At 39.0% G+C, this 57,671-nt stretch carries 48 protein-coding genes (1 of these 48 running past the window's edge); 10 read left to right on the top strand and 38 right to left on the bottom strand.

Translation table 11 applies throughout. The annotated features are described in order from the left end of the window. Window positions 1-1,098, top strand: partial view of an OmpP1/FadL family transporter gene (locus tag FTU38_RS04845; RefSeq protein WP_180110672.1) — the 3' portion only. Its footprint begins 84 nt before the window's first position; only the last 1,098 of its 1,182 coding nucleotides appear in the window; its start codon lies off the left edge, out of view; its stop codon occupies window positions 1,096-1,098. Between the two features lie 72 nt (window positions 1,099-1,170). Here FTU38_RS04845 and thrH read toward each other — a convergent pair whose 3' ends face one another. Further along, on the bottom strand, window positions 1,171-1,788 hold the full coding sequence (thrH, locus tag FTU38_RS04840) for a bifunctional phosphoserine phosphatase/homoserine phosphotransferase ThrH (protein ID WP_078189978.1): 618 nt from the start codon (window positions 1,786-1,788) through the stop codon (window positions 1,171-1,173). Between the two features lie 200 nt (window positions 1,789-1,988). On the opposite strand from thrH, the gene FTU38_RS04835 reads away from it, so the two are divergent. Next, entirely contained in the window at window positions 1,989-2,723 is a 735-nt protein-coding gene (locus FTU38_RS04835; protein WP_180110671.1) for a phosphoadenylyl-sulfate reductase, read from the top strand. A 167-nt stretch (window positions 2,724-2,890) separates the two neighbouring features. Then, complete coding sequence (locus tag FTU38_RS04830; RefSeq protein ID WP_180110670.1) at window positions 2,891-4,270, top strand: wax ester/triacylglycerol synthase family O-acyltransferase; 1,380 nt, start codon at window positions 2,891-2,893, stop codon at window positions 4,268-4,270. 311 nt (window positions 4,271-4,581) lie between these two features. Here FTU38_RS04830 and FTU38_RS04825 read toward each other — a convergent pair whose 3' ends face one another. From FTU38_RS04825 to FTU38_RS04800, 6 genes are all read right to left on the bottom strand, one after another. After that, the gene (locus FTU38_RS04825) at window positions 4,582-4,755 is read right to left on the bottom strand and encodes a PA1571 family protein (RefSeq protein WP_168379036.1); all 174 of its coding nucleotides are present in this window, start codon (window positions 4,753-4,755) and stop codon (window positions 4,582-4,584) included. Between the two features lie 142 nt (window positions 4,756-4,897). Further along, window positions 4,898-6,352, bottom strand: a complete 1,455-nt coding sequence (gene rng / locus FTU38_RS04820) for a ribonuclease G (protein WP_078189981.1) — start codon at window positions 6,350-6,352, stop codon at window positions 4,898-4,900. A 42-nt stretch (window positions 6,353-6,394) separates the two neighbouring features. Then, window positions 6,395-6,961, bottom strand: a complete 567-nt coding sequence (locus FTU38_RS04815; RefSeq protein ID WP_180110669.1) for a Maf-like protein — start codon at window positions 6,959-6,961, stop codon at window positions 6,395-6,397. Beyond that, window positions 6,949-7,440: a rod shape-determining protein MreD gene (gene mreD / locus FTU38_RS04810; protein ID WP_168379038.1), complete on the bottom strand. Its 492-nt coding sequence runs from the start codon at window positions 7,438-7,440 to the stop codon at window positions 6,949-6,951. Before mreD ends, FTU38_RS04815 begins: the two co-directional genes overlap by 13 nt. Further along, complete coding sequence (gene mreC / locus FTU38_RS04805; RefSeq protein WP_078189984.1) at window positions 7,427-8,284, bottom strand: rod shape-determining protein MreC; 858 nt, start codon at window positions 8,282-8,284, stop codon at window positions 7,427-7,429. Before mreC ends, mreD begins: the two co-directional genes overlap by 14 nt. Window positions 8,285-8,300: 16 nt before the next feature. Further along, window positions 8,301-9,347, bottom strand: coding sequence for a rod shape-determining protein (locus tag FTU38_RS04800; protein WP_086178633.1), 1,047 nt, complete (start codon window positions 9,345-9,347; stop codon window positions 8,301-8,303). Window positions 9,348-9,480: 133 nt separating this feature from the next. On the opposite strand from FTU38_RS04800, the gene gatC reads away from it, so the two are divergent. The 3 genes from gatC to gatB are packed head-to-tail and all read left to right on the top strand — an operon-like array spanning window position 9,481 to window position 12,800. Continuing rightward, window positions 9,481-9,795 (top strand): Asp-tRNA(Asn)/Glu-tRNA(Gln) amidotransferase subunit GatC, encoded by a 315-nt coding sequence (gene gatC / locus FTU38_RS04795; RefSeq protein ID WP_078189985.1) that lies wholly within the window; start codon window positions 9,481-9,483, stop codon window positions 9,793-9,795. 51 nt (window positions 9,796-9,846) lie between these two features. After that, window positions 9,847-11,325, top strand: a complete 1,479-nt coding sequence (gene gatA, locus FTU38_RS04790; protein WP_180110668.1) for an Asp-tRNA(Asn)/Glu-tRNA(Gln) amidotransferase subunit GatA — start codon at window positions 9,847-9,849, stop codon at window positions 11,323-11,325. Continuing rightward, a complete protein-coding gene (gatB, locus tag FTU38_RS04785; RefSeq protein ID WP_168379040.1) occupies window positions 11,325-12,800 on the top strand; it encodes an Asp-tRNA(Asn)/Glu-tRNA(Gln) amidotransferase subunit GatB in 1,476 nt (491 codons plus the stop codon). Before gatA ends, gatB begins: the two co-directional genes overlap by 1 nt. 51 nt (window positions 12,801-12,851) lie before the next feature. On the opposite strand, the gene FTU38_RS16815 is transcribed toward gatB, so the two are convergent. Both FTU38_RS16815 and FTU38_RS16810 read right to left on the bottom strand, forming a co-directional pair. After that, on the bottom strand, window positions 12,852-13,196 hold the full coding sequence (locus FTU38_RS16815; protein ID WP_257224697.1) for a DUF4145 domain-containing protein: 345 nt from the start codon (window positions 13,194-13,196) through the stop codon (window positions 12,852-12,854). Then, window positions 13,193-13,558 (bottom strand): hypothetical protein, encoded by a 366-nt coding sequence (locus tag FTU38_RS16810; protein ID WP_252725847.1) that lies wholly within the window; start codon window positions 13,556-13,558, stop codon window positions 13,193-13,195. The genes FTU38_RS16815 and FTU38_RS16810 overlap by 4 nt, the downstream gene beginning before the upstream one ends. Window positions 13,559-13,915: 357 nt before the next feature. Here FTU38_RS16810 and FTU38_RS04775 point away from each other — a divergent pair, with 357 nt between their 5' ends. Both FTU38_RS04775 and FTU38_RS04770 read left to right on the top strand, forming a co-directional pair. Further along, complete coding sequence (locus FTU38_RS04775) at window positions 13,916-14,521, top strand: hypothetical protein (RefSeq protein WP_168379041.1); 606 nt, start codon at window positions 13,916-13,918, stop codon at window positions 14,519-14,521. A 364-nt stretch (window positions 14,522-14,885) separates the two neighbouring features. Further along, window positions 14,886-15,464 carry a DJ-1/PfpI family protein gene (locus tag FTU38_RS04770; protein WP_168379042.1) on the top strand — a complete coding sequence of 193 codons (579 nt, stop codon included), beginning with the start codon at window positions 14,886-14,888 and terminating at the stop codon, window positions 15,462-15,464. 108 nt (window positions 15,465-15,572) lie between these two features. Here FTU38_RS04770 and FTU38_RS04765 read toward each other — a convergent pair whose 3' ends face one another. From FTU38_RS04765 to sbmA, 4 genes are all read right to left on the bottom strand, one after another. Further along, window positions 15,573-16,019: a hypothetical protein gene (locus FTU38_RS04765; protein WP_227591924.1), complete on the bottom strand. Its 447-nt coding sequence runs from the start codon at window positions 16,017-16,019 to the stop codon at window positions 15,573-15,575. Window positions 16,020-16,166: 147 nt separating this feature from the next. Further along, on the bottom strand, window positions 16,167-17,012 hold the full coding sequence (locus FTU38_RS04760) for a hypothetical protein (protein ID WP_180110667.1): 846 nt from the start codon (window positions 17,010-17,012) through the stop codon (window positions 16,167-16,169). A gap of 95 nt (window positions 17,013-17,107) precedes the next feature. Continuing rightward, window positions 17,108-18,079 (bottom strand): hypothetical protein, encoded by a 972-nt coding sequence (locus tag FTU38_RS04755; RefSeq protein WP_180110666.1) that lies wholly within the window; start codon window positions 18,077-18,079, stop codon window positions 17,108-17,110. 465 nt (window positions 18,080-18,544) lie between these two features. Then, window positions 18,545-19,741 (bottom strand): peptide antibiotic transporter SbmA, encoded by a 1,197-nt coding sequence (gene sbmA / locus FTU38_RS04750; protein ID WP_180110665.1) that lies wholly within the window; start codon window positions 19,739-19,741, stop codon window positions 18,545-18,547. Window positions 19,742-20,200: 459 nt separating this feature from the next. On the opposite strand from sbmA, the gene FTU38_RS04745 reads away from it, so the two are divergent. Beyond that, window positions 20,201-20,395, top strand: a complete 195-nt coding sequence (locus FTU38_RS04745) for a hypothetical protein (protein ID WP_180110664.1) — start codon at window positions 20,201-20,203, stop codon at window positions 20,393-20,395. Window positions 20,396-20,546: 151 nt separating this feature from the next. On the opposite strand, the gene FTU38_RS04740 is transcribed toward FTU38_RS04745, so the two are convergent. From FTU38_RS04740 to FTU38_RS04730, 3 genes are all read right to left on the bottom strand, one after another. Further along, window positions 20,547-23,510: a type I restriction endonuclease subunit R gene (locus tag FTU38_RS04740; RefSeq protein WP_180110663.1), complete on the bottom strand. Its 2,964-nt coding sequence runs from the start codon at window positions 23,508-23,510 to the stop codon at window positions 20,547-20,549. A 213-nt stretch (window positions 23,511-23,723) separates the two neighbouring features. Next, window positions 23,724-24,983 (bottom strand): restriction endonuclease subunit S, encoded by a 1,260-nt coding sequence (locus tag FTU38_RS04735; protein WP_180110662.1) that lies wholly within the window; start codon window positions 24,981-24,983, stop codon window positions 23,724-23,726. Beyond that, the gene (locus tag FTU38_RS04730; protein ID WP_180110661.1) at window positions 24,983-26,551 is read right to left on the bottom strand and encodes a type I restriction-modification system subunit M; all 1,569 of its coding nucleotides are present in this window, start codon (window positions 26,549-26,551) and stop codon (window positions 24,983-24,985) included. The genes FTU38_RS04735 and FTU38_RS04730 overlap by 1 nt, the downstream gene beginning before the upstream one ends. Window positions 26,552-26,896: 345 nt before the next feature. Here FTU38_RS04730 and FTU38_RS04725 point away from each other — a divergent pair, with 345 nt between their 5' ends. Beyond that, window positions 26,897-27,628, top strand: coding sequence for a Fic family protein (locus FTU38_RS04725; protein WP_180026592.1), 732 nt, complete (start codon window positions 26,897-26,899; stop codon window positions 27,626-27,628). A 1,092-nt stretch (window positions 27,629-28,720) separates the two neighbouring features. Here FTU38_RS04725 and FTU38_RS04715 read toward each other — a convergent pair. The 22 genes from FTU38_RS04715 to FTU38_RS04610 all read right to left on the bottom strand — a co-directional run bounded on the left by FTU38_RS04715 (window position 28,721) and on the right by FTU38_RS04610 (window position 57,505). After that, window positions 28,721-30,004, bottom strand: a complete 1,284-nt coding sequence (locus FTU38_RS04715) for a tetratricopeptide repeat protein (protein ID WP_180026591.1) — start codon at window positions 30,002-30,004, stop codon at window positions 28,721-28,723. A 15-nt stretch (window positions 30,005-30,019) separates the two neighbouring features. Then, window positions 30,020-30,574, bottom strand: a complete 555-nt coding sequence (locus tag FTU38_RS04710; RefSeq protein WP_180026590.1) for a DUF2799 domain-containing protein — start codon at window positions 30,572-30,574, stop codon at window positions 30,020-30,022. 73 nt (window positions 30,575-30,647) lie between these two features. Continuing rightward, the gene (locus FTU38_RS04705; RefSeq protein WP_180026589.1) at window positions 30,648-31,310 is read right to left on the bottom strand and encodes a hypothetical protein; all 663 of its coding nucleotides are present in this window, start codon (window positions 31,308-31,310) and stop codon (window positions 30,648-30,650) included. Between the two features lie 29 nt (window positions 31,311-31,339). Continuing rightward, complete coding sequence (locus FTU38_RS04700) at window positions 31,340-32,773, bottom strand: hypothetical protein (protein WP_180026588.1); 1,434 nt, start codon at window positions 32,771-32,773, stop codon at window positions 31,340-31,342. A gap of 78 nt (window positions 32,774-32,851) precedes the next feature. Beyond that, on the bottom strand, window positions 32,852-36,577 hold the full coding sequence (locus FTU38_RS04695) for a tubulin-like doman-containing protein (RefSeq protein WP_180090158.1): 3,726 nt from the start codon (window positions 36,575-36,577) through the stop codon (window positions 32,852-32,854). A 33-nt stretch (window positions 36,578-36,610) separates the two neighbouring features. After that, window positions 36,611-37,021 carry a hypothetical protein gene (locus FTU38_RS04690; RefSeq protein ID WP_180026586.1) on the bottom strand — a complete coding sequence of 137 codons (411 nt, stop codon included), beginning with the start codon at window positions 37,019-37,021 and terminating at the stop codon, window positions 36,611-36,613. Window positions 37,022-37,060: 39 nt separating this feature from the next. Beyond that, window positions 37,061-38,524, bottom strand: a complete 1,464-nt coding sequence (locus FTU38_RS04685) for a hypothetical protein (RefSeq protein WP_180026585.1) — start codon at window positions 38,522-38,524, stop codon at window positions 37,061-37,063. Then, window positions 38,521-40,011, bottom strand: coding sequence for a hypothetical protein (locus tag FTU38_RS04680; RefSeq protein WP_180026584.1), 1,491 nt, complete (start codon window positions 40,009-40,011; stop codon window positions 38,521-38,523). The genes FTU38_RS04685 and FTU38_RS04680 overlap by 4 nt, the downstream gene beginning before the upstream one ends. A 309-nt stretch (window positions 40,012-40,320) precedes the next feature. Further along, a complete protein-coding gene (locus FTU38_RS04675; protein ID WP_257224012.1) occupies window positions 40,321-40,527 on the bottom strand; it encodes a hypothetical protein in 207 nt (68 codons plus the stop codon). Between the two features lie 100 nt (window positions 40,528-40,627). Then, the gene (locus FTU38_RS04670; RefSeq protein WP_180108936.1) at window positions 40,628-41,920 is read right to left on the bottom strand and encodes an McrC family protein; all 1,293 of its coding nucleotides are present in this window, start codon (window positions 41,918-41,920) and stop codon (window positions 40,628-40,630) included. 12 nt (window positions 41,921-41,932) lie between these two features. Next, window positions 41,933-44,848 carry an AAA family ATPase gene (locus tag FTU38_RS16745; RefSeq protein ID WP_180108937.1) on the bottom strand — a complete coding sequence of 972 codons (2,916 nt, stop codon included), beginning with the start codon at window positions 44,846-44,848 and terminating at the stop codon, window positions 41,933-41,935. A gap of 70 nt (window positions 44,849-44,918) precedes the next feature. Further along, the gene (locus tag FTU38_RS04660) at window positions 44,919-46,289 is read right to left on the bottom strand and encodes a restriction endonuclease subunit S (RefSeq protein WP_180108938.1); all 1,371 of its coding nucleotides are present in this window, start codon (window positions 46,287-46,289) and stop codon (window positions 44,919-44,921) included. Further along, a complete protein-coding gene (locus FTU38_RS04655; protein WP_180108939.1) occupies window positions 46,286-47,857 on the bottom strand; it encodes a type I restriction-modification system subunit M in 1,572 nt (523 codons plus the stop codon). Before FTU38_RS04655 ends, FTU38_RS04660 begins: the two co-directional genes overlap by 4 nt. A gap of 53 nt (window positions 47,858-47,910) precedes the next feature. Continuing rightward, on the bottom strand, window positions 47,911-51,402 hold the full coding sequence (gene hsdR / locus FTU38_RS04650) for a type I restriction-modification system endonuclease (RefSeq protein ID WP_180108940.1): 3,492 nt from the start codon (window positions 51,400-51,402) through the stop codon (window positions 47,911-47,913). A gap of 133 nt (window positions 51,403-51,535) precedes the next feature. Continuing rightward, window positions 51,536-52,543 carry an HNH endonuclease domain-containing protein gene (locus FTU38_RS04645; protein WP_180108941.1) on the bottom strand — a complete coding sequence of 336 codons (1,008 nt, stop codon included), beginning with the start codon at window positions 52,541-52,543 and terminating at the stop codon, window positions 51,536-51,538. After that, complete coding sequence (locus tag FTU38_RS04640) at window positions 52,536-53,120, bottom strand: bifunctional 2-polyprenyl-6-hydroxyphenol methylase/3-demethylubiquinol 3-O-methyltransferase UbiG (RefSeq protein ID WP_180026578.1); 585 nt, start codon at window positions 53,118-53,120, stop codon at window positions 52,536-52,538. The genes FTU38_RS04645 and FTU38_RS04640 overlap by 8 nt, the downstream gene beginning before the upstream one ends. 73 nt (window positions 53,121-53,193) lie before the next feature. Beyond that, on the bottom strand, window positions 53,194-53,424 hold the full coding sequence (locus FTU38_RS04635; RefSeq protein ID WP_180108942.1) for an AlpA family transcriptional regulator: 231 nt from the start codon (window positions 53,422-53,424) through the stop codon (window positions 53,194-53,196). Window positions 53,425-53,500: 76 nt separating this feature from the next. Next, entirely contained in the window at window positions 53,501-54,385 is an 885-nt protein-coding gene (locus FTU38_RS04630) for a hydrolase or metal-binding protein (RefSeq protein WP_180108943.1), read from the bottom strand. Window positions 54,386-54,591: 206 nt separating this feature from the next. Beyond that, window positions 54,592-55,665: a YqaJ viral recombinase family protein gene (locus tag FTU38_RS04625; RefSeq protein WP_180108944.1), complete on the bottom strand. Its 1,074-nt coding sequence runs from the start codon at window positions 55,663-55,665 to the stop codon at window positions 54,592-54,594. 132 nt (window positions 55,666-55,797) lie between these two features. Beyond that, the gene (locus FTU38_RS04620) at window positions 55,798-56,832 is read right to left on the bottom strand and encodes a DUF932 domain-containing protein (protein ID WP_180108945.1); all 1,035 of its coding nucleotides are present in this window, start codon (window positions 56,830-56,832) and stop codon (window positions 55,798-55,800) included. A gap of 22 nt (window positions 56,833-56,854) precedes the next feature. Further along, window positions 56,855-57,133, bottom strand: coding sequence for a hypothetical protein (locus FTU38_RS04615; protein WP_180108946.1), 279 nt, complete (start codon window positions 57,131-57,133; stop codon window positions 56,855-56,857). A 123-nt stretch (window positions 57,134-57,256) separates the two neighbouring features. Then, window positions 57,257-57,505 carry a hypothetical protein gene (locus FTU38_RS04610; RefSeq protein ID WP_180110660.1) on the bottom strand — a complete coding sequence of 83 codons (249 nt, stop codon included), beginning with the start codon at window positions 57,503-57,505 and terminating at the stop codon, window positions 57,257-57,259. Between the last annotated feature and the right edge of the window lie 166 nt (window positions 57,506-57,671).

Genomic DNA, 57,671 nt, shown 5'->3' with positions numbered 1-57,671 from the left:
GGTCAGTCTATTTCAGCATTCTTACAACCTGGTAACTACGCAGAAGCAGGTATTTCTGTTTTAGATCCAACAGTTGAAGGTAAAGCCACACATTCTCTTGGTGGTGAAGATCTTTCAGATATGGGTGATGACTACTACTTCCCATCTGCCGCAATCAAAGTACAAGCATCTGATAAAATTTCTTTAGGCCTTTTATATGATCAACCTTTTGGTGCTGATGCCACTTATGGTATTGATTCCGGCGTTTTCAACCAAGGCTCTGAAAGCACTAATGTTAAAGTTCGAACTAATAATCTAACAGCACTGATAGGTTACCAACCAACAGAGAACTGGAACTTCTATGCAGGTCCAGTATGGCAAACTGTTGAAGCAGATATCAAACTCCGTGGTTTAGCTTACCAAGGCCTTTCTGGTTATAACATCAAGATTGCTGAAGAAGAAGCATATGGTTGGTTAGCAGGTTTCGCCTACTCTATTCCAAAAATTGCTTTAAAAGCTTCTGTAACGTATCGTTCAGAAATTAAGCACAAAGCAACTGGTGAAGAAACTTATACGCTTTCATCTCCTATGACTGTTGCTCCTGGTGTTACTCTACCTACAGGTACTACGATCGGTTTAGCTGACGCTCGTGTTGATGCAATTACACCGCAATCTGTAAACGTAGATTTACAAACTGGTATTGCTGCAAACACTTTAGCTTTTGCTAACCTTCGCTGGGTTCATTGGGATCAATTTGCAGTAACACCGCAAGCATTATTCCAACGTTCAGGCGGCAACAATTTAATTGATTATTCTGACGATCAGTACTCAATCACTACAGGTATTTCTCGTAAGTTCAATGATAAATGGGCGGGTACTGCAGCTGTGGGTTATGACTCTGGTGCTGGCAACCCTATTACGACTTTAGGCCCTGTTGAAGGGAATTGGAATGTTGGTCTAGGTGGTCAATATAGTCCTGCTGAAAACTATTTCATCCAAGCAGGTGTTAAATACTTCTGGTTAGGTGATGCTACTGCTCAAACTGGTGGTAATCCAGTAGGTGAATTTGAAGATAACCATGCGCTTGGCTATGGTTTGAAAATAGGCTATCGCTTCTAAGTTGTTAGAACAGCTTTGCATTAAACAAGAAAGGGCGCATAAGCGCCCTTTTCTATAACCAGCTATACAGAATTAAGCTGGAATATCACGAACTGAAGCATTACGAATCGCTTCTTTTAATGCAGCATAGCCATGAATTGGTGGGAATTGTGGAAATTCTGCAATCACATTGTCAGGCGCATCAAATAAGAAACCCGCATCTGCTTCACCAAGCATCGTCGTATCGTTATAAGAATCACCTGCTGCAATCACCCGGAAGTTTAACCCATGCAATGCTTGAACGGCTTTACGCTTTTGATCAGGTTGACGAAGCTTATAAGCTGAGATCATACCATTTTCATCAGTTTCTAATTTGTGGCAGAAAATCGTTGGCCAACCAAGTTGCTGCATTAATGGATGTGCAAACTCATAGAAAGTATCTGAAAGAATAATCAATTGAAAATGAGTACGCACCCACTCTACAAACTCTTTTGCACCTTCAAATGGCCCCATATCTGCGATTACGTCTTGAATATCGTTTAAACCCAAACCGTGTTGTTTTAGGATATTTAAACGCTGAGTCATCAACACATCGTAATCTGGAATGTCACGAGTCGTTGCTTCAAGTTCTTTAATGCCTGTTTTTTTCGCAAAATTAATCCAAATTTCAGGTACTAAAACCCCTTCTAGATCTAAACAAACGACTTCCATGCACTCTACCCTCTGTTATGTGAAAAAAATTTTTCATTATCATAGCGGAAGAATAAAAAAATGCATTGTTCTTTTTTAAATCTATTTTTTTCATAAGTATCTATTTTTTAGTGATAAGTGTGTTTTAGCATTTCCATTAAAATAGTTCTGAAATAAATTAATATAGGTTTTAACGTTCCAAGCCTATAGCCAGGACATTCATGACTACCATCCCTACTATTGACCTTGTCGATGCACTTGCATCTGAATATGCAGATAAATCACCTTCTGAGATTATGAAACTTGCGCTTAGCCAGCAAGGTGAAGTTGCGATTTCCTTTTCTGGTGCAGAAGATGTTGTACTGATTGATCTTGCATCGAACTTAGGGATTCCTTTTCGTGTATTTAGTTTAGATACCGGTCGCTTACACCCTGAAACTTACCAATTTTTAGATACTGTCCGTAAACATTATAAAATTGATATTGAAATCTGTTTCCCAGAAAGTGATGCCGTACAAAAACTGGTAACAGAAAAGGGCTTTTTTAGCTTCTATCAAGATGAACATAAAGAATGCTGTGGTATCCGTAAAGTACAACCTTTGCGTAAAAAACTAGCCACTTTAGATGGCTGGATCACTGGTCAACGTAAAGACCAAAGCCCAGGCACACGTAATGAAATTCCTGTGGTACAAGCAGACCCCAGTTTTTCAGGTCCGGGCAAGCAATTGATTAAATATAATCCTTTGGCAAACTGGTCTAGCGCTGATGTCTGGAACTATATCCGTCTAATGGAAATTCCATATAATCCACTACACGAACGTGGCTTTATCTCGATTGGCTGTGAACCATGTACTCGACCTGTTTTACCGAATCAACACGAACGAGAAGGTCGCTGGTGGTGGGAAGATGCAACCCATAAAGAATGCGGCTTACACGCAGGCAACATGAAAAAATAAAGATCACAAAACCACTGCATAGCAGTGGTTTTTTTCAACGCATCGATACACATAATTCCGTATCATTTCAACGTAAAAACGCTATACTGCAAAAGACAATTTAATAATTCTAACAATGCTACTCATACATGAGCAGCTGTAGAAATTGCAGTGAGGCAATCAACGCTATGCGTCCATTACATCCTATTGATTTCATATTCTTAAATTTAGAGAAACGGCAACAACCGATGCACGTAGGTGGTCTATTTTTATTTCAGATCCCTGACAATGCACCAGATACTTTTATTCAAGATTTAGTCGCAGATATTCGTAATTCAAAATCCATTCCTATTCCTCCTTTTAACAATAAACTCAACGGCTTCTTTTGGGATGAAGACGAAGAGTTTGATTTAGATCATCACTTCCGCCATATCGCACTGCCGCATCCCGGTCGTATTCGTGAACTTTTGACTTATATTTCTCAAGAACACAGTGCGCTGATTGACCGTGCAAAACCGCTTTGGACTTGCCATATTATTGAAGGCATTGAAGGCAATCGTTTTGCGATGTACTTCAAAATCCACCACGCGATGGTCGATGGCATTGCAGGTATGCGTTTAGTTGAAAAATCACTTTCGCATGACCCAGATGCTAAAAGAATTGTGCCACCATGGTGTGTAGAAGGCCCTCGTGCAAAACGCCTAAAACAGCCTAAATCCAGTCGTATGAAAGGTCTGTTATCGACCATTAAGGGACAACTTGACTCAACTCCACGAGTTTTGTACGAACTGTCACAAACAGTAATGAAAGATATGGGGCGTAACCCAGATTATGTGTCTAGTTTCCAAGCGCCGAGTTCAATATTAAACCAACGGGTTAGTTCTTCTCGTCGTTTCGCTGCTCAGTCTTTTGAATTTTCACGTTTGTCACATATTGCCAAGTCACTCGGCGTAACAATTAATGATATTGTGCTTGCAATTTGTTCAGGCGCATTACGTGAATATTTAATTACACAAAATGCTTTACCTAAAAAGCCATTGATTGCCATGGTGCCTGCATCAGTTCGTACCGATGATTCAGATATGTCAAACCGTATTACCATGATTTTGGCCAATCTTGGAACCCATAAAGAAGATCCGCTAGAACGGTTGAAGATTGTGCGTCGTAGTGTGCTCAATGCCAAAGAGCGCTTTAAGCGGATGAACTCGAATCAAATTTTAAACTACAGTGCTTTTGTCTACAGTGCAGCAGGTTTAAATATTGCATCAGGCTTCATGCCAAAACGTCAGGCCTTTAACTTGGTCATTTCGAATGTTCCCGGCCCACAAGAGCCGTTATATTGGAATGGTGCACGTTTAGAAGCGCTCTACCCAGCGTCTATTGTTTTGGATGGTCAAGCGCTTAATATCACCATGACCAGCTATTTAGATAAGCTTGAAGTGGGTTTAACCGCATGTCGTAATGCGCTGCCAAAAATGCAAAATTTACTGACGCATTTGGAAGAAGAAATCCAACGATTTGAAGCCATTGTGAACCAAGATTCCCCAAAGTTTCAGGCGGTTAGCTAACCGCCTGCTTCACAACTTAGTATCAGTTCATCAGCAGATTGAACCATACATAATGATAAAAACCCGTCTAAATTGAACAATCTAGACGGGTTTTTAGTATATGAACTTTGATTGATTTTTTGGAGCAATTTATGTGTATAAGCTAAAATTTAGGTGAACAAATCCGTTGTTATTGTTTAATTATGACTTGTAGATACACACTGATAATTAAATTTATTTTCCATTATTTATAAAATTTTAGCGCATTAAATATTTTAGAATTGCGCGTTAGCACTATAACCCTCTGGATTACATTATTTATATTTCAATATTTAAGCTTTGATAGCTCGGCACTGTTTAAGTAACTGATGACAAGCAGAGCGAATCATAGACGCTGTAATTTGAACCTCATTACCACGCTCATCCACGATATAACCTGAATGGATCGCTTTTGCTTCAACTACAGTTTTAAGACCACTTTTCATTACTGTTTTACTAACACCCATAGTACACCTCTTTTTGCTAAGCCATTTTCAAGTCCAATGCAGGAAAATGGCTTTGGCTATTTGATGTGTCTAGTATTCAAAATAACAGTTCAAAAGTAAAATCTCAGTTGTAACAAGTGTTTAACGATATTCTGTTACAATTTCAGCTCAGAATGATATCGTATTGCTCTTGCGTATATAAATTTTCCACTTGGAACTTGATCACACGGCTAATAAAGTGCTCTAAATCAGCCACTGCAGGTGCTTCAGCAGTTAACAATCGGTCAATCACCGACGGATGTGCCACCACAGTGAAACCACTTTGTGATTCATAAGCACGTGCATATCTCAAGATTTCACGGAAAATTTCATAGCAAACTGTTTCAGCCGTTTTCACATAACCACGCCCCTGACAGGTCGGGCAAGAATCACAAAGCAGATGCTCCAGAGATTCACGGGTGCGTTTACGGGTCATTTCCACCAAACCCAGCTCAGACACTTGAGTGATCTTGGTTTTGGCATGATCGCGCTCGAGCATTTTCTCAAACTGGCTCATCACTTCTTCTCGATGATGTGCTTCTTGCATATCAATGAAGTCAATAATGATAATCCCGCCCAAGTTACGTAGTCGAAGCTGACGTGCAATGACCTGTGTGGCTTCCATATTGGTTTTAAACACAGTGTCTTCAAGTGAACGGCCACCGACATAGGAGCCTGTGTTGACATCAATCGTTGTCATGGCTTCAGTTTGATCGATCATCAGGTAGCCGCCAGACTTAAGTGCTACACGTGTCTGTAAGGCTTTTTGAATATCTTCTTCGACATTGTACAAGTCAAAAATTGGACGCTCACCCGGATAATGCAGTAAGCGATTTTGCATGCTCGGTACAAATTCTTGGACAAATTCTTGCAATTTACCATGTACTTCTCGTGAGTCGACCTGAATTTTAGACGTATCTTCATTGGCCAAATCACGGATGACGCGTTGCGGTAAAGGTAGCTCTTCAAAAATCAAAGAAGGTACGACAATACTGCGTTGTTTACGTTGAATGTATTCCCACAGTTTTGCTAAATAAGCCATGTCCTGCGCAATTTCACATTCAGGAATACCTTCGGCGGCAGTACGAACGATGACTGAACCCGGTAAGTTGTGTTCCTTTTGAATGCGTTCAATCATGCTACGCAAGCGATCACGTTCTTCTTCAGACTCAATGCGCTGTGAAACACCGGTATGACTGCCATATGGCATTAAAACGAGGTAACGGGAAGGAATAGAAAGATCAGTAGAAAGTCGTGCACCTTTGGTACCCAACATATCTTTCATGACTTGTACGGTGAGCACTTGTCCCGGTTGTAACAGCTCAAAAACGTTCGGGGTCGGTTGATTGCGCTGCCAGACCATATCATTGATATGTAAAAAAGCCGTTCTCGACAATCCAATATCAATAAAAGCAGCCTGCATACCCGGAAGCACACGAACAACTTTCCCTTTATAAATATTGCCCACTAACCCACGCTTCACGGTGCGTTCAACAAATAATTCATTGACCGTACCGTTTTGAATCAACGCCACACGACATTCCATCGGTGTGACGTTAATCAACAACTCGTCAGACATATCAAAACTCAAAACATTATAAAAATTCTTGTGTTGCAGCAGTTAATTTAATGCCTTAACTGTCTGTAATAACTGTACGGTTTCATGCAAAGGCAGCCCAACGACATTGCTGTAGCTCCCTTCAATACAAGGAATATAGCGCGCAGCAATTCCTTGAATAGCATAGGCTCCCGCCTTGCCGATTGGTTCACCTGTTGCCCAATAGCTTTCCATGTCAGCTAGACTCAGCGTTTGAAATTCAACCTGTGTACGCACTACTATACTGTATATTTGATCTTTTGTACTGACACAAACACCTGAAAACACATCATGTTTTCGTCCAGAGATCATTTCCCACATAGAAAAAGCATGTGCTTTCGACGCTGGTTTTCCTAAAATGTGCTCATCTACGCCTAAACTGGTATCGGCGGCAATAACGATAGCATTAGGGAATTGTTGTTGTACTGCGCAAGCTTTAGCACGTGCTAAACGCTCTACATAATCCGCTACAGATTCTCCTTCCAACACGGACTCATCAATATCTGGACTGAAAATTTCAAATTCCAGACCCAATTGTTGCAAAAGTTCGCGTCGTCGAGGAGAACTCGAAGCTAAAATTATATGCGCCATTTTCTCAGGAAGTAATACATGATTGGCCAAATGAGTAAGCTAGTAACAATTGGCTGCCAATGGCGAGCAAATGAAAACTGTGCCCCACCCATCACTTGAACAATCCACACAAACAGTAAATGCGCGAAAATTGCCATTGCAGCAATAATCCATAAATTACCAAATGTAAGGATACGACGTTCACGCGTTAAAAAGCGCGTCACAAATGCAATGACCACAAAACTCAGTGCGTTCATGCCAAAAGGTGCATCAGTCAACAAGTCCGTAAAGAGACCTGTGGCAAATGCAAACCAAACACCGCACCATGTCGGCTGACAGAGTACCCAAAATAGCATGATCATCATCATGAATAATGGACGCCAACCCGATAAGTCATAAGAAAGCGGATACACCATCAGCACGGATGCCAAAATGATGGAAAAGATAATCGGAAATAATGGGTCGCGCTCTGTATGACGACTAAGCTTAGCGAGTGACATGCGGTTGCTCCATCGCTAAAGAATCGGAAAATAGCACAACCACATGATGACCACCTGCCAATTGTGCAGCAGGATTGATATCAATTTGGGCAAATTCACCGCTATTGTGACGACTGACTTTCGACACTGTCCCTACCAAATAACCCGCTGGGAAATGTGCCCCTAGCCCTGAGCTATAGACTTTTTCACCGACTTTGATATTCGCACTGGTTGGCACGTATTCCATCTTAAGTCGACCTAAGTCACCTGTACCCGTAACGATTGCGCGCATACCGGTATGCTCCATACGCACGGATAAAGAGTGCTCTTTGTCTGAGAGCAACATGACACGGCTACTATGCGGGTAAACATTGATAATTTGCCCCATAATGCCCTTGTCATCGAGTACAGTTTGTCCCACTTTAAGCTGACTGCTGGCTCCACGGTTAATCACAATAATATGACGTAAGGGATCAGCATCAGTACCAATGACTTCGGCAATCTCCATACGACCATCAATGATGAGTGGTGTATCGAGTAGTCCACGTAGTCGAGTATTTTCAGCAGAAAGTTCAGAAAGTTTCTGTAAACGGACTTGAGCCTGAATTAACTCTGCTTGCATCGCGGTATTTTCACGACGTAATTGAGCTTCAGACTTGGTTTGTTGATTCAGCCATTCTCGCGATAACACTGGATAGCTTGCAAGTGCATAAATTGGATTATATGCCGCATACAAGACGTCTCTGGCCGGTTGAATTACATGCGGCATGCGCCAATCAAAGAAAAGCACCACCAAGCATGTAATCACCGCAATGATAAATGAGCGAAAAGATGGCGGTTGTCTTGAAAACAGTTGCGTTTGCACCCGCCGAGTCCTTTTCTTAGCCTACAAATAACATGTCATGATTTGGGTTATCGAAGAATTCGAGAACCTTACCACCACCACGTGTAACACATGATAGTGGATCTTCTGCAACTACGACAGGAAGACCTGTTTCTTTTGCAAGAAGCTTATCAAGATTACGAAGTAATGCACCACCACCAGTCAACACAATACCGCGTTCTGCGATGTCTGAAGACAACTCAGGTGGCGTTTGCTCTAGTGCAGATTTAACCGCAGCCACGATGTTTTGTAGTGGATCAGAAATCGCTTGAGTCACTTCATCAGAAGTTACAGTAATCGCACGAGGTACACCTTCAGCCAAGTTACGACCACGGACTTCGATTTCCAAAGGTTTCGCACCTTCTTCTGGAAGCGCCATACCAACTTCTTTTTTGATGTTTTCTGCAGTGGTTTCACCAATCACACAACCGTGTGCTTTACGCACGTAGTTAATGATTTGTTCATCAAATACATCACCACCGATACGCAGTGAGTCTGCATAGACACAACCTTGAAGTGAAATGATCGCGATTTCAGTTGTACCGCCACCAACATCAACAACCATCGAACCACAAGCTTGCTCAACAGGCATACCTGCACCAATTGCAGCAGCCATTGGCTCTTCAATTAAGCGAACTTCACGTGCACCTGCATTGTATACAGCTTCACGGATTGCACGGCGTTCCACCAACGTCGATTTACATGGCACGCACACCACGACACGCGGTGCAGGTGGGAACAAACGTTTTTCGTGCACTTTGCCAATGAATTGATTCAACATCGTTTCAGTGACTTCAAAATCTGCAATCACACCATCTTTCATTGGGCGAATCGCAGAAATATTTGCAGGTGTACGACCTAGCATTTGCTTCGCGTCAAGACCTACTGCGGCAACGATTTTTTGTGAACCACTGTGGCGAATTGCCACCACCGTCGGTTCATTTAATATAATGCCTCGTCCTGGCGCATAAATAAGTGTATTTGCAGTGCCTAAATCAATGGCAAGATCCGGCGAAAACAAGCCAATTAGTCGTTTTAGAATCACGGGGACGTTCTCAGTTAAACTTTTATATGGACGCAAGGTGGCAACTTTAACTAAATGTGATGATTTGAACAAGTCAATCGCTTATTATAAGCCACGATATTTTGAATTTTTTTAATACTGATTAGGTAATGTTATGTCTACATCGGATGCACAGCATTCTGCAGATCTAAATGCACAAACAGTTTCAGCGATTGCCCATCTGGCTCGATTGTCGCTAGATGAAGCGCAATCTGCTGACTATGCTCAAAGTTTAAATAAAATTTTAGGCATGATGGAAACCCTGAAAGGCATCGATACTGACGGTGTTGAACCACTAAAAAGTCCATTCGACAATCCACAGCCCTTACGTGAAGACGTGGTATCTGAGACCAATCATCGCGAAGCATATCAAGCAGTTGCTCCTGCAGTACAGGATGGCTTGTACCTTGTTCCGCGTGTGATTGAATAATTTTTATTCAGATCAACATTTTTTCAAATTAAACGTAAAGAAATATTTCTCATGACAGATTTACATCGCTTATCAATTCGTGAATTGTCTGAAGGTTTGGCTGGCGCTAAATTTTCTTCACGCGAATTGACAGAACACTATTTAAAACGCATTGAAAAAATCGATGCTCAAGTCAAGTCATACGTGACCGTGACAGCTGAACAAGCACTTGCGCAAGCAGATGCGGCTGATGCTGCAATTAAAGCAGGCAATGCAACTGCGTTGACCGGTGTACCAATTGCACATAAAGATATTTTCTGTACCCAAGGCATTAAAACCACTGCTGGTTCTAAAATGCTGGACAATTTTATCTCTCCTTACGACGCGACCGTTGTAGCGAAAGGTAAAGCTGCGGGCCTTGTCACTTTAGGTAAAGTGAACATGGACGAATTCGCCATGGGTTCGACCTCTGAAAATTCATTTTATGGCGCTACGGCTAACCCTTGGAACTTAAACCATGTTCCGGGTGGTTCTTCAGGCGGTTCTGCTGCGGCTGTAGCAGCCGATCTTGCTCCATTTGCAACAGGTACAGATACAGGCGGTTCAATCCGTCAGCCTGCGTCTTTCTGTGGTTTGACTGGTCTTAAACCGACTTACGGTCGTGTTTCTCGTTTCGGTATGATCGCGTATGCATCATCTTTAGACCAAGGCGGCCCAATGGCACGTTCGGCTGAAGACTGTGCTTACCTCATGAACGTGATGGCAGGTCATGATGCGAAAGATTCAACTTCGGTTGAAAAAGACGTCGATAACTATGTAGCGAACCTCAACAGCACTTCGGTAAAAGGCTTACGCATTGGTATTCCTAAACAGTACTTTAACGTTGCCGGCTTAGATGCAGACGTAAAAGCACGCGTTGAAGAATCATTGAAAAAGCTTGAAGAAATGGGCGCAATCTTGGTTGAGATTGACCTGAACATGACTGAAAGCTACGTACCAACGTATTACTTGATCGCACCTGCGGAAGCATCGTCTAACTTATCTCGTTTCGACGGTGTACGTTATGGCTACCGCTGTGAAAATCCTGTGGACTTAATGGACTTGTACAAACGTTCACGTTCTGAAGGTTTTGGTAAAGAAGTTCAGCAACGTATCTTGATTGGTACATACGCGCTTTCTGCGGGTTACTACGATGCGTACTATGTGAAAGCACAAAAAGTACGTCGTTTAATTCAACAAGACTTCTTAAAAGCATTTGAATCTGTAGACGTGATTGCTGCTCCTGCTGCACCAACGACTGCGTACAAGATTGGTGCAAACTTATCTCCTGTAGAAATGTACTTAGGTGACATCTACACCATCGCAGTGAACTTGGCAGGTCTTCCTGCGATTAACGCGCCTGTTGGTTTTGACAAAGACAACTTACCTGTTGGCTTACAGTTGATTGGTAACTACTGGTCAGAATCTCAATTGTTGTCTGTGGTGCATCAGTACCAACAAGCAACCGATTGGCATACACAACGCGCTGCAATTGCTGAGGAGAATGCATAATGTCTAAAAACGCTGCTAAACCAAAATCTAACCTGATTGATGGTTGGGAAGTCGTTATTGGTATTGAGATTCACACTCAGCTTGCGACCAATACCAAAATTTTCTCAGGTTCATCTACCACATTTGGTCAAGACCCAAATACACAAGCGAGCCTTGTTGATTTGGCAATGCCTGGCGTATTGCCAGTACTCAACAAAGAAGTAGTTGATCTTGCGATTCGCTTTGGTTTGGGTATCGATGCTTACATCGACCAAGCTTCTGTATTTGCACGTAAAAACTATTTCTACCCTGACTCTCCTAAAGGCTACCAAATCAGCCAAATGGACAATCCCATTGTGGGCTTGGGTCATATCGACATCCAACTTGAAGATGGCACTGTAAAACGCATTGGCGTAACACGTGCGCACCTTGAGGAAGATGCTGGTAAATCGATCCATGACCAATTTGAAGGTCAATCTGGTATCGATTTAAACCGTGCAGGCACACCTTTACTTGAGATTGTCTCTGAACCCGATATGCGTTCGGTTGAAGAAGCGGTTGCCTACATTAAAGCGATTCACACGCTAGTTCGCTGGTTAGGTATTTCTGACGGTAACATGGCAGAAGGTTCGTTCCGTGCCGACTGTAACGTGTCACTGCGCCGTCCGGGTCAACCTTTCGGTACACGTTGTGAATTGAAAAACCTCAACTCATTCCGTTTCATTGAACAAGCGATCAATGTTGAAATTGAACGTCAAATGGAAATCTTGGAATGGGATGGTACCATCGACCAAGAAACACGTTTGTTCGACCCTGTGAAGATGGAAACGCGTTCAATGCGTTCAAAAGAAGAAGCGAACGATTACCGCTACTTCCCTGACCCTGACTTGTTGCCAGTGATCATTGCAGATGCGCAAATTGAAGCGGCACGTGCTGCCCTTCCTGAGCTTCCTGCTGCACGTCGTGCTCGTTTTGTGGCTGACTTTGGTGTAACTGAATACGATGCTCACGTTTTAACACTGACTCGTGAAATGTCAGAGTTTTATGAAGACGTGGTAAAAGCTGCGGGCGGTGCTGCACAAGGTAAAGTTGCTGCGAACTGGGTGATGGGTGAATTCTCAGGTGCTTTAAACAAAGCGAGCCTAGAGCTTCATGATTCTCCTGTATCTGCGGAAAAACTTGGCGGTATGATTGCACGTATTGTGGATAACACCATTAACGGCAAAATTGCGAAACAAGTATTTGGCTTTATGTGGGAAGAAGGCAAAACTGCGGACGAAATTATTGCGGAAAAAGGCTTGAAACAGGAAACTGATACAGGCGCGATTGAAGCGATTATTAAAGACGTACTTGCTGCTAACGAGAAGATGGTTGAAGAGTATAAATCTGGTAAAGAGAAAGCCTTTAACGGTCTTGTTGGTCAAGTGATGAAAGCAGCGAAAGGTAAAGCTAACCCTGCTCAAGTAAATGAATTGATGAAGAAATTGATTGGTTAATACCAATTGATTTTGAAATAAAAAACCCGCTTTAGAGCGGGTTTTTTAAACCTATAATGAAGCTCTTTTTTGCTCAGGAAATAAAGAATTAATTTCTTCAATTTCCTTTGGTTTTGTAATAGCATAATCCACTATTAAATTAATATAAGTAAAAATAGCAGGATTAATATCTTCTAAAACTTCATCACCAATAATCCCTGGATGTACATTTGCATTTCCAATCAATCTAATATTATCAGCAGCTTGTGCAACTCTTAATGGAATAATTTGTTGTTTTGCCAACTCTTCAATTGACTCTTTAATATTCTTCTTTTTAACACCTAAATGCTCGCATAATTTTTCCAAAGCCAAACGTATAAGAGCGGCACCAGAACGTGGTGACAATTCAAAAATCAAAGCTGCCTCTTTATATAATTTTTTACTTCTTCTGGCGTATCAGGTAAATAATCTGGAATATCTTGACTATTGACTTCCTGAACTGGAAATAATCTTAATAGCTCAGTGTTATCACTAGGTCTAGGTATACCCTGTAAAGCTAACCAACCAGTAACTTCTCGATGGTTATACCAAATACTATCTTTATTACATGATGCACAATTTGCTTGATGAACCCTAGTTAGAACGTTATGTTCAGCGCCTTGGTCATCATATACAAGTAAAGATAAATTATCCCATTTCATATATGAAAATGCTCCACAATGGGGACATTTAAAACTTTTTTGATCAAGAATTGTTTTTGGTAGCTCTAGTATTTTCATGATGTTTAACTAGCTTGAATTTTTCTTTATTTAACAAGTTTACATACAAATCTGTAAGTTTTAAAACTATTATTACTTTGAAAAATTTAAAGAAATTTTTCTTTAAATAATTACCACTAAATACATAGACGCCTACTAAATATTTTCCATCGTCAAACTCAAAGACTTAGGACTTATCCCCCCTCATCCCCGCCTTCTCCCAATGGGAGAAGGAGCATCCATTACTAATTTAATACCGTTATAGGTTCTGCAATAGAAATTCCCTCACTTTTAAAAAGAGGGTTAGGGAGAAGTAAATATTTAATTTTCATATTTTTAACCATACAATCAATCCAAATACTTCACACCAAAAACAACATGACCATCAAAAAAGCATCCTCAATTGGCAAACTTGAAGACTTAGGACGTATCCAACTTTCCAAGTCCTTCTTTATGCGCGACTTTCTCTATAGTGAAATCGCCAATTGGTACGGTGTACCCAACGTCCCTGACCATCCTGATATTGCCATTCGTACGGGCTCGAAACTCTGCGAAGAACTACTTGAACCACTGCAAGAAAAGTTTGGACGTATTGCCACTCGTTCAGCTTACCGTTCACCAAGCGTGAACCAACTCGGCAATGAAAAAGGACATAATTGCGCAAGTAATGAGAAAAACTTTGCCAGTCATATTTGGGACTATCCCGATGCTAAAGGCTACGGTGCAACGGCATGTATCGTCATTCCATCATTTTTAAAACTTTATGAAAAAGACCAAAGCAATTGGCAACAACTCGCCTATTGGATTCATAACCATCTGAACTATAGCCATTTGCAATTTTTCCCAAAACTCTGTGCTTTTAACATTGGCTGGCATGAACAACCCGCACGGGAAATTTATAGTTATATCCAACCGAAAGGCTATTTGCTGCGAGGTGAAGCGGTGAATGAGGGATTTGAGAAATTTTATCCTGATCTGATTTAATTTTTTAAGTTTCCCTCTACCCCCCGCCTTCTCCCAGTGGGAGAAGGTGCTTCCATTGCTAATTTAATACCGTTATGGATTGTTACTTACCTCTCCATTTAGTAGATGAACAGCACTGCTGCACAAGGGAGAGGTAAATATTTAACTTTTTAAAGCTATGTGAAAAACACCAAAGTCATTAATAATTGATAACAGCTAGCCTATTAGACTCATCATAATTTGAACTATAACCATCCATAACTTTTTATAAATCTAAATAAAAATATACAACTAAAGAATTTACAGCCTGCTTAAAACTGTCATTCCAATATGCTAAGGTAAATGAAAAATTGATATAAATCATATTTCAACAGAGGGTTACATCATGTCAAAACAAATTCTTATGCTCGTGGGCGACTATGCTGAAGACTACGAAACAATGGTACCTTTTCAATTTTTAGTTGGTCTTGGTTATACCGTTCATGCCGTTTGTCCTGACAAAAAAGCTGGCGACAGCATTGCCACAGCCATTCATGATTTTGAAGGTGAACAAACTTATAGCGAAAAACGCGGTCATAACTTTGCGATTAACTATGACTTTGATGCAGTTAACTCAGAAAACTATGTCGGCTTAGTGATTCCGGGCGGTCGTGCGCCTGAATATTTACGTATGAATACACGTGTGATTGAAATCGTACGCGAATTTGACGCGGCGAAAAAACCTATTGCAGCGGTTTGTCATGGGGCGCAAATTCTAGCGGCAGCCGATGTGCTAAAAGGTCGTACCTGTTCGGCTTACCCAGCATGTGCAGCCGAAGTTAAACTGGCTGGCGGTCAGTATGCAGATATTGCAGTCACGGATGCAGTGACCGACGGTCATTTAGTTACTGCTCCTGCTTGGCCTGCTCACCCTGCGTGGATGGCGCAATTTGTTAAAGCATTAGGCGCGACGATTACCATTTAATGCTTGAGTCACGAAACTAAAACGCATTGGATCATCATCCATTTAGGGTGAATCCATAAAAAATGCTCCTTGTATAAAAGGAGCATTTTTTATTTACTCAAAATAAAATTAACGAACCACACCTAACTTATTCCAAATTTCTGGGGTTAAAAATTTGGTCACCAATTTATTTAAATCGACATAACGCAGTACGCCTTGTAATTGTTGTTTAATTTCAGGCGTCTTTAATATTTCATCCCCCGTGATACTACCAAGCTCTTGAAAACTTTCGCCTACAGCCTGTAGACCGTCGGCTTTAATTACAGCCTGCGTTTGCGTAGAACATTGCTCCACCAAAATTCGCTGCATCACTTGAGCCAGATTTTTATCGAGTTGCGTTTTTTGCGCATCACTGACATTACTGTATTGTTTTAAATCTGGATGCGCCGCCAAGGCAGAAAAGGTCCATTGTAGAACCGCCGTTTTATCTGCGGCAGTGGTCGATTTTACTAAACATTGACTGAGCTGATCGACCGTCGGACTCGCTAAACTCACTTGCGTCGTCCCAAGCATCATGAGCGTCAATAAAGCCAAACCTGTTGGTCGTGAAAAACGTAGATGTAATTTTTTAGATAAACCGTAAGCCATAGACCAAACTCCCAAAACTTGAGTCACCTTTGTATCATGAAGTGCTGTATTTGCTGTTTGGTCTATGTAACTCAACTATTCATTTTTGCTAGTCGGTGCATAGATGAGAGGATGAATCGTTGGCCTTCTATTCCAATACCAGTAAAAATGTCCATGGATATCGAGCAAACTATGGGTGGTCAATGTCGATTTATTGCTATCCCCTCGCCAACATGCAAGTGCTGCATTACGGTTATTATGTAGGTCAATAAACTCAGGATTCGAATATTTGGGTTTCGCAGGAATATATAAAGCATCTCCGGGATTAACCCATAAATCTGCCAAGTAAATCTTGCCTAGATTTGGAAAATAGCGCCCTACTGAGATGACCAGTGGCAGTTGATCTTGATCGGTCGAGCAAAAAATATGCGGAAAGTCATGGTGTTCTAAATCTGTAGCCACAAAAGGAAATAAGGTTTTTCCACTACAATCTGGCTTCCCGCCATCCAGATAGGCAAAACAATGCCCTGCCATCATGCCGTATTCATAATGAATTTCTGACAGTGCTTTTTGATTTGAATGAATCTGAATCGCTTCACCTGCATGGACTAAGGTGATACCAAAAGCTGCCGCGGTTTCTTTAGTTGCCACCAATGGCATAAACTCAAAGTGTTGCCCTTCAAATTCAAGCTCCGTTTGCTCCCCCCAATTGGTAATTTTAGTCGAAATTTCGGAAGGTACATCGTAGGGATTTCCCATCGTCATTTTCGCATTGGTGGCTGACTCTGTAATTAAATGAATCCCCGCCCCAAGTGACGCTAAATATGTTGGATGCCCTCGATCATTCAAAAAGAAGGGGGTTTGCTCGATATTGACTGTAATTTCTGTCAATTCACGGTCAAATAATGGTGCATTAAAATAAGTTTCATTTACTGAACTCATGGTTTTTCCTTATTATTTTTTAAAATTTTATCTGAGTACATCATTGGATCAGGATAAAAGCTTATTTCCCCAAATGGCTTTTATCCTGTTGAGGTTTATTTCATACGATTCAACATATTTTTTGCCCCTGCGTGATTATAGTTAGTCGCTAAGTTTTGTAGGATGCCTTTGGCTCTTGCATTGGCGTTTGGATAACTTTTGCTATATGCAGGCACTGAGGTTAAGCATTTTGCAACGAGCATACCTGATTCAGCATAGGCTCTATTGGCATTTGCACCATTTAATTTGCCATAGCTATAAGCGCGCTGTGCATTATTACAAGCGGTGACTTGATTTTTTCCGGCATTCAGGTCACGTCGTGCATTCACATATAAGCGCATTTGTATCTGCTGCGATGTTTCAGCAACTGGTTTCACTACAGGTTTATTTTCCTGTTCTTTGGCTTTGATTTCTTTTTTAGTCTCTACTTCTTTTTTTGCTTCATCTTTTGTATTGCTCTTTGTCGTCGTTGCTTTGGCTTTGCTTGATGTTGCTTTTTTAGCAACAGCTTCTTCTTGTTTATTATAATTTTTGCGACGTTCTTCAGGTCCAATGATTGCTGTATACAAACTCACTAAGCGGGTTTCAGAACGGTCATTTAATTTACGCTCTGAAACGGGTTCAATTGCAACCATCCAGCGTTGTCCATCTGCCTGACTACACTGAAATACGCCTGTGCCCTGTTTTATACTGCTATAGGTCGCTAATAATTTACGACTCCATGCATTTTTGACTTGGTTCAAATTGCTTTTATTCAGTTGAATAAATTTGCCATTTTTGGCTTGGCAGTAACTGCTCATATTTTGCTTGGGTATAACTGATTCTGCTTCCATATTTTTCTTTTGTGGCCCCCAATCATAGACGTATTCTTTCGCCTTCCCATTTGAGCTATTTAGCCCTTTTTGATTAATCACTTCTTGTGGTGATGCATAATGATTAAATGAATTTGGGTTTAAACTCTGCATGGTTGTACAACCATGTAATGCAAATCCAATACTCCCCACCCATAAAATTGCCTTTAAATTCACAGCAAAAATCTCAAAAAATTCACCCTTAAAAAATAGCGTAATTTAGTGCCTTTCACAATTTTATAATCTTGATTTTATTTATTATTTTTATAAATTTAATCACTAAAATCGTACACGTTTGAGATGTGTGCATATGTTGTTAATTTTAATTTGATGAATTTCACATTTTATTTAAGTGTATTTGTTTATCCTTGGTGAACGGTCATCATCGTTCCCTTTTAGGTTATTTCGCAAGCATTTATGTATCGCTATGTGCTTATCAAATCTGCCATCAGAACAAGCCTCTATTATTAATAATAATATAAAGCTGGGCCTATCCATGATTCGAGCGACAATATGGAATCGAGTAAAAAAACAGCTCATCTAAAAATATTAATCTATTGATTTTATTGAAATATATTAACTTAAAATTAAAGTCATAAAAAAACCTGCATTTTAGTGCAGGTCTATTTTAAACTTATAAAATCAATTATTAATTTTTTCTTCAAATGCTCTTAAACGCTTATAAATAGAAATCAGTTCGATAATGGTTGTCCATGAGGAAATCAGGTATTGGAAGGAATCACGTACACGCCCAAAGACATTTAAAATTTGCATTAATATACCGAGCGTAATTGTTCCCGCAGCAATACTTGGAAACAAAATAAAATATCCATAAATATTATCCAGTTGCATGTACCAAATACGAACCAGATTGAAATAAGCGTAGTGGAAATACAGTCTAAAATAATTAAAACGAACTTTAGTAAATAATTCTTTTAATGTGAAAGGGTCTGCTCGATCTGCATGATCTTCACCATAAACTAACTCTTTACGATATGCCGCTTCGACTTTTTGATTATTAAACTCCAAACCCGGTAGTTTATAACCCACCAGCATTAAAATAACCGTCCCTAAAACCGCCCAAAGGACTGCCGCCCAAACCAATGCATAGGCGATTTCCCCCACGACAGGTAATTTCTTTACATGAGTTGATAAAGTTAGCAGCACAGGTAGAAATGCAATTAAGGTCATCACCGATTCAACTAAGCTAACCCCAAGTCCTTCTGTGGTTTTTGCAAAGCGCATCGTGTCTTCTTGAATACGCTGTGAGGCACCTTCGATGGTTCTCAGTTTTTCCCAATGCGCAGTATAAAAGTCATTCATTGCAGTACGCCAACGAAAAACATAATGACTGACGAAAAACAGGTTCAATACAGCCAGTGTGACATACACCATGGCCACATAGAGAAAAGTCAGTATCTCAGAATATAGCATCGTCACTTCGCCCCCACCACCTGAAAGCATTTTCTGGATCAGGTCATAGAATGGGTTATACCAAGCATTGATCACGACATTACATTCCACACTAAACCAAACATTAAATAGAATAAGTGCGGTTCCCCACACTGACCATCGCTGCCAAGGATTATCTGATTTAATCTTCCAAAAGGCTGCAAAAAGCGCCGTTGCTACAAAAAACCAAGCATAGAACCATAAAAATTTGGGGCTCCAAAATCGGCTAATACCAATAGGCAATTCTGCTTGATGATAATTTGCAGCTAAGCCGAACATCGTACCCCAACTATTACCACCGTTATACCACAAGGCAATATTGATCACGAACCATAGAAGGAATGATCCAAAAAACCATTTTGGATTTGGAAAAAAAGATTTAAACATTAGTCCTACATTTCCCTGAATCTTTGTTTTTAGTTTGAGTTGCTGATGATAAGTTTTATTTCATTAAATTTCTTGTTCAGATTGAATATTTAACGCTGTTTAATCTGAAATTTAACAATCAAATACAAGACGACACATCATTCTGTTAGCTTAAGCATGAAAACTGAAGTTCACCTTAAATTCATTATTAATCATGCCCTTTTGATGATCTGGTCATTGTTTGTGGAACAAAAGACGCATCTTAGGACATATAATTACAGTTAAAAAGATTGTCATATTTTAAAATTATTTTTGATATCAATAGATTAAAAACCCATAATTTATTTAACCATTATTTAAACTTAAGTTATGGAATTCTCTAAAATATTTTCTGCGATGTAGCTCACGTCATTTACAAAACATGTTTCTTCACCAATAATATGCTAAGTTCAATTAATAACCTATGCTTGGGGAAGTAAAATGGAAAGTGCAATTGTTGAATTACTCAAACCAATTACATTAAATAAAGAAAATTGCAGTCCTTTGGTTTTTGAAACTGGTACCGTTCTAAAAGTGATTATGAAAACGCCAGAAGGCCTTTTGGTAAGTAATGATGACAAATTTAACTTTATGATTTCATTGAAAGATAAGAATGAAGTTTGGCGCGAAATTTAAATTTCGCCTCACTTTGTGATTTGTTTTTAAATCATATTTATTCTAAGAAATTTAATCATACAATTATTGAATAAACAGGATAAGGTTCTTAAATTCCATAAAAAAAGAACCCTCCTTTTAAGCAAATATTTTTCATAACTTAGCTTAACGTTTAAATCCGTAAATCATATTTTCCTAAAATCGCATTGGTTTTCTGATGCAATCCCTCAAAATAGACTTTACTCACCAGTGCTGAAGGCTTGGTTTTTGGTAATGGCCGAATTTCATGTGCGTGCGGAAAACGTTCAGTAAAATCAAATCGTTGAACCACTTTTTTAAATTCATCAATCACAAGATTTTCATCTTTACAAAAGACATCATAGGCTTGCTGTTTTTCTGCATCCCAAAACTGCTTAAATGCATCTTGAACACTTTGGCCATTCAGCATTCGTGGTATTTGTTCATCAATAAATTTCTGAATCAAATCCATTTTTTTATACATTTTTCGGTCATTACTGAGTAAAGATTGGAGTTGTTGCTGCTGTTTCGCTCTTTGAATCGAGGACGGTGGCGCAGCAGCAATCATATTTAATAATGTATAAATATAATCCTGATTTACATAATCACTAATAATAAAATCTAAAGCAAAATTCACGTCACGTAGCACTGAATCTTTTTCAACCGCTGTACCTTTATTTATTCTGTCATACAAATCTTTATATTTAGATTTATAGTCCTCAAGTTCTTGCGGCACTATAACTGCTTTATCAACATCAAAGTCTGTATACATTTTCAGTTGTGAATGTAGACGAATCACATCACGAAAAGCTTGAATAAACTGCAACTGCTGACTTTCGAGTTTTAGATCATCTACTGACTGACACTCAGGTGTTATTTTTCTTAATTCACTAACACACTTATTAAATTCAGCTAATTGTTGATCCAATGGTGGCACAATCACTTGTTCAAAATTTTGGTCGTCTGCAAAAGTAGAAAGAGCTTTATCTGTTGCCTGCTTTAAATTTCTAAAACACACGACATTACCAAAAGCTTTAGTTGGTTTATAAATACGGTTTGTACGCGAAAAAGCCTGAATTAAACCGTGATATTTTAAGTTTTTGTCGACATAAATCGTATTAAGTGGCAATGAGTCAAACCCTGTCAGGAACATATTCACCACCAACAGCAAGTCAATTGGTGGCCCTTTAAGCTCCCCAACTTCTTTAGGTGGTTTAGGTACTTTGAAGTACTTAACTCGATCACCTAGATTTTTATAATATTCATAAAATCCTTCGTCGCAGTTATAGCTAGTCAGATGGCGTGTATTGAATTCTGCAATGATCCGTTCAAGTTGTGCTTTACGCCCCATATCAACTTGACTCGGCTGTTCTAGTTCTTCTTCAGAAATCGTACCTGTTGTGGAGTCATTAGCGTCGTTTGTCGTATCCTGCGCTCCAAAAGAAAAAATCGTACCAATCACTAAAGGGGTATAAATTTCTTCCTTCTTGTCCGCTTCTGCAACCAACTCTGCTTGGACTCTGGTAAATATTTCATAATATTGAAGTAGGACATCTACTGAGCTGACACAAAACATTGAACAAAATTCGCGTTTTGCCGTTTTTTTGTCATGATTTTTTAAAATATAACGTACAATTTTTTCTAAGCGCTCAGGGTTGTCATACAGCTCTTTAGTATCGATGCCTTGTATTTTTTCATCACCTGCATTCACCTGATAAGCGGTAAATTGCCCCACATAATCAATTTGAAAAGGTAAAACATTTTTATCTGCTATCGCATCGACAATCACATATTTATGCAGCCGTTTAGGAAATAGAAATTCTGTGGTGTATTTCACCCCACCAATGCTTTGACAGTTCACAGGAAAAATAGGCGTGCCTGTAAAACCGAACATTTGCGCCTGCTTAAAGAAGCGTTTGATATTTTGGTGAGTATCACCAAATTGACTGCGGTGGCATTCATCAAAAATAAATACGACTTTTTTATCTGCCAAATCAGCGATCAACTCTCTGAATTTAGGGAGTGTAATTGCGTTATTCAGCTTTTGAATGGTCGTCACGACCAATTTATCTGTGAGTATATTGCTTTCATTTTTTCGTGAGTTCAGCCGTTTACCGATGAGCTGCTCAACCAATGTTTTGGTGTTGGTCGTTTGGTCTACGCAGTCGGGAACAAAGGCATTGAACTCTTTAGTGGTTTGATTATCTAGGTCTTTTCGGTCCACGACAAAGATAACTTTTTCTATTTCAGGCAACTGACGCATGATTTCACTGGCTTTAAATGCCGTGAGGGTTTTACCCGAACCCGTTGTATGCCAAATATAAGCATGATCGGTTGAGGTTTTCACATGCTGAATCATGTTTTCAACTGCATAGACTTGATAAGGTCGTAACACCATTAAGCATTCATTTGTTTGATGCTGAACGATGTATTTACTGATCATTTTCGTAATATGTGCGGCGTTTAAAAATGCTTCGGTAAATTTACTCAAATCATTAATTGCTTTGTTGTTTTCATCGGCCCATGGAAATGTAAAATCAAATAGTGGCGTACCGTGTGAATAATATAAGCAATTTACGCTGTTGCTAATGACAAAGAGCTGTATATAGCCAAACAAACCTTGTCCAGAGGTATAGGCATCTTTACTATAGTTATGCACTTGGTGAAACGCTTGTGCGATTTCTACGCCACTGCGTTTAAGTTCAACTTGTACTAATGGAAAACCGTTGATCAATAACGTTACATCAAAACGGCTGGTTTCTGTGCCACTCTCCCCGTATTGGACCGTCACTTGGTTAGTCACTTGAAAAATATTTTTTTCTGCATCATCACTTAAAAATCGCAGTGTTTGGGTCGTACCGTCATCATGTTTAAGCTGGTATGAACCACGCAATAGTTTGGCTTTGCCGAAAATCGTATGTTCACTGCTCAGGTAATTCCACACCTGTTCCCATTGCTCATGTGTGAGTGGTGCAGTCAGTGCATTAAATTTTTCTATTTGATTTTTTAAGTTTGCGAGTAAGGCTGCCTCGTTTCTGTACTGAACACGTTCGTACCCTAAAGTTGTTAAGTGCGCTATAAATTGGTTTTCGAGTTCAAGTTCTTTTTGGGTCGACATTTATAATACTGCTCAGTTTTTAACTATTGGTATGTATATCTTTTGATTCTAATAGATTTATTATATTTTTCAATCTTTTAAATTCATCAAATAAACATCTAAACTGATGATACAGATCACTGTTTTTTCTTTTAGGAGTCCTTCTGTACTTTCTTAAATAAAAAAATTCCCACATTTGAATAAATGCAGGAATTTTATAAAACCATATAACAATCACACAAACATTTGCTGTAACAAGCCTTTTTTCCACTGTTTGGCTTGTTCAATTTGCTGTGCAACGACTTCAATTTTTTGGTCAATACTTGTTAGAAAATTAGCGATTTTCGTTTGTTCTTTTATATTTATCGGCATATAGATTTCAAGATTATGCAAAGTAGATCCTTTTATTCCTTTGACAGTACCACCCGTAGCTTTTGATGCAATTAATAACTGAAAATCCTCAGACAAAAATTTCTGCTTAAGAAAAGCATTATTCAAAATTCCTTCTTTTCCACGATATTTAATCACTCGTTGTGCTAAAGCTATATCCTCTCTATCCACGGATGCGACATTACCTAAAGGAGCTTCAGTAGTAATTAATACATCACCTATTTTCGCCTGCCCTCTACGCATAACTTCTTCAAAATCATCCAAACAAATATATTCTCGCGAAACTTGGTAATCGATATAACCAGATCGAATGTTTTTTGCAGTAACCAATAGAATACCTTCATCAACCTTTTTCGGTGTTTTACCTCTATAGTCAACATAGTCAGCCACTTCAATAATTTTGTTATTTTCCCACTCCCCAAACTCACTCCCATCATCGGCTTTAAAACGCATTTGCAGGCTAAACAGTTTTTGCATCATGCCCTGTTTATATTGGCTCAGTAGTTCATATTTCTGAGTTAGTAGGTTAATCTTTTCATCCACAGCGGAAAGAAAAGAAGCGATTTTTGTTTGTTCTTCTTTGGATGGATAAGAGAATGGTAATTTTCGCTGTTCTGAAATACCAATATAAAGTCTTGTTGCGCCTGTACATAAAGCTAGCAGTTCATTCTGAAATATTGGTGTTTCAAATGTACTCTTTATAAAATCTTGGCTTAATATATTCTTGCTTAAAACTCGATAATAAGTTACTTGTGGAGTAAGCATGATATACGGTGTTTTTAATTCAGGTACTTTTGCAATATTACCAATCGTTGCTTTATGCGTAAGTAAGATATCACCCTCTAAAGAAAAACCTTTTCTTAGGTTATCTGCCTGTGACATTTTAATTTTTTTAGATTTATCTAAATGAACAACTCCATCTATGACATCAGTTGCCATAATAAATGGAATACCATCTTCAACGTAATCTTCTGAAGTAGGGTGAATTTCTCCATGATTGCCATCCATTGGCTTATCAATAATTCCTGCATCTACAAGGGCTTGAATATCAACTTTCAGCCATTCCCCATCAAACTCTTTAAATCGTAACTTAGGTGTTGCCATTACTTCACCCCCGTAAATGGGCTATTAATGCCAAGTTCTGCACAAAACTTAGTAATTTCTGCATCAGTCTTTTGACTTTCCACTTCTAAGGCTTGAAGCTGTTTCGCTATTGCATCTAAATCAATTTCAGCTTCCGCTTCAAAAGTATCGACATAACGCGGAATATTCAAATTGAAATCATTGTCAGCAACTTCTTGCAAACTTGCCACATATGCATATTTTTCAATATTCTGACGATTTTCAAATGCACCAACAATATTATCTAAATGCTCAGGCAAGAGCTTGTTTTGATTCTTTTGCTTATCGAACTCGTTGCTCGCATCAATAAATAAAATATTGTCGCTATGCTCACGGTTTTTCTTCAACACCAACACACAAGTCGGAATAGTCGTGCCATAGAAAATATTGGCAGGCAAACCAATAATCGTATCAATCACATTTAACTTTTCAATTAGATGCTTACGAATGTGCCCTTCACTCGAACCACGGAACAAAACCCCATGCGGCAGTACAATCGCCAAAGTCCCATTTTCATCTAACTGATAAAGCATGTGCTGTAAAAACGCCATATCTGCCTTAGAACTTGGAGCTAACTTGCCAAAATCACGGAAACGCGGATCGCTTAGGTATGACTCACTCGCAGACCACTTTGCCGAAAATGGTGGATTCGCTACAATCGCATCAAATTTCAGTTCCATATGCTGTGGACGTTTTAAAGTATCCTCCTGCTTAATTTCAAACTTTGAATAATGCACATCATGCAAAATCATGTTCATACGTGCCAAGTTATATGTCGTACGATTCATTTCTTGGCCGTAAATCGCGTCCACATCGCCGACTTCACGCTTTACACGTAGCAATAAAGATCCTGAACCACAAGTCGGGTCATATACACTGCGTAGACGTTCTTTACCTAAGGTGACAAGTTTTGCAAGCAAAGTCGAAACCATTTGCGGTGTATAAAACTCACCTGCTTTTTTACCAGCACCTGAAGCAAATTCACCAATGAGAAACTCATAAGCATCGCCTAAAATATCAGACTCAGTATTCGATAGATCAAAATTAATATCGTCCAAATGTACGATCACACGGCTAATCAGCTCATTGCGGTCATCAGGCGTATTTCCTAACTTGGTCGAACTTAAATCCATGTCTTCAAACAAATGCGAAAAATCATCTGCCGCATCTGTACGCAGCGTACTTTGCTCAATTGCCTTAAGGGTTTTAATTACATCATCCAAAATGTATTTTTTTGCTCGAGCCAATGTTGCCATACTATGGAACAATTCTTGTGGCGCTAAGAAATAGCCCATACTGGCAAGACATTCTTCACGAACAGCACTCAAATATGCTTGATTAATTTCAGTATCTTCAACCAATTCTGCAAACTTAATTTGATCAGGTGATAAAATTTCGTTGGCATTATTTTGAATTTTTTCAGACAAATATTTGTAGAAGATCAAGCCCAAAATGTAATCACGGAATTCATCTGCCCCCATTTTACCACGCAAAGTATTGGCAATATTCCAGAGTTGTTTTTGCAGTTCTTGAAGCTGGACTTGAGTCATTGTTGTACCAAAAAATGTTTTTAATTAATCATAAAAAAAGCCGAACCCGAAGGTTCGACTTTTTTGAATTTTGGTGGAGATGGCGTCAATTGAACTCAACTCCTAAGCTATTGATTTAGTGAACCATAAAGTCAATAGCGTTTTACCTGTACCCATTTTTTACCCAAATTAGATTTAGCGCATTGAATCACAAAATTTATTTTGTTCAAATTCATGAACAGGATTTGAAATGGTTACTGATTTTAACACGTATGCATTTAACATTAAAAGATATGTTATAACCTTCCTTTTTTATATTTGTTTTTTTCATGTATCATTCAAGAGTACAACTTCAGGGTGAAAGTTATGTTTGACAATATAGATGCTTTAAAAACAAAATTAGATCAGCATCGTCCTCTTTCTCCTGCAATTGTAAAAAATCTACAAGAAGATCTTATTGTTCGCTGGACATATCATTCAAATGCAATTGAAGGCAATACACTGACATTGCTAGAAACAAAAGTGGTTTTGGAAGGCATTACCGTTGGTGGAAAAGCATTACGAGAACATTTCGAGGCAATTAACCATAGAAATGCGATCTATTATGTTGAAGATATTATTCGTAAAGAAGAACCTTTTTCTGAATGGCAGATTCGTAATATCCATCAACTCATTCTAAAAAATATCGATGATGACAATGCAGGACGTTATCGCCAACAAAACGTGTTGATTTCAGGTGCTACGACTAACCCACCCGACTATACATTGTTGAATGATAAAATGGCTCAGCTTGTCGATTGGTACAATACTGAGGCACATAAGCTACATCCTATTGAACGTGCAGCTAAAGTACATGCAGACTTTGTAGGCATTCATCCATTTATTGATGGGAATGGTCGTACATCACGCTTATTGATGAATCTCGAATTACTTAAAGCTGGATATCTGCCTTGTGTGATTACAGTAGAAAATCGTTTGGCTTACTATGAAGCTTTAGATCAATGGTTGGCTTATGGAAAGACTGAAGCTTTTATTCAGTTGGTTTCTGAGGCTGTATTGGAAGGGTTTAAGCCGTATCAGGTTGTTTTAGGTATTTAGAGCTATCTAACTTACATTTTAATTTATTTGGATGGGATAGTGCACTCAGCGCGCACCATCTTTACAATTTAAATAATTGTTTATAATAAACATTTATAACCAACCAATGTCATTGTACCGCGAAAAATACCGCTAAAATTCAGCATCCTAAAAATATTGATGATGGCAATGTAGGAGGTTATCGTCAGCAAAACATTTTAATTTCAGGTGCTACGGTAATCCCCCTAAAAATAATAGGATCTAAAAGTAGAATTTTCTCTTAAGATACAAGCTGGAGATTCTTCATGAAAACATCTTAATATCCTGACAGTCATATCATGTCCATCTTGAAGCAAGCTGAATCTAGTACCCCCTTGTTACCATTTTTTGCCGAGAACATAGCATGTGTAAGGCGAGTTTTTAGAAATGGCGTGCTAAATATAGTGGTATGTATGCCTCATTAATTAAACGACTGAAAGAACCTATTCGGCCTGAGTAAGTATGATCATTAGATTACATGCCTGACCAGCTGAGTGATGGACGAAGTAAACGCTTGTTGAACATGATTGATGATTATCGGCATATAGGATTGGTGATTTAAATAGGGCTATCAATGCCTGTACTACGAGTCATTCGTACACTGAATTAGTTGCTTGAATGGCGAGATAAACCACTTGCAATTCACTATGACATTGGATCTGAATTTATTAGTGTTTGATTGGTTAACTGGGCAAAGTTGCATGACAAACGTATCGTACTTCAGCCTGGGAGGCCATAACAAAATGTGTATATCACAGGTTAAGATCGCAAGATCCCTTACAGTTTGGTATGCAAATATTTGTTCGATACATTTAAATAAGTACAAGACCATACAACAAATTGATTGTTATTCTATAAACATGAAAAATCATACAAAGCCAATGGTAACAAACGACCGTTAATGGCCACTTAACGTTTACTTTTACTTTTACTTTTACTTTTACTTTTACTTTTACTTTTACTTTTACTTTTACTTCGATTATTTATTGGAGAATTATCTAGAAGATGAAACAGCATTTTATGCTAATTCATCCTCCTCAATTCAAAACAAAATACCATTTTTAAATGTTTAGTTTAAAGCTTATATTCATCAATCACCTTTTGGGCTTCTTTAAAACCGTTTTGAGCAGACTGCTTTATCAACTGAACCCCTTTAGATTCATTTTTTGGAATACCTTCACCAAAATAATACATGATACCTATTATATATTGTGCTTGAGCATGACCAAGTTCAGCAGCTTTTGAAAACCATTTAAATGCTTCTTGATCATCTTGACGCTCCCCGGCATCTTCGCTGAAATAATCTGATCCCAAGGCAAAATAGGTCCGTGAAATATAGTCTTTTGCTCTTTCATGACCTTGAACAGAAGCTTTTTCAAAAAACTCTAAAGCTTTTATATAATCTTGAGGTACACCGATTCCTCTAAAGTACATGATGCCAAGATCAAATTGTGCTTTTGCATCACCATTTTTTGCATGATTTGCAGCAGATATAAAAAATGCATCACCATCGATAACTTTTCCTGCTGTATTTGCCACTGTCAGTTGCTTATATGGCATATCCCATGAACTTTTAAGTTTATCTAGTTTTTTTTGAGCACCTTCATGACCTTGTGCTGCACTTTTTTCATACCATTCTTTAGCTAAAGTTAAATTTAATTCTGTACCTTGACCGTCATAATACATTTCACCAAGTAAGAATTGAGCTACTCTGTTTCCATCTGTTGCAGCTAATGAGAACCATTTTAATGCTTCAGGTAAATCTTGTTGCATTCCCTGACCAGTATAATAACAAGTACCCACATTTGCTTGTGCCCCAGTATCACCTAATAAAGCTCCGCGCAGAAACCATTCACAGGCTTTTTGTTTGTTAACAGGCGTTCCTTCACCTTTGTAATACATGATTCCTAAATTAAATGGCGCAAACTTATGGTTGTGATATGCAGCACTCGTCCATGCTTCCAATGCTTTAACATCATCTTTTTGGATATATTGATTATTAAACGAGACATTTCCCTTATAGTAAGCATTACCGAGATTAAAATAATACTCACCATTAATTTTATCAACACGCGGCTTGACAACTTTTTCAACCCCTTTATGTAATGGTGAAAACATTTTTTCAATTCCAAGGGTAGCCATTTCACCAGCCTTATCAATACCACCTACAACTCTGGAATGAATTTCTTCGCTTTTTGTATTAGCTGTCACATAAGAAGGGAAAGTTAATACGAGTGATGAGAAAAGTAATTTTGCCTTTAAATATTTCATATAAATAAACCAATAATTTGAAGATTCTTTATGATCTAAAATAAAAAATGCAGTCTCTGTTTTTGAATCAGAAACTGCATTTTTCAAAGTTATAACTCACACTTAGTATTCAAAACTCGCTGTTCGCTTAAATTGCTGTATTTCTCGCTCTGCTAGATTATATTCTCGCTGAACTTGTCCCAGTTTATTACTAGCTTCGTTATATCTTTCGCGATAATACTTGCGCGACTCTTCTTTAAGATCAGAGCTATACATATTAGATTTTGCTGTAGCAATTGTATCTTCAATCGATTTTAAATTTTTATTCGCGTGATAAAACTTATTTGCCACATTGTAATAGGGTCTTAAATTATTTTGCATTTCCATTGGACAACTTTGATATGTTCCTCTACCTTGCAACGCATAATCAAAAATCGTTTGTGGATTACAATAATTTTTTAGACCTTTCTTATAACCAGTAGTATAGGCTTCTGTATCTAAAATCGCGTTGTGCTTCATACATGCTTGAGCACGCTTTTGCATGAATGAACCATTACCATTATAACCATCATTCTGCCCAATCAACGACCAGTTTGCTGAAAGACATTCATTTTTAGACATAATAGCACAGCCATTTAACATGACAACACTTGCCAACCACACCATTTGTAACTTCATTTCACCCTCAAATGTTTTGTTTTTTATTCAAAGACCTTCAACTCCCCATAACCCATTGAAGGTCTATTTAGATTTAAGTTAATGTAATCACACGTGTGTTGTTTGCAACTTTCACGCCATTCACAAGAACTTCTGTATCTAAGACATATCTTCCTTTTGATACACTCATAGGGAATTTCCAGCTAAATGAGTTTTCAAATGCCCCTGAGCCAAAATCTTGCTTATTGGTCATTTGTACATCCTTAACTAATTCACGAATCACTTTACCATTTGCATCTTTAAGCACCAGCTTTTCTTGTACACGCTGTAATGGCTCTGCGACCCCTTCAACTACAGTTAAATCGGATTTCACTGTAATACTTTGATTTGCTTGAATAGTCTGATTAGGAAGAACAACTGTTGAGTATTGTTGTATCCGTGTTTGTTGTGGCAATTGTCCTTTATTGGCTTGTTTATATGCCATTTCAACTTCAGCAGCGGACTTTTTTTGAATAGTGTGTGCATTAATCATTACGCACCCTGCTGCAAAAACTGCACCACCAATGGCAGCACCTGTTGCAGCATAAGTACTATCACCCACAGATGCCCCGATTGCCGCACCAAGTAATGCACCTACTGCTGTAGACATTCCAGTATTACATCCACCATTGGCTGACGTTGCCAATCCACCAGTACTTGCACAACCTGAAACGGCTAAGGCTGAACTCAGCATAGCAATAGACATAGATTTTTTCATTTTATTACCCCTCTTCACATTTCAAATGATTATTGAATTACCATATCGTCAAAGGCCGCTGACTCACCTGCTTCAGCCTGACGTAAAATACGTTTTGCTTGACCATTACTCGGGGAAGCAGACAATACTTCTCGAGCCAAAGATTTAGCCAAACCGTAGTTATTCGCATTTAATGCACGCTCTGCACGACTGAGCTGAGAATCAAAACGTGCTTCATTTTGACGCCGTGCCGCTTCTTCAGCTTTTTGACGCTCTTTTTCTAAAGCTTGTTGACGTTCTCTTTGTGCTTGTTCAACTTGTCGTTGAGCCTGTTCTGCTTGACGTTGTAGTTCTACTCGTTCACGTTCTGCTTGTGCTAAACGCTGTGCTTGCTCAACCTGATGATTGGTATTTTGTTGAGGTATGTTTTGAATAGCATCTTGTACAGCCTCACTTTCTAATGGAACTTCCTCTACTTCTTGTTCTTGCTGAAGATTATATTCTTCAATCATCGATTCAATTTGTGGCAGTAACTCTACGCCCCCCACAAGTTCTGAATCAAGCTCTAATGCAGCAAGCAATGTCTGATGTGCTTGCTCCAAGTTCCCAGCTTGTAAATATTCTTTCGCTAAAGTGAGCTTTTCTTTTGCAGAAGTTGCTTGTGCTTCAGCCGATACAACCAATTGAACAAAACTTGCATTGGTTTTACATTCTGCCTGGTTGAGTTTGATGATACTCAACGCACGCATTGGCATCTTTTCGCTCAATAAACTACTAACTTCTGCATTTACATTTTCACATGAATCTACCAAAGGCTCTTCATCTACAGAAATCGCTTGATCTGTATCCTTATTACCACTAAACATAATGACAATACCAATAAAAAATACGGCAAAAGAAATCGCGATATATTTAAAAATAGAGTTTTTGGGCTGTGGTGAATCTAAAGGTGTTTGCTGATTCATGCTTTTTGATGGTAAAGGACTTTCAACACTTGCCACAGATGACGTCTGTTCAAAATACTCATCTGGTTCATTGTCTTGAATTAATAAATCTTTTTGAGACTTTAGTTTATATTGTTCTGAGCTTAAAAATTCATTTGGGATTCTTGCTAAATGTTTTAAACGGACAAAAACACCTTCTTCCTTTTTAAAAGCATATCGATCATAAGTCCGCATTAACTCAAGAGATGCACCTACGACAATGATCCCGACTAATTCTTTACCCTTTTTCGTAATATGTTTGACCACAACCGATGTATCAGCAGCCTCATTATTTTGAGCTTCACTTAGTGTTTCACTAACCGTCGATTCTGGTAAGTCACTGACTATTTCTTGTGGAATAGTCGATGTTTCTTCTGGCTCTACAGGCAGAGTTTGAGCTTGAACGCTTTGTGCAACACTACAAAAAGGACAAAACTTTACTTTGAGCTGTAGCTCCTGCTTACATCCAATACAAGCTGTATATTCTTGCTGCTTAACCATTTCATTTAACCTATTACTTCTTTTTGTGTTGAGCATGAGCAGTATTGCCCTCCTTCGAGAACAATACTACGATGGGCATTATTGTAAAATTGGCGGCATGCCTGGAATTGGTGGTGGCACAGGCATTGCAAGCTCAGGGCATTGGGCAATTGCGATCCAATTAGCTAAACCTTCACGCCATACCATCGTTGCAGTGTTAATTTGTTGCTGCTGCAACATTTCAACCACTTTAGAATGTGAGTATGGTCCAAAGTTTTGCCCATTAATCGCTATATGATATTGATACTGAGGTTGCTGCAGAATGGGTGGTGGCATCGCGCCTGGAGGTGGCGGTGGAGTCATGCCAGGCATTGCAAAAGTCTCTATTGGCGAAACTACTTCTGCCACACTTTTTTTCACAAGAAGTTGTTCATGTGTTTGTAAGATACTTGGTGACATATTCATCACCCATTTCAGACGTCGACCTTTATTTGGCTCACGAATTTCATCCTGATATGCATCCTCGTCCGAATCTTTGAGCACTTCAGCCCATTTTTCCATTTCTTCGCGATATTCAGTTAACTCGTATGCACGATCAATAAGGTCCTGAGGAATTTCCTTACGTTGAGCAAGTTCAAGTAGCTCTCGCTTCAATTCTTTTGCAATTGCACATGCAAAACCGACATGTTCAACTTGTGCACCCGTTTCATTTTGAACAAGACGTGGGGTATAGACTTCACGCTCATAATGATCAACCAATGCAATTAACATGGTTAAATTCGCATCACTGAGTGACTTAAATTTGTGTTGAACTTGATCATAAATATTATCGCGATAGGTCTGAGGCAAACCATTTAAACGGAAGCCACGCTCATTTCCTAAACGACGTACATCACCACGTGCAACCGCAAATTCATATTGACCACTTGGTATCAAGCCTGGAACATCACAACGTTTTAAGACGCCCAACATCACTGCTTTCAAGTAACACTTAAAGTCATCCGCTAAATTATTTAATTCATCAGGTGTAGGCGCATATGGATGTTTAAAGCGTGTTGAATCGATATGTGTATGTAATGGTGTTCTTTCACTCTCTTTACGATAGCTCGTACGCCACGTCTCAATACCACGTAAAATGGTCAGTGGAATACCTGAAAGCTCTACATAACACACTGCACGACCAGGTTCACCTGTTTCCACAATCGACAATGCTTGTGCATTTAAGCCTAGACCGCTCGGAATAGCTCCCGTCAATTCATGTTTATATTTTTTACTGAATTGATCTGCACCATTTACACCAATAAAACATTTGAAACGGTCTGGTGGTGGTGTGAAATCACCTCCCATTTTAGCGTCGACCCAAGGCATGGCACGCTGTAGCCACTCGGTAAAGACATTTTGACGCTCCACTACACTCATATTTTCAAGTGCTTTGTAAAGTGGATCTTCCTCTTGATCATTCTGTTCAAAAGCAACCAAACGGCGTTCTGCCATACGAATGATTTTGATCAATAATGGTGTTTGCTGATCTGGATCAACAAGAACTTTAAAGAGCTCTTTTGAACCGCCGAAGTCTTTAAATGCTTCTGCTGCCCATTCACAGAGTAAACGAGGATCAATATTCCGTTCTTTTACATCTTCAGTTTCGATAATTTGCAAAGTGGCGTGCTTGGTACGAATTTGTTGATGAATTACTTCACGATCATGATCAAGACGGTTCATCATATCGATAACTGACTCTTGACCATTTTGTAGATCACCCATCACCCCATTCCAAATAGTGCGACCGCTTTCATCTACCCCTAAACTGTTACCTAACCAGCTTGAGATATCTTGCATCAGCTCAATCGCTTCTAAAGCAGCTTTGGCACGTAGATGGAAGGAAAGTACATTAGCAATATCTTTACGTAAATTATCTAATACTGAACGCGCTTGTTCTTCTTTATTGCCACCACTAAAGATACTCAGTAGACCTCTACCTTTGGTCTCTTCCAAATCTTTTAGTTGCTTTTCATACTCATAGGTCAACAAAGCGTCTTTAATTGCAGTATAACGATTTGCTGAATTTTTCAGTTGTAATGCAATCCCAGAGTTCGCATTTTCAATACGATCTTTAATTTGCTCAACTAAAGAAATCACATATTCAAAACCGCCTTGCTCATGATTATCTAAATACAGATATAAACGACTTTCGATATCTTTCTTGAGACTTTCAAAGAGTGCTTTACGACGGCGCATGACACGATCTTCAGCAGTATCTGCCATCGCATCTGGATTACGAATCACATCACGCATTAAACCTTGCATCGCTTTCCGGACTTCATTTGCCCACTGATCACGATCAATATTACTGATTTCACTAATGCGTTGACTGACACGCTGACGGGTTTCTTCAGCAATATCCACTTCCACGCCGTTCTGTCCTGAACGAAGTAAAGTATCTACAACTTCTAAATCCATGAATTCTGTATTGAGTTCACGAATTTCTGGATTTTTCAGTGTTGTAGCAGAAAATTCAGGAAGATTGTTGAATGGCACTAGACTAAGATTCATGTTCTCAGCCATGAATGTATCACGCTTTTTTTCACTCGCACGGTTTGCAGCAGGATTGGCACTTGCGACACCGAAGAATGCTTTCAGCATATCGGAAGCCAAACTATAGGCATACTCATCATAGCGCGCTCGACCAAGCGTATCTAAAGTTGCTTGCCCAAATGCTGAATAAGCACATGAATAGTTTAGTTTCATGTCACCGAAACGACCTGTCGGTACAGGTGGCGCAAACATATGAATTTTATGCTGCCGTTGGTTGACTGCAACTGAACGTTTACGATTGGCGAAGTCAGCAGAACGGTAGTCCTCAAATAATGTGTCCGCAATCATCGAATACACATCATTCATATTGTCTGTATGTTGACGAGCTAAGTTACCGGAATCAATCAGATGCACTTCATCATAAGGCTTAGAGGCAAGCTGAGGACGATCATAATCATCCCATTTTTCCACATACTTCGAATGACCCACCATCGCAGATTCAACTTCCATCAATGCCGCATAAGCATTGGCTTCAGTACGTGCCTTGTTTGCACTTGAATAGCCTGTAGGCAAAAATAGCATCAATTCAACATCAGCTGCTTCAACTTCATTACTTGCCACCCACTTAGATAACCAGCCCATATCCAAGAATGAACCTGAGCCTGTACCACCAGCAACAGAACCTAATACCACGATACGGAATTTACTGGTATCGAGTTGAAGATTGAGCTTACGCAGTATGTCATCACGAGACAGGCCTGCTTTTAAAGTATTTAACTTTGATCGAATTTTATCACGTGTTTTTGGATATTTATCAAAGAAATATAGACGTGAAACAGAACGAATCTGACCTGCACCTTTGGCAGGATCAATCCCTAATTCACGAATTTTTTTAGGAGTTAACGGCAACCAATTTTGAATATGCGGATAACGACTTAATGATGCATCATCACGGCTATATTTTTCGATATCAAAAGATTCAACAATCTTTTCATCATCGGTAAATTTCACCAAGTTGTATTGCAAATCTTCAGTTTGTGCACGACCACTATCAATAATTGCACCTTGATCTAAGTCAAAGTGCATGAATTGCGCGATGGGGAATTGTGATAAGTTTTCTAAGCGAACATTATCACTGCCCCAACTTGCATTGAGAATACGACGACGCACACGCATCATCACTTCCATACCTGTACCACCCACACCAATGTAAAGGGTTGGTCGGAGTTTTACCGTCTGCTCTGCAGATTTGGTAGCCGTGTTTGTATTGACACTTTGTGCGTCTGTCATATTGATCTCTCTAATTCTTTTTAATGTTATTAATTAAGCACGGCTTGTTGTAAAGGTCAGTACACCACTCACCAAAGCAACCACACCTAATGGCCCTAAAATTAATAAAGATAAAAATTTAACAGGATTCACCGCTGCTAAAACTGCACCAATTGCTACTGCAGAAAGAAATATAAATAACCACCATCCAGCCATGCTCGCTTTACTTGGCGAAATACGTTTTTTCACCAAACTATTGCTGAAACCACGTTTTGCAAAAAAGAATGCAATTAAAAGTACTGCGATAATTGCACCAGCAATCATCAAATCACGAGAGCCAGTTTCTTCTTGTACAGTAGGTACATTCACTTCTTGTACAGTCTGCGCAACACCACTTGCTTCATTTTGTGTTTGCTCATCTGCTGTAGGTAATACAAAACCGTTATTTGTATTTGACTCTGACATATATCCCCCTGGATGTTTTTAAAGATCTGTCTTTAATATTTAACGAAGTGTCACACTAAATTCTTTATCTATAACTTGAACAGATGCATCTGAAATGCCTCGTTTTACAATCGCGATTTCCTGTCCTGAATCACCATAAACACTTATCTTAGAAAACGGTTTTAATTGGATGGTTTGTTTCTTCAAGCCATTGACCCAGACATCATATTTTTTACGTTTTGACCCCAGTGCTAACGCGAAAAGAACCATAGCAATTGACAATAAAATCCCAGTGATTATGACCACAACAGGCCATAATGGATATTGCAAGCGGAATTGCACAGGGATCGTTGCCGTTGAAGACTGAATACTTTGAGGTGCTACAAATACATCCGACAACGGATCGCCAGGAAATAAGTTCTGCAAATTCTGTTTAAAATCTTCAGATAGACTGAGCTTCTGCTCGTACAAAGTCACATCAATATTTGCAGGAATTGTAACTGCCTTACCCATTGCCTTAAAAACTTCCCAAGACCATGGAGAAACAATTAAATGTGATGGAATAGGCACTTGAAACTCAAGCTTAGTATTGTCTTTAGTCATCAAACGAATATCCGTTTCAGAAATCTGAATCGGTGCCTGCATACCATTAGCTAATCTCAACTTCGCTTCAACACGTGTTGCAGCAATGTTGTACGGATAAAATTTATTTTTTAGATCTGCGGTCAGCTTTAATTCAGGAATGATATCTTTAGGTTCTAAATTAAACACTAATGTTTTTTGGTCAGATGCTAAAGATGCATGAATCGTAGATGAGTTTTTCACTCCTGTCGGAATGAGCTGGACTGGCTCTTTATCTAAGGGCTTCAATAATGCTGGTTGCTGCGTGAAAACTTTTTCCATTTGCCCAGACTGAACTAAATGATTTAACTCGGCCTCAGCTTGTTCTCCATAGGCTAATACATAGACCATTAATCCAGATGCATTAAAATGCTGCCCTTGCACAGGCATTTTTAGTGGGTATGCCATTACTTTATTAATAGCTGGATCTAAATGCACTAACTCATAAAATTCTTTATTACGTTCAGCAGTTGCTTCATCATTATTTGGACTATTTTTGTTGTTTGTAAAAATCCAAATTATGCCTGACTTCTTAGCAAATGGTCCTGTAATAGTTGCTATGACAGCTTCCTTAAAATCTGTGTCTGCATATGCTTTTTCAGATTTTTTCGCAATGCTCTGTTGGCTCAACTGCTGACTAACATTTTGTTTCCCTGCTCCTTGGTAAATCACTAAAGGTGATTTAGACAATGGATTACTTTGGTTAAACATTACCACTGCAACAGTGTCATTTGGTTGAGTTACGGTTTGAACCACTGCATTGACCAGTGGTTTTAATTGTGAGTTTTGATCTTGATAAAAAGGTTCCATCCAACCTGAGTTTTGTACCAAGAATGCATGCTGTCCTGCATAGCCAAAAGATGCTGAAAGGCTTAATAAGCTCATCAATGCCAATTTTTTCATACAGCAAGCTCCCACCCTAAGATGTCAGTTAAGCTTGAGTTATAGAAATACAAAACATTCTGATGAATAAAGAATCTTGACTGTAGTGGCTTTTCTACTTGAACACGATGGAAATCAATGAGTCCATCATGTGTATCTATAAATAATTTAATGTCTTGCTTTGTATCATCTGCAAGTTTTTGCTCAATACCTACATTGGTCTCTGTATCAAAGCTAAACCCAAAAATTAACTGCTTTTTCTCATCTTCAATCATTGGAACTGTAAAACGATGGGTGGATTCAACTGCGCTTGTTTCTTTCCAAATATCTTGCTTGATTTCCAATTTACCATCTAGGGCAAACTTTGATAAACCTGTGGTAAAACGAAATGATGGCGATTTTTCAAGTGATTTATCAAACTGGTCTTCAGAATCTAGTTCGATATAGCACAATGGACCTTTTTCATTATTTTGAGTTGTACCAAATTGATAGAAACTGCCTTTTTGATTATCATAAGGTGCACCAAAACGGAAGTCAGGTGTATAACTCGGCACCCATATTTTATAGATAGCATTAAGTACTTCATCATCAGAACTTTTATATTTTACAATCAACTGACCTGATGTGCCGACCCAAATAATACGGCTAGTGTCATAAACCACTTTTTCAAAGTACATTTCAGAGATCGTATGATCCAACATGATTGATGCTTGATTGCTTACATTAAAAAGCTTGACCTGATCAGCAATCAAAATCGGTATTAATATCGTTTTATTCCAATAAACAGGTGTACCCAAACATAAACTATTGGATGGCGTAACATACTCAGCTCGGTAGCTTAATGACAAACCATCAATGATGACGCGTGCTAAACCTGCTTTGGTTGGAATGTATAAAGTCTGAACACCTGCTTCATTCACCACCCCTAAGAGCTGTAAGTACTCTTCTAGTTGTTCCGGGCAACCTTCTAAACGGTGTGCTACAGCTTTTAACTCCAACCACTCCTGATTATTCTGACTCCAAATCAAAAGATTGCCATTGATTTTATTGTATGCCACAAGTTGAGGAATCTCAGTACTAGCTTTGATAGAAACAAATTCAAAAATACCTCTTGGTGGCATTTTTATTTTCTGTTCCGCATCAGCATCAATCTGTGGCTCATTCTTTAATTTTTTAAGTTGATGACTTAACTGTAATCCATGGCTATCCATGCTTTGACGATTATCATCATAATGTCGTCCCTGCCCATAAGGAGGAAGCCAATATGCTTCGGAATCAACCTGCTTTTTTTCTAAAGGGGTACCTGTTTCAGGATCGTATAAGAACTCAGGTGGATACACTTTTCCAGCCAAAGTTGGTAAGTTCAACAACTGCTGAACAAAGTGAGGGTTCACATGATTTTCAACATTTAAATTTGGCGTACTTTTTAAAATATAACCGACTTGATCATCTTGAACCCAAATTCCGGATGCCAAATTCCAAACTGCTTTATCATGATTATGAACCAAGACACACCCCTTATTTTGAGTTTCTTTTGCTACATTCTAGACATTTTTTTTTACTTTCAAACCATTTATTTAATTTTTTTTCAATAAAATTATATATTTAATTTAATCTTAACAATAATTAAATATTTTCTAACAAATTTTAACAAATAATTATTTCTTATCTAATTGTCCTATTTGCGATTTAGTCGAAATGATCTTAATTTTAGGGTGGTGGTGGTGGCAATTTAACTCATCCAAAATCTCTAATGAAATCTGGTGATTAAAAAAAATGAAGATCTAAATTTTTACCCAAAGTTACCCTAATTTCCTTTAAACTTGACTCAATAACAGACCTGTCATCAAGACCCGATCAAAGCTATACACATACGCAAAAGGACTTTCTACACTATGTCCAACTAACTGCAAATTATGATCGGATTGGTCAGTTCTAAGTACAGCATCTGCTGAACAAATCGGATAAATCCCTCTAAACTGAGTTAGACGTGTTAAGTGATTACGCTCTCTATCACGATACATCTCAAAATCAGCATGATCCACTTTATGCCAAACGATAAATCCGTAAATTGGGACCGATCTAGCTAAAAAGTAGATTTTAGTCCCAAATATGGGACTAACCTCACATGATAAAAGACTTATTAATTTTGAAGCTTTTGGGATCATCTACATTAAAAGGAACGACACGTAGTTTTGCACTAGTGGTTAGCCTAAACTCAAAGTCATCTAAGGAGTGCGTAAATTTGTCCTTCCGATATGGATAGACAAGTACAACATCACTGTCATGTTTGAGGTAATAATGGCTATAGGCAAACATTTGCTGAATATCACTATCTTTCAAACCATAACGCCCAGCTCGATCATTTTGATCAATCAACTTCCATTTAGTATCCATCACAATTGGCTTGGCATCTGGACACTCAATAAAAATATCAGGCTTAAGCTTAAAAATATTGCGCTGTTGATGCTGACAAATATGCTCCGTCGCATGTTGTGTCTTCACCGTATATTCAGGTAAGTTACGGCGCAAATGATAAGCTACAAAGTTCTCAAATAGCTTCTCCATCGGGAAGAGTAAACTCATGCCACGCCATTCCCCTTGAGTAGATACAGGCATGTATTCACCCAAAATTAACTCCGTCCAAGGTTTAATCTCAGCATACAAAGCGAGTAGCCGCCCTGACTGCCATTGCCTAAAGTCCTGCTGAATGTTTAGGCTTCGCGGTATTTCGCTGGTCATCAAACGTAGCTCTTGAGCAAGCTTCCAGTTATTGGCATCTTTGGTCTTTTTACACACCATTTCTAAGGCTGTACGAATCAGACGATTTTCAGGTCGATTCACCTCATACACATCATGCTCAATCGGAAAGATATGTTTCTTTGTCGGTGGTTGGCGCATGTATTTCACATGCTGTAATTGCCCACGTAAAAACTTTTGTTCCTCTTGTACACGGTTATAATCAAAACGTAAACCCCGTTGCACTAAACGTTCAAATGATGCAAGGAACTGTGTCATGATCCATTCATGCAAAGGCTGTTTGAAACGGTTTAAATTGGCACTCCCTGCCTCTCTATAAGGTAAATGCAACGAAACACTGAGCATTTTTTGCAGGAGCTTACGCTCTTGACCAATAACCTCCTGATCACTTTCGCCGTTGAGCTCTACATGCTTCGGAAGAATTTCAATCCGTGTACCGCATGGGGTTTCTATCACCCCAACATATTGATCTAGCTTAAGCTTTCTATGTCCTGCTAATTCAAATACTTTTGCACCGTGCTTAGAAAATGAAGCAGAGAGTTCACACAGATACATAAATGCTTTTTCGGGAATATAAGCATGGTTTAAACAAGATTCAGGACAACCTTTATAAACTTCGCTAATGAAGGCATATTCTCGGACAGTAAAATCAGGCATATAGATCCCCGATTAGTGCTTGATGATTTTGCTAAAACTAGCGATTGAATCAAATGCAGTATCGTTTAGTTGCCATATTTTTTGTTCTTCAAAGAACCCATCTGAATCACTCTCTACATTTGGAAATAATGCAGAGCGTTCAACAGGTTTAGCTTTCAACATCCCATTAGCATTTAGCACCATGTTAATCTTCGACCAATCATCAAAGAAATACTCTTGCAGTTGGGGAATAATTTTTTGTTTAAAGATTGCTGCTAAATGCTCACGAGTACGATCTTTATTTAAGCTCATGAAATTGGCATGGCCAATACAGTGATCACGGTCTAACAGCACTTCAATACGTTGATTGATGACTTTTAACAGCTCAGCAATGTTCAGACCTTCCACCTCAATATCACTCAATAACTCTGGCTTCGGTGGCATTTCAATAAAGGTAAAGCGCCGGCGCAAAGCAATGTCTAAGCCTGTTAAAGAACGATCTGATGAGTTCATTGTGCCAATGATGTAGACATTACTTGGGACAGAAAATTCTTTTTTGGAATAAGGCAAGATTACAGATAACTCTTCTTCAGCACCTTGGCGTTTTGAGTCTTCAATGAGTGTAATCAACTCACCAAAAATACGGGAAATGTTACCTCGGTTGATTTCATCAATGATCAGCACATAAGGTTTTACTTTTTCATTAGTATCTGAATATTGAACCTCTGAACGTAAAGAATTTGCGATTGCCCACTCATAGCTCTTTTGATCCACAATAATGTCACTTTGTGTCTTCAAATAGTTTCGAATATGCCTAATAGATAAAGTGATATTACTTCCTCTAGATGTAAGAGCGAATAAAGTACCTGCTGAATTACTTGATACTTTAATTTCCGCACCACGTTTAGTATGGAAAATCATTTCCTCTGTTTTAGCCTGTGAAATGAGTTTATCAATTGCATTATTAATACTCGCTTCAATCGGTGCTGATACATTATTTTGCTTAGTATCAATTTCTATTTGAGCATCTTCACAAATCTCTTTAAATACACCTGCTTTTACATCATAGCTTAACTGCCCATTATCATCCGTTTCAGCACGAATACCTTCTACAAAATCTTCATAACTAAAGCTCTGATGAAAGGTCACAAACTTAATGCGTCCTTCATTTTTATATTTATCAAACAACCCTTTTAGGTTTGTTCTCCCATCGAGTTGTTTTTCTAGTTTTTCAATTTCTATTAAATCTCTGCCTTCTAAAATTGCTAAAGCATGGGTAATGGTATTGTATGTTTTCCCAGTACCTGCAGCACCAAAAAGAATACGGTTTAAAGGTTGTTGAGTCATGACGTCTTCCAGTGATTCTTTAGCTTGCTGTTTCTTTTGTTTATTATCCAAATAGCCTTTTCTGACCATTACAAAAAGTTGTTCCACATATGGGAAAAATGAGTGTGTACCCTGACTAACCAACAAAATTGGTAAAAATTCTAGTAATGGTTTCCGTGCATACTCTTCATATCCAATACGCTTAATATTCGTTTCAGTCACGATAGGAATAATTAAAGGGTTATTGAAATCCTGATATAAGAAAGCAATCATCCATTTCAATGGTTTAGGGAACTGGATTTGATCAATTGCGTTTAAATCACGCTTCTGCACAGCATCAACAATATCGAGTATTTCTTGTTTAAGAGTTTTAAATGCTAACTCTACATCATCACCTAGTCGTTTATGCCATGAATACGGCTTCACATTATGATATTTATCATCCTTTCCTAAATTAACAGGCTCCCAAACATCAAAATAATTAGCAAAGGTTGGCTCACCTTGAGTGGGATCAAAACTGTCGATTTGAGCAATAAAACAATTGATATTTTTTGCTTGATGATAATCTTCGATGCTTAGCTGTGCTAATCGCTCAGCAGGCCAGTTCGTTAAGAATAGATTAACTTTACGTTCAAGTGCTGTGGTCTGATCATCACTTTGCTCATACCAATCACAAAGCTTTTCTAACTCGTCAAGGGTGCTCACAATAATTAAATATGCTTTATTACCCAGCATCAATGATTTAGCATGTGTAGACAAATGTTGATTCCGAGTATCGGCTTCTGAATAGACTTTTTTAATTGGTAATTTAAGTTCTATCGGTGGTTCTGCATCACAGAAAATTACAGGCTTTTTTATTTTTGGGTCTAATGCTAGCTCTCGACCTAAATCTGTCTTAAACGCGGCTATATGTGTCGTACCCGAATAAGTATTCGGATATCTATCCTTGAGATAATCAATAGCATTGTTCGCACTAAAATTAGTCGCTACTTTCTCAGCATAAATGTCCCACAAGAACATATTTAGCCAAAAGATATCTGTTTGACCTGATTCAAGCTCTGCCTTTAATGTCTCTCTAATTTTCTGAACTAAATATACGTTCTTTACATACCAACTTTTCTCTTTGACTTCTTGAGGAAAATCTATGATTTGGTGAGTTGTTACATATTCAATAAATTGATGAAATTTATTTCGATCAACAATTGTTGAAACATCTAAAGTACATGAAGCACATGCTCGATTGAATAATAAAGGTCGCTGAGTACTCCCCAATTCCGTAAGTAATCGACCACCATAACTATTCAACGCTTGATATGTCTCTTCATTCGGCTGTTGAATAAGTTTTTCTACAACATTAAGAAATTCCACATCTTGAATTAGCTTATCAAATACTCCGTTTGCGAGATTTGACTGTCCTTTAGATGCAACCCCATTTGCATCATTTTTCAGAAGCTCACTTAAAAATTCAAAATCATTTGTGGCCGTTAACTTATAACCATTATTGAGCTTTTTCTTTATTTCCTGAACTTTATCGAAGGTATTTTCATAATCTTTACGCCATCCTTTTCCATCACCCGACTCAAGATAATCATTTAACCACTGTTTTAATATCGTTTTATTCACAACACTCTCATTTCTTTAAATTTATTTAATACGACAAGAAACGCACTCATCCCCACGAGTGCGTTTTTGTTTATGCGTTTTTCTTTGCCCGTGTTTTTTTCACAGGCTTACTCGCTTCCCGTTCCGCCTGTATTTTAGCAAGCAAGCTTTCCGCACTGTTTACCCCAGTGATAAGGTCTTGATGCTGTTCACGCCATTCGGCAGTCAGTTCACCGCTAAAAGCTTTGGCTAAAATTGCTTGAGTTAGTAGATTCGCTCGTTTTTTTGCTAATGAAACTAATTCTTCAGTCCTTGAAGCAGATTTTATAAAACTCTTTAACAAAGTTACTATTTGCATTTGTTCACTTTCGGGAGGTAGCTTTAGCTTATATGTTTTAATATCTTTAATATTTAGATGCTTAATCAATGTACCTGTATCAAGAGTATCTACATAGCTTCTAAATTGTGGTGATTTAAAAACATAGAATAAATAAGATCTTACATCATAATTTAGTTTAGATTCGAAAGAAGATATTCGCTGATTCAATAAAATATCTTCATCTGCTTTTTCAAGAATACATACTCTACCTAAAAACTCATCTGCGAGTGATTGAGCTGTTAAGTTCATCAAAAGCGCACCTTCTTTTAATAGAAGTTCTGATCGTTTTTCTTTCCAAACCGTAGGTAAATAGATAGTATTTTTATCAGTCCACTTGACCTTACCTGACACATGTAAATTACCAGGTCTCAATAACTTTATACCCTGTGCTGAATAATCTGAACTCGGAAAAGATTTTCCATTCACAATATTAACTAAATCATTTACCGTAACTTCAGTCCAATTACTAACATCTGCTTCCGTCAACTTACCACTCACCGCATCCGCCAAAACCGATTGACGGAATTTTTTAAGAATGGCAGGAATGGCATCTAAACGGGCTTTAATCTGCTCCACTTGCGCAAGCATCACATCAAGCTGACGAACGATTTCTTGTTGTTCGGCTAATGGTGGCAATGGAATCGGCGCTTCAGAAAACCGCCCCTTATTTACAATGGCAATCGTTGTTGCTGAAGACTCTCTTTCAAGCCAATTCTTTAAAGTTAAACAATAATAATAAGTATATTTATAATTAATAAATTCTTTAAAGGGCACAATTGAATTAATCTGCTGGTTAGTCGCAGATACCTTTGTATTTATACCAACCTTACCCATGTTACCAATACATGTCACCATAATTGAGTTTACAGGTAGATTAGGTAAAGCCTCTAATGCTTGTGGGCTAATATGAGTTGATGTATGAAAAATATACCCCCCATTAGCGAGGTCACCCGGCTTAATAAATGGAATATCTCCTTCAAAATTAGTGGCATCTTTAGATGAAGGCGTCTTTCCTGTAAAAATATTTCCAATATCTTTTAATTGTAGGGACAACCACTCAACAGGCAAATTATCTAAACTCATGCCTGTTCCTCAGCATTCAAACCCAACGCATCAGCCAAAAAAAGTTTTTGTGTATTGGCTTCATCAGTTTGACCTAATGCCTTCATCAAGGCATCTAATTCAACCAAAGCTTGTGTTAGTTCAGACATGGCTTCACTTGCCAACACATGCGGTTCAGGTAAGTTTGCAGCATCCACGGCGTCATTGTCTTTTAACCATGAAATATCTAAAGAATCACCCTTTTGTTCTTTAATCCATTCACGGCTAAACTTACGCCAACGGCTATTCTCCAGCGTTTGCTCTTGGCTTTCTTCTGTAAGTGACCATTCACCCTCAGTACGTGGTGAAAGACCTTTCGCATCAGCACCATAGATAACTTCAAAGCCTTTTAAATGGCTTTCGGTAAATGGCGTACGCTTACCAAAACTTGGCATGTTGGTCCTTAGGTCATATACCCACACATCTTGAGTACAGCCCTGCTTTTGCATCGGGTCTGCTTCTGTCCCTTTAGTAAAGAACAGTACATTGGTTTTTACACCAGCTGCGTAAAAAATACCTGTCGGCAAACGCAAAATCGTATGCACATTGCATTTATTCATCAGGTCTTGACGAATCGCGGTACCTTGTCCTGCTTCAAACAGTACGTTATCTGGTAATACAACTGCGGCACGACCACCTGGTTTTAAGTTTAAATAAATATGTTGTAGAAATGCCAATTGCTTGTTTGACGTATCAAAAGGCAAATCTTGACGTGTAATACTTGCTTCACCACCTTTCGATGTACCAAATGGAGGATTGGCTAAAATTACATCTGAAACAGGTAAATCAAAGCCAGTAGAACCTAATGAGTTACCTAATTTAATTGCACCCTGTTCTCCGCCTATATCATGCAGTAAGCAGTTCATCTGTGCCAAACGGCGCGTATTCGGCACCAGTTCTACACCAACAAAAGCACGAGTTTCTTGAAATTTCTTTTGATCTAAATTTAAATCAAACAAATCATCTGTTTCAGACTTAATAAATGCATCAGCAGCAATCAAGAAACCTGCTGTACCACAAGCTGGATCTTGAATCACCTCACCCGCTTTCGGCTGCATACAGCGAACAATCGAATTAATTAGAGGACGCGGCGTAAAATACTGTCCTGCACCTGACTTGGTTTCAGTGGCATTTTTTTCTAATAAACCTTCGTACAGATCACCCAAACCATCAGCTTTGATGCTAAACCAATCTAACTTATCAAACTCTTTAATGAGCTGAGCCAAATGTCGTGGCTCACGTAAACGCGTCTGTGCGTTGTTATAAATAGATGCAATCAACTCGTGCTGACTTTGTGAAAGCTCAAGTAACATCTCTTTATAAAACACGAGTAAATCATTTGCCTGATTCACACGCTTACGCAGTTCCGCCCAACGATATTCATCTGGATAAATGTTTGCCAGCGTTGAATCTTGATGATCAAGTTCATCCACCATTTTGACAAATAGCAACATAACTAGCTCTGAAACATAATCACTGTAATTGATGCCATCGTCTTTTAAGACATCACATAGGTTCCAAAGTTTTTGAACAATATCATTTTGCGTCATGCTTACTACTGCTTCTATAAAAAGTTAAATTTAGGCTTCAGGCATTGTAGGGTTTAAGAGGCTTTCCAGAAACTATCCACAATGTATTTGGATATTTTTTCAGCATCATCATCCAGTACCTTATTCAGCATCTCGATCCCGCCTTGTGATGAGAAACGCTCACGTATACTGTCTTTATCAACCACTAACTCAGTAGCAATAAATTGAGCCAAGCGACGTAACCATTTTTCCTGTTCAGGATTCCATGCTTTGAGTTTAAGTATTTTTCTCAGACCAACTTCCACACGCTGCTCAAACGGCATAAGGTCTTCACCAATCGCTGAACGGCGGATCAAGGCAATAATCTGCGCAGCATATGAATGATTTGTCTCATTATTACCAAGCTCTTTACTTAATTTAGCACGGGTAAATCCAGCTTGTGTAAGCGTTGCTTCAACTTGCTTTAATTCATCACGAGTCAAATCAGATGGGCGTGTCACTACAGCTTTCATTGCAGCATTATTATTGACAGATTGATTCACAAAATTTTGGAATTGCTGCAAATAATCCTCTAAAGGTTTGTAGTTAGGGTCTTGACCTGCATAGATCATGCTATCTTTCTCAAAAGAGATGATCTGCATTTCTGCTAATCTAAACTCTTCACGAACATTCTCTAAAATACCATTTAAAGTTTTGCCATGTTCTTTTAACCATGTCGCTGCCTTTTCTACACCCATTTTGTGCAGCTCTTTTGGTAAATCTTTAGATTCCCACTTCCATAACTGCTGAACTTGTTCCAAGCTGTCTTTGAGATTCGTTAGGCGCGGATCATTTTTATATTTTTCAGCTTTAACCAAAACACGCATAGCCTTCTGACAAATTTGATCTAACATCACATCTGCTTGGCTACGCTGATTTAAAGTATCAGCAATGACTGTTGATGCAGCTTTACGTGTAGTGTCATCTTCAAATTCTTTAAATAACTCTGCCAATGTAATATTCGGGTTCACCGATATCATTTTCATGCTATTTACATTATCTAGGTCTTTAAATACATCTACTGCATCATAAACACGGAAATGCGTCTTACCAATCTTGTCAGCTCGACGTGTTCCTCGCCCTAACATCTGCTCAAACAATACGCGCGAACGGACTTTACGTAAAAAGATTAAATTGCAGATATTAGGTACATCAATCCCTGTTGTTAATAAATCAACGGTAATTGCAATATTTGGGAAATCCTGTTTTTTGTAAGATTCAAGCACTTCCTTGACCGCAGGTGTTTTCCCTGTAATCTTACGCACCATTTTTTCATCATACTTCTCGTATTTTTCCGCATAATATTGATCGAGCAATTTTTTTACTTTATCTGCATGTGTATCAGTCACACAGAAAATTAAAGTCTTCTCAACACTAAATGGATTAATATCTTTTACTATCTGCTGACAAATCACTTCATTAAAGCTATCTAGCAATAAACTTCTATTGAAATCCGCCACATCAAAAGACAAGTCATCCGGCAAGGTATACAACTCTTCTTTCTTCGTGACTGTTTTATAAATTTGGACTGAGGATCCTTTCGTATAATTTAGACCCAATGTGCCCAATGCTGTTTTATATACAACCGGTGTGTCATAGTTGACTAAATAACCATCTGCAACTGCTTGTGTATAGGTATAATTAAAAATAGGTTCTTCAAAGATATCGACAGTGTGCAATGCTGGTGTTGCAGTTAAAGCCACTAAATGTGCATCGAAATAATCAAGTACTCGACGATATGTCGACAAATATTTTTCTTGATCCCATACAGCTTCTTCACCTTCAGTCATTTCACGGTCTAAGGTATAGCCACGATGTGCTTCGTCCACAATAATGCAATCAAAAGCATCTATCGGTACATATTCATCTGCATTAAAAATTCGATGAACAAGGCTCTGTACAGTCGCAACCTGAATAGTCACTGAATCATGCAAGTTTAATTCAGCGGAATTTTTTGTATCGCTAAAACTTGAAAACAGGGTGATACTTCCATGAATCACTTCAGTTGTAAAAGCCTCTGTGGCTTGCTCCGCAAGTGAATTACGATCCACTAAAAACAGAATACTTTTGAAACGCCCAGATGTGATTAAGCGGTACATCAAGCCCGTGGCTAAACGTGTTTTGCCTGTCCCAGTTGCCATTGCGACAAGGTGCTTACGAATGCCTTTTGCAATATTATTTTCAACCGCTTTGATTGCATCGCACTGATAAGGTCGATCATTAAACGGTAAAATTGCAGTATTTTTGAGATTTTCGTCAGCTCGCTCTTCTGGGAAACGCATCCAGTGAATTAACGTTTCCGCACGATGAAAACCTTGTAAAGCACGTCGTAAATTACGGCCACGCCTAACGTCTCTAAACCAAATTCCAGTCTGTTCAAATAATCGTTTATTGGTTGCGCGCCCATTGCACGAATAAACAAATGGAATATGGTAGCTTAGGCCATTTATCATCCATGGTCCAAAATGCTCTGCTTTTTGATCTAACTCCTTCAAATCCTGTGTATCAAAGGCTTGTGCATAAAACTCTGCTTGTTCAATTGCACCATATGGATTGATATTGCGACGTTTTGCTTCAACTACAGCCACAGGAGTCAGACCTTGAAACAACACATAATCTGCCTGACCTTTTTTTCCATTTAACTCTAGAGGATATTCAGCAATCGCCATATTTCGCCCAAGCAGTGGGCGTGTACCTTTGCTATATCTATAATTTTCAGTATCCGCGATCCAACCAGCATCTTGAAGCTGCTGATCAATCAATTTACGAGTTTGTGCTTCAGTAAGGTCGAAAGATTGGCTCGCAATTTTTGCTGCTTGTACCAATGCAGGTTGACCCGACACTCCAATCACTGTTGGATTTTGATCAAATTTAGCCTGTAATACTTTCACTTGCTGCTCTAAATCAGCAATGATAGAAGCTGAACGTTGTTGCTCAGTTTGAGTTAAAGACAATAATTGCTGATTTGCTTGTGTAAGCTCCTCAACTTTTGCTTTGTATTCCTGATAAATTGAAGCATTATTTTTGGTTGTTTTTAGCTGTTCATTTAAAGCAAAGACTTCTGCTTTTAACGCTTCAACATGTAGTGATGGATCCTGTGGTGCTTGATATTTAGGAAAATCTTTTTCAACTTTCTTGAGCGTTCTATATAACCACTTAGCAACCTCATAACTTAGCATTAAAGCGTCTAAGGCATCTTTATGGCATGCAGTGACTTCATGTGCCCCTGTATTGCCTAACTTGCGTATGCGATGGAAAGCTGAACGAACATCTTGATCCAACTTTAACTTTTCTGAAACTTGATTAATAATTTCAAAATTATTCCAGTTGGGTTCAATCACAAGTTGTGAATTAATCGCCAATTGACGCATTAAGTTTTCGCCAAACTGGCGCACCTTCACCAAAGTTGCATTTGGATCGGCATAATAATATTGCTCTGCAAGGGTCAACACATCAAATAGTAACGGGCTAATTTCTTTTAAAAAAAGAAACTGGCTAAAAGATTGCTCTAAATTTCCCTGTTGCATATACCCTCTTTATCAAAAGCTAATTTATTATTAATTAGAATGAATACTATCCTAATCTTATGTTTTGATTCATTAAAATTGCCAATTATTGTTTAATTTTAAATCAATTTAAGACTTAAGTTGCTACTCTTGCTCAGAAAGGCCAGAAGGAATATCCATTTTCACGTCCCTGAGCATATGCCCACTCCGCAACCTTATGCGACCGTTCTATATCTGTTAGAAATCCCAATACAGAAATTCGATCCACAATAATCAAATCCTGTTCTTCATTCCGTTCTTTCCACTTACGCAAAAACTCATCTGAAGCCAACAAATTACTTTTCTTAGAATTACAGCTTGAATCCGCCAAGACAAAATTATGCCCCGTGTCCGATGGATACATTGACCAAGGAATGAAATGATCAACTGCATAATTACCTTTTTTCATTGGCTTATTACAGTAGAAGCATTTACAGTCCTGTAGCTCGACCAACACATTCGCAACTGCATTCAACTGGTTTCGGCTCGGTTCAAACATGAATTGTTCAAGGTTCGGTAATTGATTCAAAATTTGTGCATTACTGCTGTTCTTTCGGATGTAATCAATCCACCGTTTCTGACAAAGCTCTTCAATAATCTCGCTAAATTGGCGTAAGCAATACATCACTTGGGGTAAAAGAATGAGTTTCTTTCCGCACTGATTAAGCTGAAATATAAACTCAAAATTTTGACCATTGATGTTTTGCAGATAACGGACAGGCATTTCTCTCACAGTGCGAGCCACATCTTTAACTAACTTCAGCCACACCAATGGATCTCGTCTTAATAATCCAAGAGATGAGTAGCTTTGCCTTAAGGCAATAATGCGATTCAATATGGCTGCTTGCTTGCCATTGTTTTGATTTAGGATCAGCTGACCTTCATCATTAAACACATACGGTACAGCCTGCTTCCAATACAACTCGATAAACTTTTCAGCAATATCTGTATATTCAAGGACTAAGCTTTCACCTGTATCCTCACCTTTCTCAATCGCCAATCGACTAAGACTAATCAGTAACGCAAATTTATAAGTACTGCTAAAACTGCCAGATTGTAAAATTAGCTGGATATTTTTAAGAAATTTCAATTGCGCTTGCGCCGTAGGAATAAAATCAGGCATGTTTTTTCCATAGTACATTCAGCCATTCTTCATCACGATCTGGACGTTTATCTATCGTAATCCATTGTTGTAACAGTAAAGCTTGATCGATCTGCTTAAGTAGTTCCTGCGCTTGCTGCTCATTTAGATCAGTAAAGCTACGCCCGTCTTTCTCACGGTCTGTCTTGCCATATTTAAAAGACATGTAACACACACCATTTGGCTTTAGTGCTTTGAATATGTGCCCCATCACTTCAGGCAAAAAATCTCTGTCACAGTGTAAAAGAGAAGCACAAGCCCAAATACCATCGTACTTCTCACTCTCATTTAATTCATAAAAACTTTGTTGACGTACTTCAATGCCGGTCAGCTCCTTGGCCTTTTTAACCAGCTCGGCAGAATAATCTATTGCTTCAACTTGATAGCCTTTATCTTTAAAAGCCAGAGTATCTCGTCCTGAACCACAGCCAACGTCAAGAATCCGAGCACCTTCAGGCAACTCAGCTAAAAATGGCTGATATAGGCTTTCCATATCCACGTCAAACGTTAAAGCTATAAATTCTTCTGCATGCTTATTATAGTAGTCTATTGTTTTCATTACGGACACTTAGGCTAAAAGACATTTTTCAGTCTACAAGAAAACAAAAAAATAAGGGAGCTAAGAGCATCCCTTATTCTCGACTCGCCAACTTACGTTCAATCCATTGATGGATCTCATAAGCTGACCAGCCGATACGATTTTGAGTAATTTTAACTTTCTTTGGAAAGGTTGGATCATAATAGGGGGAGTTTTCATCCATCATTTCATAGATAGTAGAACGGCCCACACCAACGAACTCCACAACCTGCTTAATGCTAATCAGCTGCTGCATCTGAAATGTCTGACCTGTAAATGCATTCATGTTTATTTCCTCATCTCATGTTGACGAGCTCCTCGCTCATGAGATACGGCACATCTGTGTGTTTTTACCTGCCGACTTAATTCAATGCAGTCACTGCTCCCTTTAACTCCTGCTGTATATCAAATGCATTGGTTTCATTACTTTTCGGCTGCTGTTGTTCATCCGAATAAAACTCTTCAACCACCTCCAATCCCTCCTCTCCATCCATCTCAAATTGCGCATTGGCAAAGCCTTGTCTGGCGATATGGTCCAAAGCCTCCTGATAGAACCCCGCCTGTTTACTTTGCTCATCAATTTGCTTTGCCATGACAATCGCTTCATTCAAGCTAATACCATCCTTCAAAGTTAAATCCACGTAATACACCGGCTGTCGATAACTCTGAGTTGTACTTTTACCTCTTAGCGTCAACTGCAATGGCAGACATGAAAGCAAGCCATTCGAAGCCGCATGGTAATAACTCAGCCGAGCAGCCAAGGTGCGGATACTATTGAAGCCCGCTGTCCTGAAAATGAAGGTGCCAAATTCATCAGACTCATCTAAGTTCACATGCAATCGTCCATAAGGTTTGCAGTTGCCGCCCTGAGCCAATGGACATATATCTGGCGAGGGACATGGCAGTTTCTCTATCCCTTGCTGTGTTCGCCTTTGACAGGTTTCACCATTTCCCATACACACAGGTCGACCCGTTTGCCGGTCAAACATGGTGTACTCTGCTCTTAAGTTCAGATCAGGATCATTGAAGATCATACGGACAGGAATCGTCCGCAGCTTTTGATTTGGCACATTGACCCGCAGCTGCTCATCTAGCGGATGCTTAATCCATCCTTCTTTGTTCTGAATTTGGGAGGTTATGGTGAATTGGTCGTCTTTTTCAGGCAGACGTTTTCCGTTCTTTTCCACTACCCGCCCAATGCTGATTCGTCCAAGCATTGGCGGCGTGATTGCTAAACCTTTAATCATGCTGTTTTCCTCTTTCTGCATTTTTATACAAAACGGCCAAATCTATAGAGCACCCGCCCTTTAGCCGATTAATTTAAAATTAATAAAAACAAGACACACCAATGGCCACGGGGGAATATGTTGTGCATCGGTCTTTTGATCTGGCAAAGCTGTCCAATGCCCTGTTCTTTTTGAGAATGGGGCGAAGGGGCTGCTTTGCCGATTTTTTATGCTGGCCTGTCTGAAAGCGACGAATCTAAATAAATGTTGAAGCGCCTGCTTCCAGCTCTATACAATGGGTAAAGCTCAATCAAATCGGGTTGATGCTTCAAGACAGCTTGTGTATTCAAACCAACACTATCTTTGGCTTTCTTCCACACCACTGAACCACGGCTGAATACTGCACGCTCAGCATCCTTCATCATCATCTGAATCTGATGCTTAAGTTCATCAAATCGCTCCTGCTTATGCTGAATCTCTTCTTTCAGTTTGATCAACTTATCAAACATGAGATTGGCGGTTTCATTCTGTGATAGATCTTCAACTGTCAGTGGGACATGACTTGGATATAGCCTTTGGATTGCTTCCGCTGCCGATGCACTTGCATCGACCGATGGCGGTGTATCGTTTTCCACACATTCCCAGAAATAACGTTCTGCATTGATGATGTGCTCAATCACTGATTCAGATCGTGTGACCTTAAAGATTTTGGTTTCATGTCCACAGAGCAATACACAAACATGGGCTGCCAGTTTTCCTGTCACAGCCAATTGATGCTGCACCTGACACAATACATATAGCGGTACACCATCTCGCCATAATTTGGCTCCATGCTCCCCTGCAGTTTTACATTCAAGAATTTGCACTTCCTCATTGCCAACAACGGAGTAATCCAAGTTTGCCAACATAAAGTGCTTGTCAGGATCCGGATGCTGTAGAACAGCATTCACACGGCGGACCTTGGAATTGGTGTGCATGCTGTAATACTCAGCGACTAAGGGTTCCAGTTGCTTGCCCCAATACAGTGGTGCAAGACCCGAGCTCTCATCTTCAATCGACTGCGTCTGACGGCCTGTTTTGATCAGCCATAGTTCAAGCATCGACATGTAGGGGTTTAAACCGCATGCTGTTGCAGCATCACTGCTGCCAATACCTTGTTTACGGACTTCAAGCCAATCCTGATAGGCCATATCTTTGGTACTGACCAAACGTTTGGCTGTATTGGAACGCTTAGCTGTGATTAAGGGATTTATTGTTGGTTGTGGAGCTTTCTGGTGTGTTATTGGGATCATTTGATTCATTGCGACATCCTTATAAATATAGATTTCTGTAAATATTGAACGGCATAAAAAAACCATACCCAGCTTCATGCTGGGTATGGTTGATATGAGGTGGAAAGTATTTAGTTAGATATGGCTTAGGCTAAATGTATCTCAGGCAAGCAATGCCAAAGCTTGCTCTAAGCCTCTTTGTTTCAGACTTGCACCTGCACCAAACCATGCTGAGTCGAGACGATGATCTGTACTCATGGCACGACGTTCATGATCAACAAATTCCGTGATCGAACAGAGTAAGCCATAAGCCGTATCCTTAGCCGATGAAAGATCTGCTCCTCGTCCCTGACCATTAAACATGTCGAGTGCTTTAGTCATCGCTCTTCCATTTGGTTCAGTTTTGTTTTGCTGTGGTGGGTTGCTTGCCACCTGACGGTAGAACTGAATAATGTTCTCCTCAGGATCTGCAATAGACATGGTGCTGTTATTGAAGACTGCATCAAAGTAAGCTTTGGCTTCCTGCTGACTCACTTTACGCTGGCTTAATTGTTTCATTTCATACATGTGATCATCCCATGCACGCACTGAAACACCCAACTGCTGTTTCACTTTCTCTGCATCGAACTTGGTGCTGTGCGGTACTTTGACCACACCTGAACTTGCAGTTGCGCCTTTCAAAGCAATCGCAAGCGTGTTATTGCACACGACACGGATACTGGTAAATTGCGCTGTTGTTGCCAAAGTTCCATCGCAGGCCGACGCAAGCAAGATATAGCCATTACTTACATCCTTGCCTTTCAACGCTGTACTTTGACCTGTACGCGCCAATGCCCAGAACTTCTTACCGCCCTTCAAGACACCTGCTGTTTCAAGCTCGAAGCCTGATTGTTCTGTTAGATCACGATAGAACTCCAAAATCTCTTTTGGTTGAACTTCCTGATAACGCTGACTAACCACAGATAACGGTGCATGGGTATCTGAGCGATACAGCACGCGCTGTTCTTCAAATGGCATGATAATGCTTTGACCTCGCTCATTCTGAGCCATATAACTGACATCAGATGTTTCAATACGCCAATCCATTCCTGCCTGCTGCGCCCAAACTTCCAGAGGTTGATTGGGACTCAGCTGATTCCCTAAGCCATGCCAAGGCGTTTCACCTACATAGGCGATTTGTTCAATTTGATGGGCCATTGATTCGATCTCCTATGCTAGCTCAGCGAAAGTTCTGCTGACATTGGTTACAGCGGTAATAGGTCATCGTGACAGGCTTTTTCGGCTCTTCAAATACACTACTGAATAAACCACCAATGACTGCACCTGCTAGCCCACCAAGTAACGGTGATACAGGCAAAGGTAAGCTCTTTGAGATGGATGCACCAATGGTGGCAAACGATGCAGATGCTGCAAGACCTGATGATTCAGTTCCATTCACTTGTTGATTCACCACTTGGATGACTTGATCGGATAGGCAGTAAGGACAAGTTAAACTCATAAGATATACCTCAAAAATGAAAAAAGGCTTACCGCATGGCAAGCCTCTGATTTGAATGTCAGGGGGAAATAAACATTCTTCGTTCATGTTAATGATGTATATCTATGATTTTTTGGAATCCCGTTATCTGCGCCCTGAGCCACCTTTACTAAACTTCCGCATGCCCTTCAAAGGAGCTCTTAAGTATTGATCATCTTTATCAGGATCAGCTAAATAACCTATTGCTTTTAACGCGTTCCCTACCTCTTTAGAGTTACGCCTTTCAATCATTCCAATACCTAACTGATTCAAACCCCAATAATACTTTTTATGCTCAGCTTGATTGCAGTTATAAAACTGTCCACACCCTCCTGTAATTTTATCTTTCCACAATTCACCAATGCACTGCCCTAAGTAAGAATCTCGATTACGTGTTAGCGGCAGTGTAAAAATGACCCCCTAATGGCATTTAAAAACTGACCCCCTTGGTTAATATAGCGGTCATTTTGGACTGCTCAACATGTTAACTTTGGAGCAAGCAGTGACAATCCAAATACTT

The organism is Acinetobacter sp. YH12098 (assembly GCF_013419235.1).
GTDB classification, from domain to species: Bacteria; Pseudomonadota; Gammaproteobacteria; order Pseudomonadales; family Moraxellaceae; genus Acinetobacter; species Acinetobacter amyesii.
This window is presented reverse-complemented; position numbering and strand designations above follow the sequence as displayed.

Bases quoted from the DNA above. Each gene is read 5' to 3' on its own strand.
- hsdR (WP_180108940.1), bottom strand. From the start codon at position 51,402: ATGCAACAGGGAAATTTAGAGCAATCTTTTAGCCAGTTTCTTTTTTTA.
- FTU38_RS04760 (WP_180110667.1), bottom strand. From the start codon at position 17,012: ATGAGTTCAGTAAATGAAACTTATTTTAATGCACCATTATTTGACCGT.
- FTU38_RS04640 (WP_180026578.1), bottom strand. From the start codon at position 53,120: ATGAAAACAATAGACTACTATAATAAGCATGCAGAAGAATTTATAGCT.
- FTU38_RS04645 (WP_180108941.1), bottom strand. From the start codon at position 52,543: ATGCCTGATTTTATTCCTACGGCGCAAGCGCAATTGAAATTTCTTAAA.
- FTU38_RS04710 (WP_180026590.1), bottom strand. From the start codon at position 30,574: ATGAAGTTACAAATGGTGTGGTTGGCAAGTGTTGTCATGTTAAATGGC.
- FTU38_RS04730 (WP_180110661.1), bottom strand. From the start codon at position 26,551: ATGACTCAAGTCCAGCTTCAAGAACTGCAAAAACAACTCTGGAATATT.
- FTU38_RS04635 (WP_180108942.1), bottom strand. From the start codon at position 53,424: ATGAATGCATTTACAGGTCAGACATTTCAGATGCAGCAGCTGATTAGC.
- FTU38_RS04825 (WP_168379036.1), bottom strand. From the start codon at position 4,755: ATGGGTGTTAGTAAAACAGTAATGAAAAGTGGTCTTAAAACTGTAGTT.
- FTU38_RS04700 (WP_180026588.1), bottom strand. From the start codon at position 32,773: ATGGTTAAGCAGCAAGAATATACAGCTTGTATTGGATGTAAGCAGGAG.
- thrH (WP_078189978.1), bottom strand. From the start codon at position 1,788: ATGGAAGTCGTTTGTTTAGATCTAGAAGGGGTTTTAGTACCTGAAATT.
- mreD (WP_168379038.1), bottom strand. From the start codon at position 7,440: ATGTCACTCGCTAAGCTTAGTCGTCATACAGAGCGCGACCCATTATTT.
- FTU38_RS04655 (WP_180108939.1), bottom strand. From the start codon at position 47,857: ATGACGCAAAATGATATTGTTCAAAAACTTTGGAACCTATGTGATGTC.
- FTU38_RS04625 (WP_180108944.1), bottom strand. From the start codon at position 55,665: ATGAATCAAATGATCCCAATAACACACCAGAAAGCTCCACAACCAACA.
- FTU38_RS04765 (WP_227591924.1), bottom strand. From the start codon at position 16,019: ATGATGCTTGGGACGACGCAAGTGAGTTTAGCGAGTCCGACGGTCGAT.
- FTU38_RS04830 (WP_180110670.1), top strand. From the start codon at position 2,891: ATGCGTCCATTACATCCTATTGATTTCATATTCTTAAATTTAGAGAAA.
- FTU38_RS04670 (WP_180108936.1), bottom strand. From the start codon at position 41,920: ATGCCTGATTTTACTGTCCGAGAATATGCCTTCATTAGCGAAGTTTAT.
- FTU38_RS04775 (WP_168379041.1), top strand. From the start codon at position 13,916: ATGACCATCAAAAAAGCATCCTCAATTGGCAAACTTGAAGACTTAGGA.
- FTU38_RS04705 (WP_180026589.1), bottom strand. From the start codon at position 31,310: ATGAAAAAATCTATGTCTATTGCTATGCTGAGTTCAGCCTTAGCCGTT.
- gatB (WP_168379040.1), top strand. From the start codon at position 11,325: ATGTCTAAAAACGCTGCTAAACCAAAATCTAACCTGATTGATGGTTGG.
- FTU38_RS04735 (WP_180110662.1), bottom strand. From the start codon at position 24,983: ATGGCAACACCTAAGTTACGATTTAAAGAGTTTGATGGGGAATGGCTG.
- FTU38_RS04675 (WP_257224012.1), bottom strand. From the start codon at position 40,527: ATGTATCGTGATAGAGAGCGTAATCACTTAACACGTCTAACTCAGTTT.
- FTU38_RS04695 (WP_180090158.1), bottom strand. From the start codon at position 36,577: ATGACAGACGCACAAAGTGTCAATACAAACACGGCTACCAAATCTGCA.
- gatA (WP_180110668.1), top strand. From the start codon at position 9,847: ATGACAGATTTACATCGCTTATCAATTCGTGAATTGTCTGAAGGTTTG.
- FTU38_RS04835 (WP_180110671.1), top strand. From the start codon at position 1,989: ATGACTACCATCCCTACTATTGACCTTGTCGATGCACTTGCATCTGAA.
- FTU38_RS16810 (WP_252725847.1), bottom strand. From the start codon at position 13,558: ATGAAAATACTAGAGCTACCAAAAACAATTCTTGATCAAAAAAGTTTT.
- FTU38_RS04630 (WP_180108943.1), bottom strand. From the start codon at position 54,385: ATGATTAAAGGTTTAGCAATCACGCCGCCAATGCTTGGACGAATCAGC.
- FTU38_RS04615 (WP_180108946.1), bottom strand. From the start codon at position 57,133: ATGAGTTTAACTTGTCCTTACTGCCTATCCGATCAAGTCATCCAAGTG.
- FTU38_RS04725 (WP_180026592.1), top strand. From the start codon at position 26,897: ATGTTTGACAATATAGATGCTTTAAAAACAAAATTAGATCAGCATCGT.
- sbmA (WP_180110665.1), bottom strand. From the start codon at position 19,741: ATGTTTAAATCTTTTTTTCCAAATCCAAAATGGTTTTTTGGATCATTC.
- FTU38_RS04770 (WP_168379042.1), top strand. From the start codon at position 14,886: ATGTCAAAACAAATTCTTATGCTCGTGGGCGACTATGCTGAAGACTAC.
- FTU38_RS04660 (WP_180108938.1), bottom strand. From the start codon at position 46,289: ATGAGTTTAGATAATTTGCCTGTTGAGTGGTTGTCCCTACAATTAAAA.
- FTU38_RS04745 (WP_180110664.1), top strand. From the start codon at position 20,201: ATGGAAAGTGCAATTGTTGAATTACTCAAACCAATTACATTAAATAAA.
- FTU38_RS04685 (WP_180026585.1), bottom strand. From the start codon at position 38,524: ATGAAAAAATTGGCATTGATGAGCTTATTAAGCCTTTCAGCATCTTTT.
- rng (WP_078189981.1), bottom strand. From the start codon at position 6,352: ATGTCTGACGAGTTGTTGATTAACGTCACACCGATGGAATGTCGTGTG.
- FTU38_RS04620 (WP_180108945.1), bottom strand. From the start codon at position 56,832: ATGGCCCATCAAATTGAACAAATCGCCTATGTAGGTGAAACGCCTTGG.
- gatC (WP_078189985.1), top strand. From the start codon at position 9,481: ATGTCTACATCGGATGCACAGCATTCTGCAGATCTAAATGCACAAACA.
- FTU38_RS04690 (WP_180026586.1), bottom strand. From the start codon at position 37,021: ATGTCAGAGTCAAATACAAATAACGGTTTTGTATTACCTACAGCAGAT.
- FTU38_RS04815 (WP_180110669.1), bottom strand. From the start codon at position 6,961: ATGGCGCATATAATTTTAGCTTCGAGTTCTCCTCGACGACGCGAACTT.
- FTU38_RS04740 (WP_180110663.1), bottom strand. From the start codon at position 23,510: ATGTCGACCCAAAAAGAACTTGAACTCGAAAACCAATTTATAGCGCAC.